Here is a 57,671-nt window from a genome sequence, read left to right as displayed (position 1 = left end):
TGACGGTCTCAAAATATGTCTACCCATCCTGTTATTAAACGCTTAGATCACCTTGGTCTCATTGCCGCCTTTTGTCACGAAATTGGCCTGCCACGGATGATAGATGCCGTTATCCCAAAATATTCTGACCACAATGTTTCTCATGGTGACGCGGTATTGGCCATGCTCCTAAATGGACTTGGCTTTCATAGCAGAACACTGCACATGTTCTCGGACTTTTTTAAGACCAAGCCTGTATCTAAGCTACTCGCCAAAGACATTGAAGCACACCACCTGACTGATGATGTACTAGGCCGCACATTAGATGCTCTATACGAAGCCGATGTCTCAGCGCTCTATCAGGTTATTGCTGAGCGTGTTGTTGATAAACTGGGCTTGACGACCGATTCTGTTCATCTTGATATCACTAGCTTCCACGTTGATGGTGAGTATGCACAAGATGAAAACACCAACGTGATTAAGCTTGTAAGAGGTTATAGTCGGGATCATAGGCCAGAGCTTAACCAAGTCGTGCTTGAACTCATCTGTGAAAACCAAGCAGGTATTCCTGTTTACATGCAAGCACTGAGTGGTAACACCAATGATGCCAAGGCATTCGCTGAAGTCACTAAAAGACACATACATTGCCTAAAAGCCGCGCAAAATAGTCGTTACTTTATCGCTGATGCCGCTTTGTACACCGAAGAAAGCATCTCCTCGCTAGATGAGCAAAATCAAAAATTCATTACCCGTGTCCCCATGACCATCAAGCTCGCAAAACAAGCACTACTTGCGCTAGAGCCAGAGCAATTAAGCACTATCGGTCATGGCTACTCAGGATGTTGGATAGACTCGGATTACGGAAAGGTCAATCAACGTTGGTTGCTCGTTCACAGTGAACAGGCCACCAAGCGGGAAGAAATCACTTTCTTCAAGAACTTAGAGAAAAACATAGCAAAAGAAATCAAAGCGTTGGAAAAGCTAAGTAAAAAACCATTCGCTTGTGAAGTTGACGCAGAATTAGCGTTTAACGATTTCAAGAAACAATGTGACTTACTTGGGTTTGAACAAGGCACTCTCATCAAACAGCCGACTTACTCTCATTCGGGCCGCCCAAAGACAGATGAAGCACCGACAGGATACCAATACTTTATCGAAGCCGCCCCCTTCACCGACCTAGAAAAAGTAAAACTGGCTAAGCTCAAAGTAGGCATGTTTATCCTCGCGACGAATGACACCGACAATGAAGCACTCACCATGGCGGCTCTTCTAGCACATTACAAATCGCAACAAAAAGTCGAGCGCGGCTTCCGTTTTCTAAAAAGCCCTGAGTTTTTAACCTCTTCCATCTTCTTGAAAAAGCCTGAGCGCATTGAAGCGTTGCTAATGATAATGACGTTGAGCTTGCTTGTTTACGCTAGTTTAGAACACAAAATCAGAGAACAACTCGCACAAACCGAAGCGTTCTTCCCAAGTATGGTAAAGAACAAGACGACCTCCAGACCGACGGCACGTTGGGTCTTCTTGCAATTCGAAGGCATAGATACGCTAGAGATTAACGGCCAAAGGTTCATCACTGGACTTCAAGATCACCAAACACAACTACTCAAATTACTCGGTAGATTCTATGAGGTAGTTTATTCCTAAATTAGCTGCGGAATGTCGGAAGTATGAGTAACTGATTAATAAAAAGGGATTTTATGTCTGATGATATTGTAGATTTTAACTGGAAAGAGCCCGTGTTATGTGCTGAAGGAACTGAATTATTTCCAAGAGATACATTAGATCGCGCTAGATACGCTTCTTTTTTACACAATTATTTGGCGATTAATGCTATCGATGGTGGCTATGTTTTAAACCTAAATGCGAAGTGGGGCTCGGGTAAAACCTACTTTATTAATCGCTGGATTGAGAGCATTAAAGATACGCACCCTGTTGTTTACATTGATGCATGGAAGCAGGATTACTCTGATGATCCTATGCTTACCGTTATTTCATCTTTGATAAATGCTTTAAGTGAGCAACTGCCTCCTGAAAATAAAGCTGTAGTTAATATTGCCAAGAAATCTGCTCGTTTTATCAAGGCCGCAGCACCTGCTTTGCTCAAAGGATTGGTGAAGAAGGCAACTGGTTTGAATCTTGATGATGTTTCAATCGAAGACGAAGATAAAATATCGTCTGAAAATAAAAGTGACGGCAAAGGTTCATCGGATATTTTCGGCGAGTCAGGTGCGGAAATTGCACAATGCTTAGTGAAGGACCACAACGATAAATTGCAGTCAGTCGAATATTTGCGAAACGAAATTAAAGAATTAATTACTGCAGTTATTGCACATAAGCAAGGTGCTTTAAAAGTGCCAGCTTTTATCTTTATTGATGAGCTTGACCGCTGTCGACCTAGCTATGCCGTAGAAATGTTGGAAGTTGTTAAACACTTTTTTGAATTAGATAACATTGCCTTTATCGTGGCGACAGATACTGAACAATTACAGCATGCGGTGAAAGCTGTTTATGGTGAAGGCTTTGATGCTCAAACCTATTTAGGTCGGTTCTTTAGACGTCGTTACTCGTTAACCGAGCTTTCTCGTTATGAATTTGTAAGCCGCATTGCAGAAAGCAAAGTCACTTACAATCCAAAATGGAAGGAATACGTTCCTAGCCTAGCGGAATTAGATGACTTCACTAATGTGGTGTCGATTGTGGCGGATAGATTTAGACTATCACTAAGGGAAACTGAACAGTTAACTGATAAGTTTTTAGCTGTTTTAAGTAATACAGCCAAAACATTAAATCCTTACTTGTTATTAATCTTATTTGTTTTGAGAGATAAGCATTATTATCTTTATGCAGATTGGTTAGATACAACAAGTACTAATTATACTCACTTCGATAATTTAATAGATAGAATTGGCTATAAGATAGATAGTTTTTTTGTTTTATATGGTGCTAATGGCGATTTTTTTGCAAGAGAGAATGAAAATAGTAATTGTGCAAGATTTAGTTCTAGATTGGCAATGATTTTGTCTGACATGAATAAGTTTTGTGTAGATGATAGAAAAGAGATATTTGAAAGTCTGAGTTATGATTATCAAATAACAACAAATCATACAGAGAAAATTTTTTTATTATATAAGATTGGTTTGATAAAGCTCTCAGCAAATAAAATTGACTATAAAAACTGGGTTGAATTAGCTGTATCTTTTGACCAGTAAGATAAAGCTTCAGCCAAAGCCCCAAACAGACACTTTGGGGCTTTATTATTTAGTGAATTAAATCGCCTAAGTAATCGCTAAGCCCTAATCTGTCCTGTGCCTGAAACCAGATATTTTTCAGTGGTTAAGGCTTCGAGTCCCATGGGGCCGTAGGCATGTAGCTTAGTGGTGGCTATGCCGATTTCGGCGCCGAGGCCGAGTTCGCTACCATCGGAAAAGCGCGATGAGGCATTCACCATAACGACTGACGCATCCACTGCGCGTTGAAAGCGGGCGGCGGTGAGTTCATTGTCGGTGCAAATCACCTCTGTATGGTGGCTGCCGAATTTAGCGATATGTTGGGTGGCGACCTCAAAACTGTCGACTTGGCGAATGGCGATTTCTAAGTCCAAGTATTCTTGGCCAAAATCCTCTTCTGCCATATAAGTGCAGGCGTCGAAATACGCGGCTGCCGGAGGGCATGCGTTGATTTTTACTTGATGCTCGGCCAGTGCTTTGGCGACGCGGGGCAAGAATCGCGGCGCGATATCCTTATGCACTAACAAGCCTTCTAGGGCGTTGCATACGCCAGTGCGTTGGGTTTTACCATTGAGCAGCAAATCCAAGGCGATATCTTGATTGGCGTCTTTATCCACATATAAATGGCACACGCCTTTAAAGTGCTGAATAACCGGAATGCTACTGTTTTCAGTGACGTAATTAATCAGTCCTTCACCACCGCGAGGGATGATCACATCGATAAATTCCCGCTGCTGCATCAGTTCGAGCATCAGGGCGCGGTCAGGATTTGGGATCACGCTGATTAAAGCCTTAGGCAATCCATAGGCAGTCAGTACCGCCTGTAAAATGCTGGCGATCACTTGGCTGGTGTGTAGCGCTTCTTTACCGCCACGCAGGATCACCGCATTGCCGGATTTAAAGCACAGGGCGCCTGCATCGGCGGTGACATTAGGGCGCGCCTCATAAATCATACACACGACGCCGAGTGGCACACGCATCTTACTGATGGATAAGCCATTAGGCCGTTTACCAATAAAACGCTCGCGTCCAACGGGATCGGGCAGGGCGGCGATGGTTTCGATTCCTTGCGCCATTGCCTCGATACGATGCTGGTTCAGCGTGAGGCGATCGACCATTGCAGGGCTTAAGTTATCCTGAGTCGCTCGGTGCACATCAATCAGGTTCGCGCTTTGGATTTCATAGGTTTTTTCCCTTAATGAGCGCGCCATATCCAGTAATACGGTGTTTTTTAACGACTCATCGAGTTGGGCGAGTGTGCGGGCCGCATGGGCAGCATCGGCAGATATTTGTTTAATTAGGCTCATAGTTTCTCCACTCAAATGGATTTAAGAATGGCGATATTCTTATCGGAAATGATGGGGCCGGTTTTTTGCTGGAATTCACTGGCAAACGCCTGATCATCCTGCTCGGTAATAAAACTCAGTAGACAACTGCTGTAGTTGGATTTGGCTTTCGCCAACTTAGTGCCATCGCCTTTACGCACCAGAATGGTGTCGCCCACTGAGAAATCCCCTTTTACTTCAACCACATCATCGCTGGTTAATTGCTCGCTGTGCTGATCGAGTGCGAGGTCAAAATCATCCTCGACGATCACTTCGCCCTGCGCTTGCGAGGTGTGGGTCATCCAATGCAAATGCTCCTGCATCGGTTTTTCGTAGGGGGTAAAGAGGGTGCCCGGATTTTGCCCCTTTAGCAGCTGGCTAAAGGAATCGGCATTAAAGCCATTGATAATAAAGGTCTCAATGCCGTGGGAGATGGCTTTCTCGGCGGCTTGGATTTTAGTGCGCATGCCTCCGGTGCCAACATCGCTGCTGGCGCCTCCCGCCATCGCATAGATGGCGGCATTGATTTCAGTGACTTGTTTGATCAACTTGGCATTGGGATGTTCGTGGGGATTTTGATCATAGAGTCCATCCACATCCGAGCAAATTACTAAGGTGTCGGCATCGGCCGCAGCTGCCACCATGGCCGAGAGATTATCGTTATCGCCAACCTTAAGTTTGTCGGCGGTAACGGCATCATTCTCATTGATGATCGGCATTAAACCGTGTTCGAGCAGGCTAAAAATGGTGTCTCGAATACTGATATAACGCTCGCGATTACGTAAGTCGCCATGGGTCAGCAGCAGTTGGGCGGTGGGAAAATCAAATAGCTTATTCCACGTCGCCATCATATCCGCCTGACCCGCGGCTGCCATGGCCTTTTTCACTGTGACACTGGGCTGAGCTTGGCCCTCAAAATGATGCCAACCAGCGGCAACCGAGCCGGATGAAACCAGTACCACTTGGATACCTTGGACACGGCAGTAAGTAATAAACTGCGCGATACCCAAGAGATAATGGCTACTGCAACCTTGCTTGTGGGGCGCGATTAAGGCGCTCCCCACTTTGACGACGATACGTTTACGGGGAGAGTCTGTCATAACGCCTCCTTAGCTTTCCTCGGCCAGCACACGACTGGCCTGATGGAACTGCTTCGTGGTTTTAGCGCACGGGTCGTTATCGAATTTGCTCACCAGATAAATCACTGTGCTGCTGACAATAAAGCCTGGAATCATCTCATACACTAAGCTACTCAATGCCTTACCATCGGCAAGCACGGGGGCATAAATCCAAAAGAGTACCGTGAGCGCGCCCGAAATAATCCCCGCAATCGCCGCTTTATGGGTGAGGTTAGCCTTATACAAACTAAACAGCACCAGCGGACCAAAGGCGGCACCAAAGCCTGCCCACGCATTACTCACAAGGGAGAGGATACTGTTCGAGCGGTCGAGTGCCAGCAGCGTTGCGACAATGGCAACACCTGCGACCCCGTAACGACCCATTTTTACCATCTCTTGCTCGCTCGCTTGTTTCTTCGAGAGGGTGCGATAAATATCTTCGGTCAGCGAACTCGACGAGACTAATAGCTGTGATGAGATCGTGCTCATAATGGCCGCGAGAATCGCTGCCAGCAGGAAGCCGCTGATTAAGGGATGGAACAGCAACTCTGAAAACACGATAAAGATGGTTTCAGGATCCGAAAGCTTCATGCCAAATTTATTGGCGTAGGCGATACCGACTAAGCCAGTTGCTAAGGCGCCGATAATGGTCACTGTCATCCAACTGATGCCGATGCGGCGTGCGGTTTTAATGTCGGCGACCGAGCGGATCGCCATAAAACGCACAATAATATGCGGCTGGCCGAAATATCCGAGTCCCCACGACAGGCTGGAGATTAAGCCAAGCAGGGTCACATTTTGCATCGCGTCGGTAAAATGCGGGATCGACTGATAGGCAAAGTTCATCATGCGGTCGGCACTGGTAAATTCTTGATATGCCACGAAAGGCACTAACACCAAGGCGACAAACATAATGCAGCCCTGCACGAAGTCGGTAAGGCTAACGGCTAAAAATCCCCCCAGCAGAGTGTACGACACTACGACGGCTAAGGTAACGACTAGGCCTATGTCGTAGTTCAGCCCAAAGGCGGATTCGAACAACTTGCCGCCCGCGACTAATCCCGCCGAGGTATAGAGGGTGAAAAAGATCACTATGATGGCGGCGGCAATAATGCGAATGCTGTTATCGGCTTGACCAAAGCGTTTAGCGAAGAACTCAGGAATCGTCAGCGCGTTATCGGCGACCTCTGTGTAGACCCGTAATTTAGGGGCAACTACTAGATAATTGATTAGAGCACCAATTAATAATCCGAGGGCGATATACAGGGTTTCAAACCCCACTAGAAACATGGCGCCGGGCAGGCCCATCAGCATCCAGCCACTCATATCCGAGGCGCCAGCAGAGAGTGCCGTGACGTGCGGGCTCACTTGGCGGCCACCCAAAATGTAGCCAGAGACATCATCGGTCGACTTACGATAGGCGAACAAACCAATAGCGAGCATGGCAATAAAGTAAATTGCCAATGAAACGTAAGAGAGGGAATTCATCGATTATTTTCCTCCTAACGCTTTGTTATTTTGAATGAAGCTCGGTTTCAAAATGACAAAGAGATAGGTACTTAGAATGGCGAACAGGCAGAAATATTGTAGTGTTCCATGAAGGCGTTCCCGGGTGGAACGGATGATCTGTGAGATGGGGTTTTCATCTGCAGCATGCTTAGCTGACATAATGCCTCCTTGTTTTATTTAGAGTGAATAATAGTTAGTGCTATAACTATAATAAGATCTTTATTAGCAAAATATCAAGTTGAAATGCCCAGTTTGCATACTTTCGGTTGGCATAAAGCAAGAGAAATTGATTTGAATACTGATAAATTTACCTGTGCTTTTAACCGATAATTGGGGCGAAAGAGTGGGATGTTGAGAGCGGATAAATAGGCTTGATGGCTTATCGTTGAACATAAAAAAAGCGGCGCTGAGAATATCAGAACCGCTTCGATAAAATGCAATATTCACAGGCTATTGAGCCTGATTTAAAACTTGAGTCATGCGCTTAGCGCATAGTCACAAATTCCTCAGCACCAGTGGGGTGGATGGCGACAACGGCATCGAAATCGGCTTTGGTGGCGCCCATTTTCATGGCGACACCAAATCCTTGGAGGATCTCATCCATACCAAAACCAATGCCATGAATACCCACGACTTTCTCTTCTTTGCCGGCGCAGACCAACTTCATCTTACACGCCTGACGGTGGCTAGTGACGGCGGTATACATAGAGGTGAAGCCTGAGGTGTAAACCTTCACATTATCATCACCATATTGCGCGCGGGCTTCTGGCTCGGTTAATCCCATAGTGCCAATCGGAGGATGGCTGAAGACCACGGTTGGGATTTGGCTGTAATCCATTTTGGCATCGCTCATGCCGTTGAATAGGCGCTCAGAGAGTAAACGACCCGCTTTAACCGCAACGGGAGTCAGCTCCACGCCGCCCGCCATAATATCGCCCACGCAATAAATGCCTTTGTGGGTGGTATTTTGCTGCGCGTCGGTAATTACATAACCTTTGCTATCCAGTTGCACATCGGTGTTTTCTAAGCCGATATTGCCCGTTGCGGGTGAGCGGCCAATGGCCCAAATCAGGCAATCAACGGTCACGCTTTCGCCATTTTCGAGGTGCAGAGTCAAGCTGTCGTCGGCATTTTTGACCACAGATTGAGGAACACTGTTGGTGTGCAGGGTTGGGCCTTCGGTCTTCATGGCATCGACTAGGGCGTCGATTAGCATAGGATCGAAGTTACGCAGCGGCGCATGTTTACGCACAAACAGGTGAGTTTCACTGCCAAGTGCGTGTAACACGCCCGCGACTTCGACGGCGATATAGCCAGCACCGACGACAGCGACACGTTTAGGTTGTTCGCGCAGGGCGAAGAAACCATCGGAATCAATCCCGTATTCCGCACCCGGAATGTTTGGGATGGTTGGCGCGCCGCCGGTGGCGATCAGGATATGGTCAGCCGTGTAGTGTTCGCCATTTACTTCAATCGTGTTGCCATTAACGAAACGGCCATAGCCATTCAGCAGGGTGACTTTGTTATTGGTAAAACCGCGACCGTAGGCCTCGTGGATGCGACCAATATAGGCTTCGCGGCTGTTTACTAAGGTGTTCCAGTCGAATTTGTTGACTGAAACATCAAATCCATAATCTTTGGCGTAGAGGTTCATGGCTTCGGCGATATGCGCACCATACCACATGACTTTTTTGGGTACGCAGCCGACGTTTACGCAGGTGCCGCCAACATGTTTTGCTTCGATGAGTAGCACTTTAGCGCCACGCATGGCAGCTCGGTTAGCTGAGGCGATACCGCCGCTGCCTGCGCCTAGGCAGATATAGTCAAAATGTTGAGCCATGAGTTTCTCCGTCTAACTCTAAGAATGAGGTGCTTATTAGCAGAAGGTCATTGTAGGTTGGAATGGGTTTGCAGACCAGCCCATTAAGTCGCCATGGTATAGACCTTGGTTTGCCACAAAAAATCTCCATGAAGCTGAGATTTTATCCCTTGGCGGTTAGCTTAAGCTTAACGGCGATATTGGCAGCGATGGTAATCATCAGGGTTTGGTCCTTCTACGCCGCATTTAAGGCATTGCCACTCCTGCTTGCGAGCATTGAGCTCATCGCTATGGTAGTCGGCGGCTTGCTCTCGCTTATTGCCGATCTGGGTTTCGAGCTGTGACATGCGCGCATCAAGCCAACGGCAACTAGGATCGTTAGCGACTTTATCTCTGCTGGCGAGTTGTTGCTTGCGACTCAATTTTTTATTTTTAGTCTTAGTGGATTGCGTCTTGTTGGTCTTTGTTTTTGGGGACGTATTGTCAACATTGACGGTGGGAGGCGAATAATCCAAAGCGCTTTGCTCTGCAGGAATGGGCAGCGGTTTACCTTGACTGTCGAGCAGGGTCCCCAGTGGTAGAGAGTCAGTCGTGCTACTTTTTGACAGAGATTCTAATACTAATTCAGGCTCGCTCTCGGGTGCCGCTAAGGATGGCAGAGTACAAAATGCTAGTGTAATAAATGTGTTCGTGAGTATTTTAAACTGATGAGCCAACATTCCCTGTGCCTCGCTAAATCAAGGTCGTTCCATCGACATCTTGAGTGTAGTTTGGGCGGGAACGGTTTGCCAAGTCGAAGGGGAGTTAGGCCGAGTAACGCTTAGAAGCTGATATTAAAGTGGATGCCCGCATAGGTTTGATCCTGTGAGCTAAAGTCGCCATTCGTGGCCGCTTCTTGCTCTATATCTGCCTGCGCAATACTGTGGCTAATATGGCCACTAATATTCATATTCTCGGTAAGGTTATAGCTTGCTTCTAGCCCAAACTGGAGATGATTTCTACCATTGTGCTCTTCTGTTCGATATTTAAAATCAACGCCTTGTGTTACGTAGGGGGAGAGTGTGAATTGCTCTGTAACTTGCCAATAGCTGTGTAGGCTCAGCTCCACAAAATAGCCCGCCGCCTCGGTGGAGTAGACATAACTCACGGAAGGCACTAGCCAAGGCTTGGCGGTGTAAGCCAATTCAGCAAACAGTTCGTTATCCTGACAGCGGCTACTGCTATAGCCTTCAATACGTTGATAGCCAAGATTCGCTTCTAAATGTTCACTTAAATCCAAAGCGTATTCTAGGCCAATATTCCACTCAGTATAGGCTTGGCTATCACCACGGCCAACGAGGGCATAGGTGGTGAGATTGCCGTATTGAATACTGGTATTCATCCAATAAATACCGCCTTTAGCCAAGTTATTGCGCCCCTGCGAAACATACTTGCTATCCCAGCCTAAATCGATGTTAGCAGTTAAAGGCACGTTAGCCGCAGATAATTTGCTGTTTAATATCCCTTCGGTTTGCGCCAAGCTCTCGTTGGCCAAACATGGATGGCTAAAGCAAACTAAGCTAATGGCGCCTACGGCGCTAATGATGGATTTAACTGATGCTGCCATAAATAAGCCAATCTAATTGAAAATATAGAATATGCACAGATGTTAGCCTATATACATATAAGCGTTAATGAGAATGGATTTGATTTGCGATCAAACTATCAAGATTCAAAGGGTAAATTTAGTGTAAATCCTAATTGAGAGCTGGTTCACTTTTTTATTGATGAAATGGCGTTAGGCCTACAAACGAAGATAGCAATCGGTTTTCTCGCCTTGATAAATTGAACATAAGCCCTTATTTATTAGCTACACAGATTGTAGAGGAATCATTATGAGCAACCCTTTGCTTAACGGCGCTGCATTACCGCTTTTTTCACAGATTAAACCTGAACATATTCAAGTTGCCGTTGAGCAAGCCATTGCTCAGTGCCGTGCCAAGATTGATGAAGTGCTGCAAAACCCTGGGCCTTTTACGTGGGATAACTTAGTCGCCCCTCTGGAGCAAGTAGATGATGAGTTAAGCCAGATTTGGTCACCCGTTTCCCATATGAACTCAGTGGTGAGCACAGATGAATGGCGCGCGGCCCATGATGCTTGTTTGCCACTGTTATCCGAATACGGCACTTACGTTGGCCAACACCAAGGGTTATACGAGGCATATAAATCACTACGTGCATCGGCAGAGTTTGCTCAATTAAGCCAAGCACAACAGATGGTGATTGAGCACAGCTTACGGGACTTCGAGCTTTCGGGTATCGGCTTAGACGATGGGCAAAAAGTGCGTTATGGCGAAATCGTTAAGCGCCTATCCGAGCTGACGAGCGGCTTTTCAAATCAATTACTGGATGCGACCCAAGCCTGGACTAAGTTAATTACCGACGAGGCAGAATTAGCCGGTTTACCCGATTCAGCCAAGGCGGCCGCAAAAGCGATGGCCGAGGCGCGCGAATTAGAAGGTTGGTTATTTACCTTAGATTTCCCTTCCTATTTACCCGTGATGACCTACAGCGAAAACCGTAGCCTGCGTGAAGAGTGTTACCGCGCCTACGTGACGCGCGCCTCGGATCAAGGTCCAAATGCGGGTGAATTCGATAATGGTCCCTTGATGGATGAAATCCTTGCGCTGCGCCACGAGTTGGCGCAATTGTTAGGCTTTGATAGTTTTGCCGAAAAATCCCTCGCGACGAAAATGGCCGAAACGCCTGCGCAGGTGATGGCATTCTTAAATGAATTAGCGCTGCGCTCTAAAGATCAGGCCAAAGCCGAACTGGCTGAGTTAAAAGCCTTTGCGCTGGAGCAGTACGGCGTGAGCGAAATGGCTTCTTGGGATTTGAGTTTCTACGCCGAGAAGTTACAGCAACATAAGTATGAGATTTCTCAAGAGTTGCTGCGTCCTTACTTCCCCGAAGATAAAGTGCTCTCTGGCTTGTTTTACACTGTCTCGCGCCTATTTGGCTTAAAGATTGTCGAGCAAACTGAGTTCGACCGTTGGCATAAAGACGTGCGCTTCTTCGATATTTTCGACGAAACGGGCGAGCACAGAGGCAGCTTCTATTTAGACCTATACGCCCGCACGGGTAAACGCGGCGGCGCTTGGATGGATGATTGCCGAGTGCGTCGTCACACGCCTACGGGTCTACAAAAGCCTGTGGCTTATCTCACCTGCAACTTTAACGGCCCTGTAGATGGCAAACCGGCACTCTTTACCCACGATGAAGTGACGACGCTGTTCCACGAATTTGGCCATGGCATTCACCATATGCTAACCAAAATCGACGTGGCTGGCGTGTCAGGTATCAACGGCGTGCCTTGGGATGCGGTCGAATTGCCTAGCCAGTTTATGGAAAACTGGTGCTGGCAAGAAGAAGCCTTAGCGGAGATCTCCGGTCACTACGAAACCGGTGAACCTTTGCCAAAAGCCATGTTAGACAAGATGTTAGCGGCGAAAAACTTCCAATCAGGCATGATGATGTTGCGCCAGTTGGAGTTTTCACTGTTCGATTTTAGATTGCACCACGAATATGACCCCGCCAAAGGGGCGCGTATTCAAGAGACCTTGGACGAAGTGCGTCGTCAGGTAGCCGTGTTAATTCCGCCTGCATTTAACCGTTTCCAACATGGTTTTGCGCATATTTTTGCGGGCGGTTATGCCGCGGGTTACTACAGCTACAAGTGGGCAGAAGTGCTGTCGGCGGATGCGTTTTCTCGCTTCGAAGAGGAGGGCATCTTCAATCCTGATACGGGCCGTAGCTTCCTGCACAACATCCTCGAAATGGGCGGTTCGGCGGAGCCTATGGACTTGTTCAAGCAGTTTATGGGGCGCGAGCCGAGTATTGATGCGCTGCTGCGCCACTCTGGGATTGCCGCTTAAGCCATACTAAATAGCTGTGCTTGAGCATAAAAAGGCGCCAAATGGCGCCTTTTTTGTGAGCTAGATCTCGCTTGCCCTCTGGTATGACCTCTGTTAGCCTGTGGCTCTTCTTTTTAGGGCGACTGCATATGAATCTGTATTTCCGTTTGTTTTGGTTGTTATTTTGGCGCACGCGCCATTGCCGTAAGATTGATTTTTTGGGGACGAGCCGCATTACTTATCGCGCGTTGCCCAGTGATTGCGATATCAATTTCCATCTTACTAACTCCCGTTATCCGGCGTTTATGGATCTGGCCCGCACCTATATGTTGGCCGAAATGGGGTTGCTGAAGCGTTTCCTCAAATTAAAATGGATGCCAATTGTTAACGCCGCCGAATTTACCTATATCCGCGATATCAAGCCCTTAAAAAAGTTTGAGATTGAAACCAAGGTCGTGGGCTGGGATGAAAAATATTTCTATATTGAACAACGCTTTATCAGTGAGCGCGGCCTGCATTGTATAGTGCATGTGCGTGGTGTGTTTGTGTGTAAAGGTAAGCAAGTGCCTTTAGAGGTATTAGTTAAAGAAGCAGGCTATACCGATCCGGCTCCTGAGTTACCGCCCGAAGTCGTGAAATGGAAAGCATTTTTACAATTAAAGAAAGAGCGCAATCTTTAGGACGCTGGTACTAGGGAATACTCCTAATCCCAGTGTCTTCTTCCATTTCGGCTAGTAGCACTTCTTCAAGCACGAGTGTCCAGGCGCCGCGAAGCTGCGCCTGTTGCCAATAACGGACTAACTCATCTAAATCCAATAGGTTTAAGTGAGCAAAGCTGTAGCTTAAGCAGGGGATCAGTGCACAGTCGGCTAAGGTAAAACTGTCGCCACACACCCAATGATTTTGACTAAGATGGCTATCTAAGCGTTGAAATTGGGTAAGCATTTGTTTTTCAATCTGCTTGATTTCGAACTCATGCCCATCAGGGGCATACTTTAATTTTTCTAATTGGAATAGTGGGTTATTGATATCAAAATCAATAATGCGATCGAATAGGCGCACCGCCAAATTCCGTTCAGCCTCCGCGGGTAATAACTCTGTACCGTTTTGAAAATGCCTGTCTAAGTATTCAATAATAATGCTGGATTCGGGGATCAGTTGGCCTTCTTGCGTTTTGAGCAATGGCAGTTTGCCAGGAGGATAAAATTGCTGGAAGGCCTTGCGTGCCAGTGGGTCGCGTAAATCAGTGATCCGCGGATAAAAGTTCGCTTGTTTCTCATAGAGAGCAATTAATACTTTCTGTGAATATCGTGATAACGGATGATAGAAAAGCTCCATAGGTACCGACCCCATAACCACTGCATTTTTTGACTCTACGCCTTAACTTTAGTCGGTATCAACATGCGTGCAGTGGGAATTTCTTCAAAGGGCCAGAAATGGACGTAAAACAGGTTTTCCATACGGAATGATCCCCGGGGGCTCAAATTCGGTACTATTAACGCCTAGAAACGCTAGTGAAATATCGATAATCAAAGGTAACAGCATGAGCCAATTAGAAAGTTTCTCATCCATCTATGCCAGAGCGAGTGAGCGCAAAGGCGGTAAAAAGGGACTCGAAGCCTTACTTCCTGGGTGCCTAACGAGTGCTGAAATTCGTCAATACGATGATGCTACGCTGCTTTCGGCCATGAGCCGACAAGTGTTCCAGAGTGGTTTTGTCTGGCGCGTGGTCGATAATAAATGGCCTGCTTACGAAAAATCCTTCTTTCATTTTGTGCCCGAGAAGGTATTAATGTTGTCACCCGAGCAGATCCAAGCTCGCGCTGCGGATGCGACCTTGATTCGCCACCTAAAGAAAACCCAAGCAATTTATGATAATGCTTTGATGATCCATGATATTGCCCGCGAACATGGCAGCTTGGCTAAGCTGATTGCCGACTGGCCGACCGAAGACATAGTCGGGCTTTGGGCGCTCTTAAAGAAGCGCGGTGCTCGTCTCGGTGGCAATACCGGGCCGTATTTTTTGCGCGCAATCGGTAAGGATACCTTTTTGTTAACCGATGATGTGCAAGGCTATTTTAAAGCGCACAAGCTGGTAGATGCCGGCTTTAGCTCGCAAACGGCGTTAAAACAGATACAGGCCGTGTTCAATCAATGGCAACAGGAGTCGGGCCGTTGTCTTGCGGATATCAGCCGGGTGTTAGCCTGTAGCGTGGGTGATAATCGTATTTAGATAAAAAAAGACCAGCCAAATTTGGCTGGTCAAGGCTCGATATTTCAAGCAATTGGAGTACTGCAGGGAAGCAGCGGGATGAACGTATAAGCAAAAAACAGGATTAGAAACTTTTACTGATCCCAATGACGACTCTGTCATCGAAGATTTCAGTTTGTGTACCATAGACTTTATGGTCAGTGTCGACAGTGCTGCCGTGGTAGCGTAAATCGAAGTTAAGACCGTAATAGGCTTTGCTTAAACCTATGTTCCAGTGGCCCCAACCTTCAGCACCATCACCCGTTAGGTCTTGATAACCCACAGATGCTGAGATTTTTACACCGTTGTCAAAGCTATAGCTGGGGTGTAGAGCGTAGTTCACCCCGTGCCAGCCATCGACACCAAACCAGTCATCCACCGTTGGGGTGACTTCGAGTTGCAGGTTGGCTCGACCGAATTGTTTACCCACTTTTAGCCATAATTCGGTGTAGTTGGAATAGGAAGCACCGGGGTAAAGGTATGAAAACAGCATGACATCATAGGTAAAGCCAGAATCGCCAAACTCTCCCGCTTTACCAATAAAAGGCGCGGTAACAATTTCTAAGTTTGGGTCTGCAAACTTAATGTTGGAGCTAAATACCCCAGCATACCAGCCTTGATTGTGGTTCCAACTTAATGTGCCTTGGACGACCGGAATATCGCCGTCTAAGGTCTCGGATTCACCACGAAACACATAGTCCGAAGCAAAATTAACATTGCCGTTAAGGGTGCCACCAAAGAGTTGATTATCTTCAGCAGCGTGGGAGCTGGCCGCCAAAGAAAGTAACGCCCCAGTGAGCAGCAATTTAGTACGAATCTTCATAATCATCATCTCAAAGTGATTGGAAATTGTTAGCGCACCTATATCGTAAAAATAAATTGTTAATAGCGGTGCAGCCTGGGATGAACCAATAACGAAAAGATATGAATGAATGTGAATAAGCAGCGAAATAACAGGGTCAATAAAAGCGTAATTTATAAAACTGCATTTTTTTGGGAAGCTGAGTTTCATTAAATGGGGTGCAAAATGTAATATCCAATTTGCGCTATACAACGCTTGGTCATAAAATGTCGCGTCCAAAGGTTTGAATATCTATTCGTTTCCCTGACCCATTTGTAACAAGGATTTACGTAGCAATAGTAGGCATTCGGATAGCAAGGTATGGTCATTCCATGCTTGATCCAATATGACCACACAGGGGTTATATATGCACAAAACCTTATGTAAAAGCTTGTGCTAATATGCCCTAGCTGTATCAAATAAATGTTTACTCAGGTTAATCGAGTATAAACATTTGTGTCGCCAAACATGTTTGCAACATTTTTGATATAGAGTAGGCTGAATAAGTGCTTTGTATCGTATAACGCTAACAATCTTATCTACAGTTAACATACTTCTTAAATAGGATAACAATTCTACTAATAAGGTATTGGCAAAGGTGTGAATATTTTCATTAGTTTACACTTTTGTTTGTTTATCTTTCTTGTTGATCCTTATAGGGTATACGATAAGTAATAGCTTTGATTTTAGTTATAATTACGGCCGTGAGTTCACCATTGCAGCGTGGCAAAACGGTAGCGTTAATATTTAAAGGAGTTCTCATGCGGCAGACAATTAAACTTGCCTCAGTAATTAGCGTGGCGTTGTGGATGGCAGCTTGTAGCCCTCAAGAAGAGAAGGCTGGTCATGCTGGCGCTGGGCCGCAGAGTGTTGAGGTGGGGGTCATCAATGTGGCTACCAAGCCTCAGGTTATCCAAGTCGAATTACCGGGCCGTAGCAAGGCATTCCTCGAAGCCGAAGTGCGTCCTCAAGTAAATGGTATTATTACCAAGCGTAGCTTTGTTGAAGGCGGCCATGTGAAGCAGGGCGAGTCCCTCTATCAAATCGATTCCGCACCTTATAAAGCGGCATTGGTAAGCGCAAATGCCGATTTAGCTAGAGCGAATGCAAGTCTTGCATCGGCGAAGGCTAAAGCTGCCCGTTATCAGCAGTTAGTGAAGACTAACGCCATCAGTAAGCAGGATTTCGACGAAGCTGAAGCGGCTTACAAAGAAGCGCTGGCGAGTGTGACTGTGGCTGAAGCGGCAATCAACACTGCCAAAATTAACCTCGAATACACCGAAGTGTTAGCGCCTATTTCAGGCCGTATCGGTAAATCGAGTGTGACAGCCGGTGCGCTGGTGACCGCTAACCAAAGCCAAACGTTGGCGACCATTCAACAGCTCGATCCTATCAACGTGGATATCGCGCAGTCGAGTGCTCAGCTGTTACGTCTAAAAGCCAAGCTGCAGCAAGGTAAGCTGCAGGCGGCTGATAACGCTGACGTGCAGTTAGTCTTAGAAGACGGCACGATTTATGGCCACAGCGGTAAGCTGCAATTTGCTGAAGTGAGTGTGGATGAAAACACTGGCTCAGTGATCCTGCGTGCAGAGTTCCCTAACCCCGATGGCATCTTACTGCCTGGCATGTATGTTCGCGCCGTATTGAATACCGGTACCGATCCTCAAGCCATCCTAGTGCCGCAAAAAGCCATTAGCCGTAACGCTAAGGGTCAAGCCGTGGCTATGGTGGTGAACGATCAAGGCGTAGTGGAAGCAAAAATTGTTACTACAGCTGAAGTTATCGACAATCAATGGCGTATTACTGCCGGTTTGGAAGCGGGCGATAAGTTGATTGTGGAAGGATTACAAAAGATCCGTCCAGGTGCACCAGTCACTCCCAAAGTTATTTCTGAAACCCAAGCACAGTAGGGCATAGCTATGGCACGTTTTTTTATTGATCGCCCCATCTTTGCGTGGGTGATCGCCTTAATCATTATGTTGGCGGGGGTTCTGTCGATCCGATCCCTGCCAGTCTCGCAGTACCCCAGTATTGCGCCACCGACAGTGGTGATCAGTGCGAACTACCCAGGTGCATCGGCCAAAATCGTTGAAGACTCAGTGACTCAGGTGATTGAGCAACGTATGAAGGGTATCGACCACCTACGTTATATCGCATCAACCAGTGATAGCTTTGGTAACGCTTCTATTACCTTGACCTTTAACGCAGAAGCCGATCCGGATATCGCGCAGGTTCAGGTACAGAACAAGTTACAGGGCGCAATGACTTTGTTACCACAAGAGGTACAATCTCAAGGGGTTAACGTTAACAAGTCAAGCTCTGGCTTCTTGATGGTACTAGGCTTCGTTTCGACCGACGGTTCTTTAGATAAGGGTGACATCGCCGACTATGTGGGCGCTAACATCCAAGATCCTATGAGCCGTGTACCGGGCGTGGGCGAAATTCAGATTTTCGGTGCCCAATACGCGATGCGCATATGGTTAGACCCACTGAAACTGACCCAATACAACCTCACCAGCTTAGATGTGGTGAGCGCTATCCGTGCGCAAAACGCGCAGGTTTCTGCGGGTCAACTCGGTGGTACGCCATCACTGCCTGGACAAGAGTTAAACGCGACTGTATCGGCACAGAGCCGTCTGCAAACGCCAGAACAATTCCGCAAGATCATTCTTAAATCCGATACGTCGGGTGCGAACGTATTTTTGGGTGATGTGGCGCGTGTTGAACTGGGTTCAGAAAGCTATGCAGTAGAGTCTCTGTATAACGGCAAACCAGCTTCGGGTATCGCGATTAAGCTGGCAACCGGCGCTAACGCCCTTGATACGGCGGCAGCGGTTCGCGCTAAAGTTGAAGAGTTACGTCCCTTCTTCCCTGCGGGGTTAGATGTGGTTTATCCCTACGATACAACGCCATTCGTTGAGAAATCGATTGAAGGCGTAGTACACACTCTGCTCGAAGCTATCGTACTGGTGTTCGTTATCATGTACCTCTTCCTGCAGAACTTCCGTGCGACCTTAATTCCAACGATCGCCGTACCTGTCGTATTGTTGGGTACCTTTGCGATTCTGTCGGCAACGGGCTTCTCCATCAACACCCTCACCATGTTCGCTATGGTACTGGCAATTGGTCTGCTCGTGGACGACGCGATTGTGGTGGTGGAAAACGTTGAGCGGGTAATGGCCGAAGAGGGCTTAAGCCCACTCGAGGCGACTCGTAAGTCGATGGATCAGATTACTGGCGCGTTAGTCGGTATCGGTTTGACCTTGTCGGCGGTATTCGTACCTATGGCGTTTATGTCGGGTTCGACTGGGGTTATTTACCGTCAGTTCTCGATCACTATCGTTTCTGCGATGGCGCTGTCTGTGCTGGTGGCCTTGATTTTAACGCCTGCACTGTGTGCGACCATGTTAAAACCATTGAAGAAAGGCCATGGCCATATCGAAACAGGTTTCTTTGGCTGGTTTAACCGTGGCTTCGATCGCTTAACGAACCGTTACGAATCGAGCGTGGCTGGCATTGTGAAGCGTGGCTTCAGAGTCATGATGATTTACGCAGCCTTAGTTGTGGCTGTGGGCTGGATTTTCATGCGCATGCCAACAGCATTCTTACCTGACGAAGACCAAGGTATCTTGTTCACGCAGGCAATTTTGCCAACCAACTCTACCCAAGAAAGCACCATGAAAGTGTTAGAGAAAGTCTCTGATCACTATCTGGCAGAAGAGGGCGTGAGATCGGTATTCAGCGTGGCGGGCTTCAGTTTCGCGGGTCAAGGCCAGAACATGGGTATTGCCTTCGTTGGCTTGAAGGATTGGTCAGAGCGTGAAGCGCCAGGTATGGATGTGCAATCCATTGCGGGCCGCGCGATGGGCGTATTCAGCCAAATGAAAGAAGCCTTCGTATTCGCCTTCGTACCACCTGCGGTAATCGAGCTGGGTACGGCTAACGGTTTCGATATGTACCTGCAAGATAAGAATGGCCAAGGGCACGACAAGTTAGTCGCAGCGCGTAACCAATTGTTAGGTATGGCGGCACAGAATCCAAACCTCGTGGGCGTTCGTCCAAACGGTCAGGAAGATGCGCCAATCTATCAGTTGCATATCGACCACGCCAAACTGAGTGCCTTAGGCATTGAGATTGCGAACGTGAACAGCGTGCTCGCAACCGCATGGGGTGGCTCTTATGTAAACGACTTTATCGACCGTGGTCGTGTGAAGAAAGTTTACGTACAGGGTGATGCGCAATACCGTATGCAACCTGAAGACTTAGACACTTGGTACGTGCGTAACAACAAGGGCGACATGGTGCCATTCTCGGCCTTCGCAACAGGCGCTTGGGAATATGGTTCACCTCGTCTAGAGCGTTTCAACGGTCTACCTGCCATGAACATTCAAGGCGCAACGGCTCCTGGTTTCAGTACTGGTGCGGCGATGAATATCATGGAAGACATGGTGAAGCAGTTGCCACCAGGCTTTGGTATCGAGTGGAACGGCTTATCCTATGAGGAACGTTTATCGGGTAACCAAGCGCCAGCGCTGTATGCGCTGTCGATTCTGGTGGTATTCCTCGTACTGGCAGCACTTTATGAGAGCTGGTCTGTACCGTTCGCAGTAATCCTAGTGGTTCCGCTGGGGATTATCGGTGCCCTGCTGGCGATGAATGGTCGTGGCTTACCAAACGACGTGTTCTTCCAGGTGGGTCTGTTGACGACGGTCGGTTTGGCGACGAAGAACGCCATCTTGATTGTAGAATTCGCCAAAGAATTCTATGAGAAAGGTGCGGGACTTATTGAGGCGACCTTACATGCGGTACGTGTGCGTTTACGTCCAATTCTGATGACGTCACTCGCCTTCGGTCTGGGTGTTGTACCGTTAGCGATTAGTACAGGTGTAGGTTCTGGTAGCCAGAACGCCATCGGTACCGGTGTACTCGGCGGTATGATGAGTTCGACCTTCCTCGGTATCTTCTTCGTGCCGTTGTTCTTCGTGATTGTGGAACGTATCTTCAGTAAGCGCGAGAAGAAAGGTAAAGAAGAAAAGCCGACCTCGGCGGAGTAATCTAACCTAACATTATTAAAGCCCTGCACATGCAGGGCTTTTTGTTAGCGTATCGTTACTACGATGGATAGCCAGCATTAGCCAATTCAGGCATATTGACGGAATCATAATGGATAGGGAGCTTGGTATGTTGTTACAGGAACTTGCAGCGCTGGATAAAGCCATAGCCAAGGGAAAGTGGTTTTTTATCCTAGTGGTTGGCGTGTTGTTTTGGGGAGGCATGACCTCCCTCGTGGTCGCCACTATCCATTATTTCACCTCAGATACATCCTTTTGGGGCGAGTTAGCTCGGGCATTCTGTATTTATCCTGCGGCAGGTATTTTATTTGGTTGGTTTGACTGGGTGCGGCTACAACGTAAAAGAGATAGACTGCGCGCCGAATATTTTCAGCCGCATAATGAGTAACAGTGTGTTGGTTTAGGAGCAAAGTGGTGTCATCGGTGAGAGGTTTTATGACTAAGCAGCTTATTATGGCAGTCGTTTGCCATTGTATCGCGCTGGGCATGGTCGCCTATGGCGCCTATGAGTTTTATCTTGAGCAACTGGCCGTTCCTGAGCTGACTCGCCTCTTTGCCGTCGCAGTATTTTTTATTGGCATGGGGCTTGACCCTAATATGTTTTTTACTCCCCTCAACCAAGTGATGAGTCAGGCCGAGGATAAATCGCCTAAGGCAAAGTTACAGACTGTGGTGTTTAATCTGGGGGTTTTCTTGCTGATCTGTAGTTTTTTAATGGAATGGTTATACGACTGAAGTCGTTAATCCACCCAAGGATTCAAACATCAAAAAGGGCGTCGAGCTTAGCTTCGACGCCCTTTTTGTTAGGGATGTAGGCAAGCCTCGGCTTAAGGTGTGTAGTAAGTGGCTGCGCCTGGCCCCACAGGCAGACCAAAGCCAAACACCCACAGGAAGAAGAACGCCGTCCAGCCAACGAAAAACACTAAGGTGTACGGCAGCATAGTGGCGATAAGCGTGCCTATGCCAAGGTTTTTCTGGTAACGGCAAGCCACGGCCAAAATCAACCCGAAATAACTCATCATAGGCGTGACTAAGTTAGTCACTGAGTCGCCAATACGGTAGGCCGCTTGAATGGTTTCGGGCGCATAGCCGACTAACATCAGCATGGGCACAAAAATGGGGGCGGTAATGGCCCACTGGGCCGAAGCGCTACCCAGCATCAAGTTGATAAAGCCACAGATCATAATAAAAAACAGGAACAGGATTGGTCCAGTTAAGCCAATGGATTGCAGGGCATCTGCACCCAGCACGGCTAACACGGCGCCGAGATTACTCCAGTTAAAAAAGGCCACAAATTGCGCCGCAAAAAATACCAGTACGATATACAGCCCCATAGTGCTCATGCTGTGCGACATGGCATTGATAACGTCTTTATCGTTTTTAATGCTGCCAACGACCTTGCCGTAGACAAAACCGGGGATAGCAAAACAGATAAAGATAAAGGCGACGATGCCTTTGAGGAACGGCGACCCCGAGACTAGACCGGTTTTAGGATCGCGCAGTGGTGCACCCTCTGGCACGACTGACAGCGCAAGGATTACCGCGAGCACCAGCATAGATAATCCCGCCCACTTGAGGCCACGTTTTTCCAGCTCGGTGACATTGCCCATGGATTGGTGCACGGTTTCATCGGCATCATCGCCTTGATATTTGCCCAGTTTCGGCTCGACAATTTTCTCGGTCACAAAGGCACCGAGGAAAGTGATCACAAAGGTCGAGACAAACATAAAGTACCAGTTAACCTCGGGGCCGACGTTGTAGTCGGGATCGATCATCCGCGCCGCCGCCTCAGTGATACCCGATAACAGCGGATCGACAGTACCAAGCAATAGGTTAGCGCTGTATCCCCCTGATACCCCTGCAAATGCTGCGGCAAGCCCCGCCAGAGGATGGCGACCTAAGGAGTGGAAGATCATCGCCGCCATGGGAATTAATACCACATATCCAAGCTCTGCCGCGGTGTTTGACATAATTCCCGCAAACACGATAGTCACTGTCACTAAACGCTTTGATGTTCCCATAACGAGTGCGCGCATGGCGGCGGATAATAGTCCTGAACGCTCGGCGATACCCACACCCAGTAGGGCAACCAGAACCGTGCCCAAGGGGGTAAAACCGGTAAAGTTAGTGACTAAGTTGGACACTATCATCCGCAAGCCTTCGGCATTCATCAGGCTAACCACATGGATAAGTCCATCGGCACCTCGGCCGTGGGCGCCCTCGGGGCGTGGATCGGCCACCGTCAACTCAAAGTAACCAGCAATGCCAGACACCAGAATCACAGCGACACAAAATAGAGCAAACAGGGTAATAGGGTGTGGCAATAAATTACCTAACCGTTCGACAATATTCAGAAAGCGTACAAACCAGCCACTTGAGTTGATGTCATGTGGGGGCGGTGTCTTTATGGGAATATGATTGGATTTCAAACTCATGCCTTGCCTCTGTCGACCTTTGCTAGCGCATTTTTATCCGTGAGCTGAATCGATGCGGCGTGACTTGGCTGAGGAGCCTCTCGCTCAAGTGATTGGATTAACGCTAAGGTAAAAGTGAAAAAATTGGCCGAAAAGTATGATGCTTGTGCTTTAAATAAAACTTAAATGAGGCTAGAGCAGTATATAGGCAGATTTTGGATAAAAAAATGGACTCACGGGGAGTCCAGTATTCACGAGCAAAAAGGTTGCTCTAAACGTTGTGCAAATTAACTATAGCTTAGTTTTTCTGTATCCAAGCTGAATAATCTCGCTGGTCATTTTGTTGTTTAATGCTCTGACCAGAGTAGCTAAAGCTAATATTTCATTGCGTTAGCTATCGCTTTAGATGAAATTCTTGCTTATTTATGGTTAGCTGTAGCCATTAAAAACAATAATAAACACTAAGGATGGAAGATGGACAAACTGTTACTAGGATTAGCGCTGATTTTTATCGTGACCTATCTTTGGTATGTCAGCCTAGTCAAAAAACGCAATACCGCCCTTGAGGCTCTGTCGGGGATCGATGTGCAGTTGGCTAAACGCGCCGATCTCGTGCCCAATATCCTCAAAATCGCCAAGCGATTTATGGATCATGAAAAGTCATTGCTCACTGAAATTACTGAGCTACGCACGCAATTAACCCGTCATTACAACAAGACTGACCCCAATGCGGTTAAAGAGCATATTGCACAAGCCGAGCAGTTAAATGACAAAATGGCTACATTGATGGTTAATGTTGAAAACTATCCCGAGCTGAAGTCCGACAACACTATGCTTGAAGCCATGCAAACCTATAACGAGGTCGAAGCACATATTTCGGCGGCTCGTCGTTTCTATAACTCAGCGGTGTCGGAGTTAAATACAGCCGTTGAAATTTTTCCCGGGTCGATTATTGCGTCAATGGCTAAGATTAAAGTGATGCCATTTTATGAAGTCAGTGAGGCATCTAAAGCACCAATAGACGCGGCAGATTATCTGTAATCTTTAATATTTGCGGGGGTAAAATACCCCCGTAAAATAACGATCTCAATGAATATACTCACCTTTATCTTGGGCAGTCCCATCAAGGCACAGCGACAGACAGTAAAACTGTCGGCAGAGCCTGCGGATAGGGAGTCGCTGCAACAGTACTATGATTCCCACCTTGCACCGCTTGCCGCCCGTTATGAAACCAAGCGCGTAGCGAGCCTGAAGGCAGCACGTCAACGCTTGTATCTCAGTTTAGTGATTGTTGCAGGTCTCGTACTATTAACGATATTGGGACATAGCCGTGGGCTGGTGTTGTTTCCGCTACCAATGATTGCACTGCTGGTATTAGGTTTTTGGAGTTTTACCCCGACAAGGCAGTTTACGCGTCAAGTACAGCAAGAAATCTATCCCATCATGTTTAAGTATTTTGGTGAAGACTTTATCTATAATCGCGAGATGCGCCTTGATATGAATCGGCTCTCGGCGGCAAAAGTCTTACCTCATTACGACAAGGTGAGTTTTGGTGACTATATTCACGGTCAATACAAAGGGGTAGAACTAATCGTCAATGAGTTAACTCTGACCAAAGATGTGCGAGTGGAAGAGTGGGACGGTAATAAACGCAGAACCGTAACCCGCACTGAAACCCGTTTTCGCGGCACTGTGGTCGAGCTCAGTAGTCACAAGCAGTTTATCGGCCATACCGTGGTATTAAAGGATCGTGGCGGATTAGCGAATTTCTTATCCGACAGTCATTCGGGGCTGCAAAGAGTGCGACTAGAAGACCCCTTGTTTGAAAAAGAGTTTGATGTGTTTTCAACAGATCAAATTGAATCACGTTATTTGCTCAACACCGCTTTTATGGAGCGATTACAGCAACTGGCAAAGGTCTTTGCTGGTGATATCCAATGTGCCTTCTTTCGCAACCGGCTGATCCTATTTTTGCCCAATCGTAGGAGTCGTTTCCAAATGCGCTCTATCTTTGATAGTGCGAATTTTTCGACAGAATTTAGCCAGTTAAACCGTGAGATGAAGCAACTCTTTGCTATTATTGAAATACTTAAACTAAACGAATACACGGGACTTTGATGATAGCAATGCACCAACCACCTACTTACCTTAAGTCGATTGCGCTATATGGGCTCGGCTTATTGTTAACTTGGGGGAGCTTTGCAACCGTGTTCGCCGAAGAGGTCAAACCGACTAAGCCGCGCATTGTGGCGCGCTATTCTGACAGTGGCATCGTCAGCGCGGAAGGCCAAGAAAAATTTAAGGTTTATCAATATCAACAGGCCAATGGCGTAACGGTTTTTACCGATAAAGCGCCATCGAGCAGCGATTACCAAATCCTACTGTACGATTGCTTTGCTTGTCGCCCAGACTCGACTATCGATTGGAATGGTATTCGGTTGTTTACCCGTAATTACGAGAGTTTAATCAGCCGTGCGGCCCATAAACATCGGTTAGATCCTGCACTTATCCGTGCGGTTATCCATGCTGAGTCAGCATTTAATGCTAGAGCGATATCCCGCTCGGGGGCTATGGGATTAATGCAATTGATGCCCGAAACCGCCAAAGAGATGGGTGTGACTAATGCCTTTTTGCCAGAGGAGAATATTCTCGGTGGCAGTAAGTATTTGGCGCAAATGCTAAAACAGTTCAATGGGGATATTGCGCTGGCCTGTGCGGCCTATAATGCTGGGCCTACAACTGTGACTCAGTACAACGGTATTCCGCCCTATCCAGAAACCCAAGCCTACGTAGAACGGGTGCAAATTCTGCTCAAGCGTTACCGCAGCACTAAGGTATAAGGTTCGCTGTAACTATCGATATTCTGCTTTAACAACAAACGCAGCGGGACAAGTAAAGTATCCGCTGCGCTATGTTGCAGCTTCATAATGTTGAAGCCAATCTGGCTGAGCTTATTCGCCAACTTCCCATTTTACACTGACATGACCATCTGCTTGGCCTAAGGTTTTACCTAAGTAATCGAGCATTTCGGTAGCAATTTCATCCAGTTGCCAAGGTGGATTGATCACCCATAGTCCTGCGGCAGTCATGCCAAACTCGTTAGAATCGGGCTTGATGGCTTGCTCGATACGTAGTTGGCGCTTAATACCGCTAGTGGCTAAGCGGGAGAGCATTTCTTCTGTTTGCGCGCGGTTGACTACCGGATACCAGAGCATAAATACGCCCGTGGCAAAGCGTTTGTGCGCCTTGATTAACGTGTCGGCCACTGTTTGATAGTCGGTCTTAATCTCATAACTGGGGTCAACAAGTACCAGTGCGCGGCGCTCTAGTGGCGGTACTGCGGCAATCAGCCCTTTTAAGCCATCGCCTTTAATCACTTTAACTTGCTTATCTTGTTCGAAATACTCATCCAGTAGCAGATGATCGGTACCGTGCAGCTCGTGCAGTAGCATACGATCCTTTGGCCCAAGATCCATATCGATAAAGGCTGGCGAACCTGGGTAAAAGTTCAGTTCTTCTGGATTGTCTTCATTAAAATGACGCACCGCATCTATATAATCTTGCAAGGATTTGGGCAGATCGGTTTTGTCCCACAGTTTTGCTACCCCGTCGAGATATTCACCTGTCTTTTGGGCAAACTCATCCGTTAACGCATAACCGCCTGCACCCGCATGGGTGTCGATATACACGAGCGGTTTGTCTTTTTTATGCATTAACTGCAAGGTTTGCAGCAACATAGCGTGTTTCAGCACATCGGCATAATTGCCGGCGTGATAACCGTGACGGTAACTTAACATGGGGGATCCTAGTTATTTGCAAACAAAGCAAAGGGAGGCAAATGCATGTCGGCAATTATACCTAGGATGCCCTATGGCGTAAAATTAATGCCTCACTTCGCCCGTTTTTTATGGGTGAGCCAATGTGAAGGGGTTTGCATCTGGAAGGTTTTTAGCCAAAGCCCAGCGGGGGCGGGTTTACCAAATAAGTAACCTTGAAACTGTTCACACCCTAGTGCGGTCAGTTGCATTAATTGCGTTTCGGTTTCGATCCCCTCAGCAATGACATTCAGGTTTAAACTTTTAGCTAATAAAATTGCGGCGTTGACAATTTGAGTATGGCGCTCGCTAATGCCGAGCTGGCTGACAAAGTAGCGATCAATTTTGATTGTATCGGCGCTTATGTCAATCAGCTGGCTTAAGGAAGCATGGCCTGTGCCAAAATCGTCAATCGCAATGGATACGCCCATACGAGCAAGAGTGTTTAAACGTCTGCCAGTTTCTTTATATTTTGAAAATACTGAAGTTTCTGTAATTTCAATTTCTAATAATGGGATGAGTTCAGGATGATTCATATAGGTTTGGATCAAGACTTTAAAGAAGCGATCCGACAGTATATCTTGCCCTGACAAGTTGAAAGCTATCCTGACCATAGGGACATTTTTTGGCCAAGCACGGATCAGTTGGAGTAACTGTCTAAGCACTTTCATCGCAAAAATCGCCTGTAATTGTGACGACTCTATAATGGGGATAAAGGTGCTTGGCATGATCATGCTGCCGTCTTTATCGAACATTCTGGCGAGCGCTTCAAAGCTAATGATATGGCCATCAGCCATCACTTTAGGCTGTAACCACATTTCAAGACGGTTGTGTTTTAACGCATCGCGGATTTTACTTTCTTGCGAGGAGGCCTCAAGCAAATTGTTAATCAAACCAACGTAATACACCATGACAGGGTTAGCTTGGGTGGTTTGTTTGATGGCAATTAAGCATTGCTCGGCGGCTTGCTGCGGCGCGGATTTATTACCTGAACAGCAACCTATTCGACATTCGAGATGATATTCAATCTGCTGTTCTTGCTTCAGTTTTAAACTGGTTGGTATGCGTTGCCGCAATTGTTGTGCAAGCGTCTCTGGGGAGATTAACGGTAGTTCGGTGAATTCTAGGGCAAAGGATGCGCCCCTAAAGCGGTATATTTTGGCCTGATGGCCGACACGTTCTTTCAGTTCTATGGCAAAGGCTTTTAGAATTGCATCACCAACGCCGATCCCAAATGCGGCATTGATTTGGCTGAGATTATCTATCTTAACTAAAGCGACGGTCATTGCTTGATGTGTCGCGCTTGGAGCGGGGTTATACCAATGGTTCTCGTTGGGTAAACCCGTGACTAAATCATAATAATGAGTGCTGATATGGTGCTTTTTAAGTCGACTTAATTCAAGCGCATGATTGGTTTGCGCCGTGATATCGTGACAGTGAAATAACAAGGTATCGTGGTGCTCCAATGAGGCTTTTTGCAGGAGATATCGGCTGCCGCTATTGTGCCTTAAACGGGTATGGAATGAGGCGGCCAACAAATTCGTACTGGTATCTTGGTCCACTTCAAAAATATCACACAGGCGAGTGCGATTAAGTGTGACATCTCCTGCGATTTGTTTTGCCGCATTATTCAAGTTGAGGATCACTCCATCTTCATTACAGAAGAAGGAGGCCGTGCCATTATTGTCAAAGATTTCAGCATATTGATCTAAAGAGCGTTGCAGCGCGTGTTGATGCTGGATCATTTGCTGCGCATGGACTTTCTGGGTTTTTAACAACCGCATGGCTGACAACGGGATACAAATATTGAAAAACATAAACAACAGCCCGTTGAGGTAAGCGTGGGTCGCTGGCAGGCTAATATCTACATCGACAATAGGCGGGAGATTCTGGTTACGCAGTAGCAATAAGAAAGGCAGCACATTGAAGCACATCATCCAGAAGGCGACTTTTCGACCAAACAGGAAAAGCGCCATCAGCGGTAGCGTATACAGGAAGGTAATGCCTGCTTGCGACAAGGTAAAATCTGGAATAAACAACAGTATTGCCAAGCAGGCCGCGACCACCATGGCCAGCAAGCTGATTGAGCTCGCCAGCAAATACCGACGGGTAAACCATAATGCGAGAAATAAGACGGTTAAAAAACTGACCGTAATGCCAATAATAAAACTGAGGTTGAGTTCATATGCAATCAATGAACTGTGCAGCACTATGCTGGTGGTCAATACTGCACCACTTAGCAAAATAATCCGCAATAAACTGGTTTTTAATATGGTTCTATCAGGGTTTAAAAAGTCTTGCTCTCTGATAAACAAAAAACCTTTCAGCCAGTTAAGCAAAAAATGTCCTTATTCCATACGGAAGTCGCTAAGGTTGACTGGGAATAAGACATATAACATAAATCGCTAATTTGTTACATAAATAGATTTCTTCCATTATAAATCAGTCAATTACATTGTGATTGATGTTTGAGTTTTTATAGGAGCAGTTAGACAAATTGACCAACAACTTAATACTCGCAAACAAGGTGATTTGCTTGCATGTTCATCAAGGCGGTTCTTTGGCATAATGGCCGCAATTTCTACCCGTTAAACAGTGATCCCTTTGCCTATTCCAGTCTTTTTTAATCAGCAATTTCCAACACTTGTGGACATTTGTGCCCGTTGGCAACTGGTTTTTGATGTCGATGCGCCATTTGAATTGCGTTTTGAATCAGACACCTTGACGCTACATAAGCGCGATGAGCCTAAGCTCGATGGCATAGTTGTGGATTTTGTGACTGGCGCGGTTGCCCATAGACGCAAGTTTGGTGGCGGTCGTGGGCAGTCGATTGCTAAGGCCGTTGGATTAAAGCAGGGCGTTACGCCAAAAGTGGTCGATGGTACAGCGGGCCTCGGCCGCGATGCTTTTGTGCTGGCAAGCTTAGGCTGCACTGTGACTATGGTGGAGCGCCATCCTGTGGTGGCCGCATTATTAGAAGACGGCCTGCGCCGCGCCTATCAAGATGCCGAAATCGGCGACTGGATGCGTGAACGTATGCAGCTTTTCCATGGTTCTAGCCTCGAAGCACTCGCCAAATTGGAGCAAGAGGTTGATGTGGTCTACCTCGACCCTATGTACCCCCACCGCGACAAATCGGCCTTGGTTAAAAAAGAAATGCGGGTCTTCCAAACCTTAGTCGGTGCAGACCTCGACGCCGATGGATTGCTCGCCCCCGCTATGGCTCTAGCCAGTAAGCGTGTGGTGGTGAAGCGCCCCGATTATGCTGAAGACCTCGCTGGCGTTAAGCCCAGTATGGTTATCGAAACTAAGAAAAACCGCTTCGATGTCTATGTAAAATCGGCAATGAAGTAGTGCTCTTCATCCATTTTTAACGCCCTCTTGTCCCTTAGTTGTTGAGGATTAAGGCGATAAAAAAGCGCTAACCTAGGTTAGCGCTTTTGTTTTTGAATAAAGGTTATGTTTATCGCACTAAGGTAAACAGTGGGGTTTGACTGACCGCTTGAAAATCCAGCGCCATGGTTACACTGAGTGCTGTGATGGTAATAATTGAAAAACCAAACACTTGTCTGGCCCAACGTGGCATATCCACATCTTGACGATAACCTTTGAGGGCCATTGTTAGCCACCATAGGCTGGTGGCACAGGTCACGGCCATAAAGGCGGTGCCTGTGTAACCTGCGAGTGGCAGCATGGTGCTGACCAAGGCGAACACTGCGATATAGAGCACTATATGGTGCTTCGCCTTGGCCATCCCTTCGGCGACTGGCAGCACTGGGATCTTCGCGGCTGCATAGTCATTAAAGCGGAAAATCGCGATGGCGTAGGAGTGTGGCATCTGCCAGAGGCTGAACATCAGCAATAAAATCACTGCGCCCATATCCATTTGCCCCGTCACGCTGCAATAGCCCACCACGGGCGGTACTGCGCCCGAAAAGCTGCCGACTAAGGTGCCGTAAACCGAGTTTCGCTTCATATAGAGGCTATAAATCCCGACATACACGACATAGCCAATAGCGGCAAACAGCAGAGCTAAGGCATTGGTTAACAAGGCTAAGATGCAAAATCCAAGCACGCCTAAGGCGATGCCAAACAGCAAGACATGGCTTAGGGGGATTTCGCCCGTGACGGTGACGCGTTTGCAGGTGCGCTGCATTTTGGCGTCAATGTCACGGTCGATACAGTTATTAATCGCACAGCCTGAGGCGACGACTAAGGATAATCCCACTAAGCTTGCCAGCATCAAGACCAGATCCACATCGCCCTTAGCGGCCAATAGGAAGCCGCCAGCAACGGAAATCAGATTCCCGAAAATGATGCCAGGCTTAGTCACCTGTACATACCCTTTGAAGCGTGCTTTCCATTGCGTCGATGTCAATCTAGCTTGTGTGTTCATTTGCTGTGTCTCGTTACATCATCAAAGCGTTAGCTTCGAGAATGATCCATACCGACAAGCCAACCACCATCACGATGATCAGTGCGGTAAATAGGAAGGAGAAGGTGTTGATCTTGCCTTCCTTAGAGAAGTCCAAGTGCAGGAAGTACTTAAGGTGTACCAAAATCTGCACCAGTGCAGTGACAACGACGATGGCAAGCGTCGTCGATTGCTCGAAGTGATGGGTCATTACCGCCCAGAATGGGATGGCAGTTAACACCACTGACAGCACAAAACCGACTAAGTAGGACTTGATGCTGGCGGCTAGATCGTCTGCGCCATGGCTATGATCATGCGAATGAGTATGTGTGCTCATTACAATGCTCCCAATAAGTACACAACGGTGAATACGCAAATCCACACGATGTCGAGGAAATGCCAGAACAAGCTTAAGCAGCTCAGGCGAGTGATGCTGCGGTTGCCTAAGCCCGTTTTGGCGACTTCAATCATCATGATTGCCATCCAAATTAACCCTGCGGTCACGTGCAAGCCGTGCATGCCCACTAAGGTGAAGAAAGATGACAGGAAGGCGCTGCGTTGTGGGCCGTTGCCGTGTTCGATCAGGTGATGGAACTCATAGACTTCCATGCCGATAAACACACAGCCCAGTGCAAAGGTAATGGCTAACCAAGTAAGGGTTGCCGCCTTGTTGTGGCGCTTAGCGAAAATCAACGCGAAACCATAGGTAATACTACTGAGCAGCAGGGCTGCCGTTTCGATCAGCACAAAGTCCAGTTCGAAAATGTCTTTACCCGATACACCGCCGTCGGTGTTCATATAGAGCACGGCGTAGGTGGCGAATACCGATGCAAACAGGATGCAGTCGGTCATCAGGTAGAGCCAAAAACCAAACAGGGTGTTGCCACCCGTGTCATGGTGCTCGTGGTGCTCCTCGGCGTGAGCAACTTCTAAATCAGCTGGGATTGCAACACTCATATCAGCCCCTTACTACATTGTTTAAGTGAGCATTTTCAATGCGTGCCACTTCATCGGGTTGAACGTAATAGTCGACATCGTTGTTATAAGCACGGAATAAGAACACGATAAACGCGCCCACCATGCCCACAATCGCGAGCCACAGAATGTGCCAAATCGCAGCAAAACCAGCGGCAGTAATGCCCAGCGCCATTAAGATACCGCTTGGGGTATTTTTCGGCATATGGATTGGCTGATAGTGTTTGAGGCGTTGATACGCTGTGCCTTTTTCTTTGGCATCGGTAAAGGCATCGATATCAGACACTTGTGGCAACTTAGCAAAGTTGTAGAACTGTGGTGGTGATGCGGTTGACCATTCCAGCGTGTGGCCATTCCATGGGTCGCCCGTGGTGTCACGGTTTTGGTCGCGGTCACGGATACTCACGTACAGTTGCACGAATTGCAGAATGATACCGACCATGATGATGCAAGCACCCACGGCAGCGATATAGATCCACATGTTCCATGCTGGGTTATCAATGTAGTTGATACGGCGAGTCATACCCATAAAACCGAGTACATACAGCGGCATAAAGGCCACATAGAAACCAATCTGCCAGCACCAGAATGACGCTTTACCTAAACGCTCATTTAAGTGGAAACCCGTCGCTTTCGGGAACCAGTAAGCAAAACCAGCTAAGTAACCGAACACGGCACCACCGATAATGGTGTTATGGAAGTGAGCGATCAGGAACAAGCTGTTGTGCAGTACGTAGTCGGCGCCAGGTACGGCCAATAATACGCCCGTCATACCACCAATGGTGAAAGTCACCATAAAGCCTAAGGTCCACAGCACTGGTACAGTTAAGCGCAAGCGGCCGCGGTAAATAGTGAACAACCAGTTAAACAGTTTTACCCCAGTTGGGACCGCAATCACCATGGTCATCACGCCGAAGAAGGCGTTGACGTTGGCGCTAGAGCCCATGGTAAAGAAGTGGTGTAACCACACGATAAAACCGAGGATCGAAATCGCGCCACTGGCCCATACCATTGAGGAATAGCCGAACAGACGCTTAGAGGTAAAGGTTGAAATCACATCCGAGAAGATACCGAACGCAGGTAAAATCAGGATGTACACTTCAGGGTGACCCCAAGCCCAGAACAGGTTGATATACATCATGGCGTTACCACCACCATCATTGGTGAAGAAGTGGAAACCCATGTAGCGATCGAGTGTTAACAGTGCTAAAACCGCGGTCAGGATCGGGAACGAAGCCACGATCAGGATGTTGGCCCAAGTACAAGTCCAAGTGAAGATTGGCATTTGCATCAGCTTCATGCCTGGAGCGCGCATCTTAAGCACAGTCGCGATAAAGTTGACCCCAGTTAAGGTTGTCCCTATCCCCGAAATCTGTAGCGCCCAGATATAGTAATCGACCCCGACACCCGGACTGTAAGCCAGCTCAGACAAAGGCGGATAAGCCACCCAACCGGTACGGGCGAATTCACCTAAACCTAATGAAATATTGATCAGCACGGCACCAGATGCGGTTAACCAGAAGCTGAGGTTGTTCAAGAAGGGGAAGGCAACGTCGCGGGCACCGATTTGCAGTGGCAGCACTAAGTTCATTAGACCGATCATAAATGGCATCGCCATAAAGATAATCATGATCACGCCGTGGGCAGTGAAGATTTGGTCGTAATGTTCTGGCGGCAGATAACCTGCGGCGCCATTGGTGGCCAGTGCCTGTTGGGTACGCATCATGATGGCGTCGGAGAAACCGCGGATCAACATGATGAAGGCAAGCACTATGTACATGATACCGAGGCGTTTATGGTCAACCGAGGTTAACCAGTCGTGCCAAAGCACGCCCCATTTTTTGTGTTTAGTGATCAAGGCTGCGACGTACAGGCCTATCACGGCAACAACCGCAAGGGTCACCATGATGATAGGCTCATGATACGGGATCGCATCTAAGCTTAATTTACCGAGAAAAGACATGATTACTCCGCCTCCACTTGGTGAGTGGATGAGTGTTCTGTTGATGAAGTGTCAGAATGGGTTGAGCTTTCCATGTCGGCCATCTTCTGTTCGCTCGCCATATGCGCCATATCGTGGTGCATGCCAGCCATATTGTGGTCGGCACTCATGTGTTCCATACCTTCATGGCCTGCCATTTGCTCGTTTGAGTCCATGTGCATGTATTGCATAACGATTTGATCGAACATGCCGTGACTAACTGAGCCAAAGTATTCAACAGGATTGTTTTCACTCTTCTGTGCTAAGGCTTGGTAAGTCGCAGAGTCTAAGGTCTTAGTCGCCTGTTGTTTTGCCTTGGCTACCCAAGCATCGAAGTCGGCCGCCGTTGGCGTGGCAATGGCTTTAAACTTCATGCCCGCAAAACCTGCGCCGCTATAGTTAGCGGAAATACCGTCATAGGTACCGGGTTCGTTGGCAATCAGGTGCAACTTAGTCGTCATCCCTGCCATTGAGTAGATTTGGCTACCTAACTGCGGGATAAAGAAAGAGTTCATTGCGGTATCAGAGGTGATCTTAAAGTTCACTGGTACGTTCGCTGGGAAAGCCAGTTCGTTTACCGATGCAACACCTTGTTCTGGATAGATAAACAACCATTTCCAGTCCATAGAAACCACTTCAACCGTAATTGGCTTGGCCTCGTGTTCGAGTGGTTTGTAAGGGTCGAGATCATGGGTTGAACCCCAAGTGATCACGCCCAAAATCAATACGATCACAATAGGCACAATCCAAACCACGGTTTCAATCGCGCTTGAATGGGACCATTTTGGGGCGTAAACCTCATGATCTCGGCCATCGCGGTATTTCCATGCGAAGAACAAAGTCATGAAGATCACGGGGATAACCACAATCAGCATGAGTAGGGTAGCGATGATGATCAGGTGCTTTTCATCGACACCGATCTGGCCCTTGGGATCCAATACGCCGCCATCACAGCCTGCGAGCATCAGGGCTATCGCCGCGAATGCTACTTTACTTAAATTTCGAATTAACAAAGGAAGATTCCTCTAACCCTAAGGTTTACAACTCTGCCCAGAGAGATTGGCAGTAGCATTGAGCGGCGTTATCCGAAGGCAAATCCGAAAGTGGCTCGAGCGCGGCACAAAAAATGCCTGCCACCCCAATGCAAGATTGAGGATCGACTTTCAGCGCTTAATGCTAAATTTGAATTTTAAAACAGAGAGTTACAATGGTGGGGCGCGACAACCGTGCGCAAGGTGCTCGAGGGATTTTAGCCTTGGGGGTGCTAAAAACAGGGCAGCATTAGTTAAATCTAAGCTGTTGAAAAACTTGAAGCCATTGTCGAACAGATTCCACAATTGCTTAATAATCTGGGGGTTGAGCAGTAATATGCTCAGCAGCGTGGCGCCGAAAAACTCGATTAAAAATCCATCGCTCAAGGTGATTAACTCACCAATATCGATACAGCCACCGACCATCACCGACACTAAGTCAGCAGCGGGCAGCACAAACAGTAACCCGAAGATCAGGGCTAAGTTTGTCATACTGAAGTGGGAGAACCTCGCTACGAGATTCAATCCTTCAGCGATAAATTGGCTGAGTGCGAATTTCAATTAACAGGTCCGGCTGAACGAGAGGAAATTGTTGGCTGAATAAAAATTCAAGCTGCAACTTTTTTGTGCGGGCGGGAGGATAACAAGAAGCGGGGATTGATTGAAAGTAGATCCCAGGCTCAAAACGGCTTTTGCATTAAAAAAACCTTAATTAAAACCAAAATAAAACAAATAATTAACAAAATTAACTGGATTTATACTCATTACACTCGCAAAAAATAGGGTTAATGTGAGCTGCGTCAGAAAACGCCTTGGGTTAAATGTAAACAATTTGAGCTGGAAAAATCACCTAAACTCGCTGCGCTTTCGCCCCTTTTCACGGAATTATTTTTACCGCATTGATGCGGGTTAACCTCCTCACTCGTTAATGCCCATCCTTTGGCTGCGCTTAAGAGTTGGCGTGAGTCTAGCAGATTTCGCCATAGCAAACCGACCGTTAATGAGGCGTTTACGCTGGCGATTGGCGACTGAATTTATTATTAGCTTTTACTAAGCTTGAGATTGATTTGTAGATTAAGGCATTATGTGGCCTATCTGAGTTGCGGCTTAGTAATAAAAAGGGATTGGATATCAAAGCATTTGCTCACTACCTTAAGGTCAATCTACTCGTTGCCTTGGCTTACTTTGTCGTTGGCAAAATCGGTTTGTTGATTGCCTTACCTCCCGGTTATTCGGCTGCCATTTGGCCTGCGGCGGGCATTGCCATTGCCTCCTGCCTGATATGGAGCAAGTATTCGCCTTGGTTTGGTATCTTGGTCGGCTCTTGGCTGATTAACATCAATATCGGTGGTGAGATCCATCTCGGTTGGCTGCCCTTAGTGATTGCATCCGCATCGAGTTTACAGGCCTATGTTTCTGCCAATGTTATCCGCCGTATCGACCCCTTAGTGACCTTAGATAGACCCAACACTGTCATTAAGTCCTGCCTCAGCCTCTCGTTAACCTGCATGATTGCTACTCTCTTTGGTAATGCCGCCTTGGCCGCCCATGGCACGATTCCCATCAAGGATGTCTTTGGCAGTACGATCAATTGGTGGCTTGGGGACTTACTCGGAGCGGTAATCTTTATTCCGCTGACGATGTTGATCTTCGATCAGCGCTCCATTTGGCGCTCAAGGCGGATTCAGACTGGGTTACCACTGTTGGTCGGCTTTTTATTCTGTGTCGGCATTTATTACTACTCGGATATGAACCAGCGACAACAGCTGCAGGATAAATTTCAAATTCAGTCTAATGCCATTATCAGCAATGTTGAAAGTTTTCAGGTGTCGAATCTACAGCAAGTGATTGCGCTTGCGAGTTTATTCGATAATAGCGAGCAGGTGTCTCAGGATGAATTTATCCAGTTTGGTAAGCGCAACCAACTGCAATTAGATGGGTTTCGGGCTTGGGCTTGGTCACCACTGATTGCCGCGACCGATAAAGACAGTTTCGAGGCCGCCACCAGCGCCGAGATTGGCGAATCATACCGCATTCGATACTTAGCCAATGGGCGACCCAATCCCGACGGTTGGTTAGTGCCGATTAAGTTTGTGCAACCGATAAACACCAGCCGTGCTGCCTTGGGTATTGACCTTAATGGCGAACCGACAAGGGCGGCGGCGATTGCCAAAGTCCGCGCCACACTGTCACCAGTGATGACCGGAAAAATTCAATTGGCGGAGGATCCCAATGGGCCGGGCGGGACGCTGTTTATTGCCCCCGTCTTCGACCGTTTAGGGAATATCGAGGGCTTTTGCTCGGCGGTGATCGACCTGCAATCGATTATCAATGCGGTGGAGCAGGTCAAAGGCTTGCACTGGCGACTCACAGACATGAGTGCTGGCGGAGCCTTACTCTACGCCAATAGCCAGAAGACCTTCCCCCAGTTTCAGGGGAACATACAAAGCGACAAGATGGGCCAGTATTATCAGGCCAACTTAATGCTGGCTGATAGGCATTGGCATATCGTTATCTACGAGTCCTATTCCGAACTGATGGGCGACACCTTTAGTCTGTCGCTGCTGATGCTACTGCTGGCGTTTATCACCTGCGCGGTTGTCGGCGGTATGACCTTAGTGTCTTCCGGGGAGCGGCACCGCATCGCCGAAAAGGTGGCGGAAAAAACCATGGCACTCTCGAAGGAGATCGCCCGTAGCCAGACTTTCCAAGCGACCTTGATCGAGAGTGAGCAAAGGTATCGCACCCTGTTCGATAAGGCGCCCGTGGGCCACGCCTTAAAACGGCTAGAGGACGGGCAGTTTGTCGCCATCAACCAAGCCTTTATGGATATTACCGGTTATACCCTCGAAGAGTTGCAGACACTCGATCCTTGGGAGCTTACGCCCATTCGTTATCGGGTGAGTGAAACCGAGCAGCTCGAACGCCTTAAGCAGACTCGCCGTTACGGCCCCTACCAGAAGCATTATCGCCATAAGGGCGGGCAAATGGTGGCCGTGAGGTTAAATGGCTCCTTGGTCACTGCGGCCAATGGCGAGCAACTTATCCTGTTTATTGTGGAGGACATTACCGAGCAGGAACGCACCGTGGCTAGGGTTAACCTGCTGGCTCAGGTATTCCAGCAAAGCGGCGAAGGTATCACCATCATGGACGCGAATGACATTATCGTGGATGTGAATAGCGCCTTCACCCAAATTACCGGATACACCCGAGATGAGATCATCGGCAAAAACTGCCGCTTCCTTGAAGCTGAGCGGACCGACCGTAGCAATGATGCTAGAGTGCGCGCCGCCCTCGATCAGACCGGATTCTGGCAGGGTGAGGTGTGGGACAGACACAAGGAGGGATTTGATTTCCCTAAATGGTTGATGATGTCTGTCGTGCGGGATGAGACGGGGTCTGTCAGCCATTACATCGGTAGTTTTACCGATATCAGCGAACGCAAAGTCAATGAGGAGCGCATTCACTTCCTCGCGCACCACGACTCTTTGACTCTGCTGCCGAACCGCTTGAGTCTGCAATCGCGGTTAGAGACGGTTTTCAAAGAAGCCTTTGTCAGTCAGACCCAGATTGCCGTGATGTTTATCGATATGGATCACTTCAAAAATATCAACGACACCTTGGGGCACCATGTCGGCGATATGCTGCTGCTCGAAGTGGCGCGGCGGCTGAAGAGTATTGTGAGCAGCGATGATATCGTCGCACGTTTAGGCGGCGATGAGTTCGTGGTGGTGTTGTCCGATACGGACCATGACGAGGTGGCTAAGGCGGCAGAAGCCCTACGCAGTGGTTTGAATCAAACCTATACCATAGATAACAAGCCGCTGCATTCATCACCCAGCATAGGCATTAGCCTGTTCCCAACCGATGGTGACAGTGTTGAGGCGCTCATGAAAAATGCCGATATGGCCATGTACCGCGCCAAAGCGGCGGGGCGCAACAACTATCAGTTTTTCACCGCCGCCATGAACACCTTAGTGACCGAGCGTCAACAAATCGAAACCGGACTCAGGCAGGCTATTGCCCGTGATGAGTTGCGGCTGCACTATCAGCCACAAATCGATATCAACACCGGACAAATGGTCGGCGTCGAGGCGCTGATCCGTTGGCAACACCCCGAATTGGGCTTGGTGGCTCCCGATCGCTTTATCCCTATCGCCGAAGAGATCGATATGATCATCCCCATCGGCCAATGGGTGCTAGAGCAGGCGTTGTCCCAGCTAGCCGAGTGGCGTGAGAAGGGCGCCAAAGGGCTGCGGATGGCGGTCAATCTCTCGGCCCATCAATTGCGTAAGGACACTATCGTTGTCGATATCATCAACGTGCTTGCCAAGCATAAGTTGCCCAAAGGGGCGCTCGAGCTTGAAATCACCGAGAGCGTGGCCATGCAGTATCCCGAGCAAAATGCCAAGTTACTGGCCGAGTTGCGCCAGCATGGGATCGAATTGGCGATTGATGACTTTGGCACGGGCTACTCGTCACTCTCTTACTTGAAGTTATTGCCCTTAGACAGACTCAAGTTAGACCGCTCTTTTGTGAAGGATATCGAGAGCGATCCGAACGATGCGGCCATTAGCGCGGCAACGATTTCAATGGCACATGAGTTGGGGCTGACCGTCGTGGCCGAAGGGGTCGAGAATGAGGCGCAACTGGTGCTGTTATCGGGCATGGGCTGCGATTTAGTGCAGGGTTATTACTTCAGTAAACCCTTGGCGGCCGAAGACTGTTCGCGTTTTATCGAGCGCAATTTTTAAGCCGTTTTTTATCCATTTAGAACTATACTTGGCTAAATCCGGCGATGGAAAGATGGATAAACTAAGGACGGCTTTATGCAAGTTATCTTCACCAAAGGTTCGAAGCGTTATGGACAATTACGTTGCGTGCGCATGGATGGCAGCGCAACCCAAACACAAATGCCCGAGCAGGGCATAGCTCCCCATGACATGATCCATTATGTCGTTGAAAAACGACTGCATATTCAGGGCGCATTTTTCGCCCAAGTGCGCGCAGGCGCCGATATCAGCTTCTCCCTTGAGCACAATGAAGCCTCCTTAGCCGTCGCGGATAAAACCTTAATTTGGCAAACCGAGTCGATTGTCGAATCCCTGCAATCTTTGCTGTGGTCAGCCGATGCGCCGACCTATGCCGGGTTTTTATACCTGCTAGAGCAGAGCTGCAGCAACCGTAAACTGGCGCTGCCCGAGGTGTCTCAAGCGGACTTTGAACATATTATCAATGAGATAATGGAGCTGACCATCGAATGGCAGGGCATGGGTGAAGGCCAGTCCTTGACCCTCAAGTTTTAGCTATTTGAACATAAAGAAAGAGCGCGAATATTCGCGCTCTTTTTATTGGTTGAGATTATTCCCTGTGGCGGCGCTCTTGGCTCTGTGCCGATCTGCCTTGGCTATGCTCAGGGCTGCGGGCCATCTGCATATTTTGGCGTGAATCATTCTGTCTGACTCGATTCTCTTCCCGCTGTCTGGGCGGCGCTTGACGGGGCTGCTCCATACGTTGCGGTTCGGCGCGTCTTACTTCGGGGCGAGCTTCCGGTCTCTGTGGCTGAGTACGTGGCTCAAAGCTGCGCGGTTGCTGCTCTCGAGTCTGATACTGGCGCTGTGGACTGTCCTTGGTTTGTTCCCTCGTTGCTTTTGCCTGCGCTTGTCTTACTTGATTATCCTGACGGTAATTGTCGTTACGCTCTTTCTGGTAACCTTCTCTTTTGGTTTGCGCCGAGTTTGTCGGTGCCACGCGGCGCTCTTTTAACTCGGCCTGAGTATTTTGGAAGCTAGGCGTACGCGCGCGGCTGTAGTGATTGTCGCGGCTTAAGTTGTTGCTTCTGTCCTTATCTTGGCGCTTGTCATAGCCTTTGTTGTCGCGGTTATAACGTGCGTCTTGGTGTTCCCTCGATTTGGCATATTGGCTGGTAAAGTGCTGACCACTGCCACTGGAGTGGGAATCTCGGCCACGGAACTTACTATCGCCGTAGTAGCGCTCTTTCACCACAGGATTGTGGTAAACCACGCCGCGTCTATGCTCGGGTTTATGTTTCCAAGGTTGAGCACCGTAGCTGACTGAGTATCGCTCCCTTGGGCGATAATGGTGGGAGTGACGGTGATCGACAACGACGACTCTGTGGCTGTGCCAATGGAACGAGCTAAAGAAGTAGTTAAAGGAAATATGGATCCCGGGTGACCAGTAAAAGTAACTATGACTTGGGCGGTAAGGGTAGCCCACATAGCCACCAAACTCCCAATAAACAGGGGGGTAGGCCACGCCCCAGCGCCAAGTGCCATAAACCACGCGGGGATCATAGTAGGGCACATACACTACTTCGCGCCTTGCGGGTTCTATGATGATCTGGTTGTTCGCACGGGTCACCGCCATGTTGTCCATATTGGCCAAGCTGTTGGCTTTATCCGCTTGTTGTCTGAGCGATTGAATGCCATCCATCACTTGGCCTTCATCGGCTAAAAAGGCTTCGCCGAGTTTCTGGGTCCAATCTAAGTCTTCGCTCATTTTCTCTAAGACGTTAGGGAAAGCCATAAGGGCTTTAACACTCGGATCCCAGTCCTTGTCTTCGGTGCGAGACATCACCTCGTCGGTCGATAACTTAGGGTTATCCTCTAACCAACGCTGCGCCTGTACCACTTCGAGTGGATAGGTGGAGGCGATCAAAATATGGCTCAATAAACTATCGGGGTAGAGTGCAATGGGCGCAAGCATCTGTTCGAGTTCGGCTTGGCTCAGTGAAGCACTTGAACCTTGGCTGACTGATACGCCTGCGGCTTGAGTTGGCGCAGTGAACGGCAGGGCAACTAATGCCGCCGATAACACCAGCCATTTCCATCGATGTAATCTGTTCATGGTTCGCTCCAATAATCCTATTTGAGGATGTTATTGGCATCATAGGCGCGTGAATATGAACATAAGCTGAAAGTATTTTGTGTGGTAAAAATGCCTAAAGCAGCACAAGTTTTAGCTAACTCATTAGGGCGTGTTGACGTTTCAGGGTTATTTTTGCAGCAATGTGGCTGGCTTTTATGCAAGGCAAAGTCCGTGCAGTGTAGTTATTCTACATAAACGGACGATAACGCGGCAGAAAAGTCAGCCAAATGCTGCCCGAAGGGTTCGTCTGGCAAGCCCTTGCTCTTTGTCACTCGTCATTTGAGTAGAATAACTACACATCATTCCTCGTTTCGCGAGCACGTGCTTACCAGAACGAACAAAATCTAATCTCGAAACGTCAACACGCCCTAGTTATCTTGATGAAATAAACGCTTAAGCCGAGTGGGTGAAGTTAACCGTAAACTTGGCGCCGCCTAAGTTTTCTGAACGGGATACGGAAATGCGGCCATTATAGCTATCCACTAGATCGCGCACTATGGCTAAACCTATGCCGTTGCCTTGGTGATAAGAGTCGGCGCGGATCCCACGCTCAAATATTTGAGTTTGCAGGGCTTCGCTGATCCCCGGGCCGTCGTCTTCGATACAAAGTTGGAGCTGATAGGCGTCGCCTGTGACGGTTAATTTGACCTGCGACTTAGCGGCCTTGCAGGCGTTATCGAGCAAGTTACCTAAAATTTCGGTCAGATCGGCCTCATCGCCCTTAAATACGGCATGCGGTGCCAGATCGCCGCTGAGATCTATCTGCGGCTCACGATAAATCTTGGCTAAGGTTCGCAGCAGTTTGGCGGCGACATCCTCCACCTTAATGCCTAAATGCCAGGAAGCGGCCGCCGCCGTTTGGGCGCGTTTAAGCTGGTGGCTGATGATACGACTGATATTCGACACTTGCTCGCTTGAGGCTTCGCTTAAGTCCGCCTGACTCTTAATTACCGCCAACGGGGTTTTCAGGCTATGGGCCAAATCCGCAAGGGCATTGCGATAACGTTTACGCTGGGTCTGCTCGGTGTTGAGCAGGATATTCAATTGCCGCGCGACTTCCTGCAGCTCACTTGGATACTGGCTACTGAGCTGGGTCGATTTACCTTGCTCGACATCGTGCAGTTCTTGGGTAAAGCGCGCCAGCGGCCTAATGGTCCAAATCAACCAACTTAACTGAAACACCAGCATCACTAAGATCAATATCAGCAACCAAGTCCAAAGCTGTTGATTAAATTGGGAGATTTGCTGTTGAAACTCCAATTCATCCTTAATGATATGGATAGTTACTGGCACGTTTTCATTCAGGCTGGCAAAGCTCACGCTAAAGCTGTAGATAAGATGCGGCGCGCCAGCGAGGTCGATTTGATCGAAGGCACTCTTGCCCGTCGGCGGAATCGTGAACTGCGCCGGCGGCGTGATGCCCATAAAAGACTGCGAATGCCAGACTATGCTCTGCTGATGCTCGGCATTCTCTGTGGTGGCAATGGCATAGAGGCCTGATTGAATGAGGTTAAAGCGGTTTTCGAGCACTAATTCGGGGATAAAAATCCGTTTGTTTTCAACCTCAGTCACCGCTAACACCGAATACACATAGGCACTTAGCTCGTTTTTAGCGGCGCTTTTTACTTGCTCGGCAAAGGCGTCATTGAGGGCGACCCCAATCAGCGGCAGCAGCACCAAAATAAACAGCGGCGCACTGAGGACGAGCCGAGTTTTGAGGGAGTTTAATAACTGCCAGGCAAGCGCACGCTTACTCATCTGGGGAGATGACTCTTAAACGATAGCCTTGGCCGCGCAGGGTTTCGATCAGATTGTATTGGTTATCTGGGTCGAGTTTTTTGCGTAAACGGCGGATAAAGACTTCGATAACGTTAGAGTCGAGGTCAAAATCCTGATCGTAGATATGTTCGGTGAGCGCAGTTTTCGATTTCACTTCGCCCTGATGCAGCATAAAAATCTCAAATAGCTTGTATTCAGAGCCGCTTAGAGTGACGAGTTCATCTCCTTTGCGCACTTCTAAGCTACTGGTATTTAAGCTAAAGGGACCGTTAGTAATCACTGGGCTGGCTTTACCAGCCGAGCGGCGGATCAAGGCTTTGAGCCGAGCCACTAATTCCTCGGGATGGAAGGGCTTAGTGAGATAGTCGTCGGCACCCGCATCGAGGCCCTCGACTTTATCCTGCCAGCTATCCCGCGCGGTTAAAATCAGGATAGGGAACGCGCGCTCTTTTTGGCGCACGCGGCGAATAAGGCTTATGCCGTCGAGTTTAGGTAAACCGACATCGATAATCGCGGCATCATAATTATATTCAATGGCTTGATACAGACCTTCTTCACCGTCGCTGGCGACATCTATGCTGTAGTGAGCATCGAGCAAGTGCTGTTTTAAGTTGGCTTGAAGCGCTAAATCGTCTTCAACGAGTAAGAGTCGCATATTAATTCCTCGAAACACGCCCAGTGGCGGCATCCACCGAAACAGAAAAAACTTGGCCATCGTTATTGAGGATTTTGACTCTATAGCCTGAGCCACTCGACTGCACGCTGAGCACTTTTCCTCGATATTGACGTTGCGCCATCGCCACGGCTTGATCTGGACTGTTGACCACAAGGCGGCGCTGTTCATTCTTCACACCTTGGCCGCGCGATTGATTACGCTCATCGTGTTTATCATTGCCCGCCATGCTGCCAAAGGAGGTGCATAAGCAAGCGACTAGGGTCAGTGTCAAACCAAGTTTCATATCTGTTACCCGCGCATGTTCGGCGATCTTAAGTGAGTAGCTAGGTGGATAGCTTATCGAGTCGACTAAGAATACCTTATCACCATAACAAACACATAGAGATCAGCCAATTGGTAAACACAATTCCTTTAAAATTCACTGCGATTCGTTGGATTTTATCGAGTTAATCCCCATCGAACCTCTTTACAGAACAGGAGTCATATCCTGTGACATATTAGCAGTGTTAACCAAAACAGATGAATTGAGGCTGAACGGCTTTTTTACCCCAAAAATCACGGTTTTTAATGTTCAGCTTATGTTCACCTTGAGTGCCCTCTAATGTCACCAATTTGAACGGATTATCCAATGGGGTATTCAAGATGAGCACACTCAATCAATCAGGTATCGTTAGCACAACTCACACAGCCTTTGTGAAGGCAATGGTATTGGCAGGGGCATTACTGGCGCCGACCATGGTGAGCGCAGAGTCCTTCGATGAGTCAAACTTGGCCCCCTTTAGCGCGGCCAGTATTGGGATGGCAAAAAAAGCTGATGCCGAGCAGGCCGCAGAGCAAGAAAAACAAGCCCTAAGCCTATTGCAGCAGTCGGCGCCCGCTCAAAGCGTGGGTGAAGCCGCTGTAGCAGCAGTTAAATCTTTAGCACCGTCGTTGTCGCCAAAGAGTCCGAGTGCTCATCGTGTGCAATTGATGGGCGCAACCCCCATGACCCGCGAACAAGTGATTGCTAAGCATACGAGTCAGCCTATCCCAAGCTCGAGTGCGACCAGTGAAGATCCCTATCGCGCCCCCGTGTATCACAGCTTTGCGATTTTTGATGCCAGCAGCCGTTTGTTTGAAGACTTTGATTACGATGGGTTTTATCAAACCTTCAGCGTGACCTTCGATGTGGATGTGTTTGGCTCATATCTTAATGAGCGCGCCGACCTGTTTGCCGAGTTATACCTCAGCCGTAACGGTGGTCCTTGGGTGCATTACTACACCACGGACGTGTTTACCATTTACGGTGACTCAACGCAGGACGATTACGAAGTACTGACCACCCTCTACACTGGCTATCAAACGGATCACTACGATGTATTAATCGATGTCTACGAGGTTGGTTATAGCGATATTGTCGCCACCATTAGCGCCGATGACACCGATGGCTTATATGCCTTGCCGCTGGAAAGTAGCGACCGTGACCGTGTTGACGAAGTGATTGTGGTGGAAGAAAGTGGCGGTGCATTGTCTATCTTTGCCTTGCTTGGCCTTGGGTTGTTCGCTGCACTACGCAAGCGTGAAAAATGGGTTTAATACCCTGAAATAAACTCTTTTGTAAGCCATCAGGGTTTTACCAAGTCAGCGCCTATTTAGAGTAAACAGCGTGGCTAATACTAAAAGCAGCATATCTATCGATACGCTGCTTTTTTATTTCGCAATGCGGGTAACAAAAGCAACCTTGCGATTTATCGGCAATTTGCTCCCTTGGCTACAAATCCCCTTTTTCTCTCTGTGTTTATCATTTCCGATTCGGGCTAGTATGGGCAAGTTACGTTAACTAAAGGAAGAGAGACATGATTGCTCAAGGTCAAACATTACCAGCGGCTACGCTAAGCCAACTGACTAAAGATGGCATGGTAAATCATCAAGTTACCGAGCTGTTCGCGGGTAAAAAAGTGGTGTTATTTGCAGTGCCTGGTGCTTTCACACCAACCTGTTCTGAAGCGCATTTGCCAGGTTATGTGGTGCTGGCCGATCAATTTAAAGCTAAAGGCGTTGATTTAATTGCCTGTGTATCGGTAAACGATGCCTTTGTGATGAAAGCTTGGGGCGAAGCGCAAAATGCGTCTGAGTTACTGATGCTTGCCGATGGCGATGCCAGCTTTACTAAAGCGCTCGGACTCGAAATGGATACCGCTGGCTTTGGTGGTGTACGTTCACAACGTTATGCGATGATCATCGATAACGGCGTGGTGACTTTACTGAATGTAGAAGCACCTAAGTCATTTGAAGTGAGTAAAGCAGAAGTGGTATTAGCGGCACTTTAATGCCTGATTAAAAAACAAAATGGGAGCCTAGGCTCCCATTTTTATTGGCATCAAGCTTAAGCCGCTCGGGCAGATACTGTGTTGGTGTCGGCTATGCCTAGGCTGGTCTCAATATCTTCCACGCTTTGCTGCACTTCTTGGGCTATCACTTCGCTCTGCTGCGAACTGGTTTGCGCTTGGTCTTTTAGGTTATCCATGCTGCGGACAAATTCATCGAGGTAATCGACCTGTTCCTTGGCGTTGAGTGAGCCTTGTTTGGCGGTATTGGCCATTTCACTCGCTTGATTTTGTACGGTTTGTGCCACATGCCATAGGCTCTGTGCCCGTTGTTTTTGGCTATCGGTCGCTTGGGCAATGCCATCGACACTCTCGCCGAGTGCGAGGTTAGATTGGGTGAGTTGATGCAGGATCTTCACGATTTCATTTAACGACACCTGAGTGCGTTGACTTAGGCTTCGAACCTCATCGGCGACCACGGCAAAACCGCGACCTTGCTCACCCGCACGGGCGGCTTCGATGGCGGCATTAAGTGCCAACAGATTGGTTTGCTCGGCAATATTGCCAATGACATCAATGATTTTAGCAACATCTGCCACTGAGTTATTCAGGCTTTCGAGCGAGGCATGGCAAAGGCCAACCGCCGTTTGAGTTTGTTCTGTAGCACTCAGCACGGCTTCGGCCTCGGTTTGGCTCGACTGCATTTGGCGCATGGTTTCGGCCGCGCTTTGTTCAACTAGGGCCGAGGTGTGGCTGACCTCATTGGCGAGGCTGCGGATATGCTCGGTTTGCGACTGAGTGTCGGCAACTATGGTCTGAGTGTGTTCGGTGTGCTGCGACAGTTGAGTGATGCGCGCTACCAACTGACTCAAGGATTGAGAAACCTTAGTCATTTGTTGGCGCTGGAGTTCGTCTTCTTGCTCGAATCTGTGCAGTAATTGATTGAAATGGCCTGCAATTTGGCCGGTTTCGCAGCGGCGATTGATGTCTAAGCGTTCACGACTGTTGGACTCGCTTAATTGCATAAAGGCTTGATTGAGGCGTTTAAGGGGCTTAACCACACGGTTCTGTTGCAGGATTAAGTAGCCGATAGCAAACAGCGCCATAATCGAAACCATCGCATAAAGAATGACTTGTAACTCATATTTGAGCTGTTGGTTTTTGGCGGCTTGCGCCTCACCGAGGGCGATAAGCTGCTGTTCAACTCTGCTAATGGCTTGAATTAACTGCTCTTGCATCTCCTGATTGGCTTGCAGCAGTTGGTGGGTGTTGGCGACTTCTTTATTGTATCGGTTGGCAAGGCTTAACAGCTCGCTGCGATCATTTTCACCCACTTCAATCTGTTCTGGTTCACTCGCGCCGAGGGCAAATTCATCGGCTTCCTGCTGCTCGTATACGCCGATTAACGGCAGGGCGTTCAGTCGGTCACGCCACTGGTTTAGCTCCTTGCTGGTACTGTCGAGAATATTTTTAAGTTGCTGATTTTTATCGATGAGATAGCCATCGGTAAGCTGTGATAATTGATAAACAATGCTGGGTAAGTCACGGCTTAATTGCAGATATTGTTCGGCCACAGTGGCATTAACCGCTAAACCTTTGTCGGCGTAACTGCCAAGCCTGCGGTTATAGTCGAGCATTTCAGATTCGGCGTGGGCCAGCAGTTGTCTTGGGTTGCCCGCGAGTTTGCCTGCGGCGCGGTATTTAGTGTCTAAGTCTTGAATGAATTGGCTAAGGCCAGTTTGTAATTCCTCATCGGCACTGCCCGCTGCGGCGAGGTTGAGCTCGCTGAGCTCAGTTTTAATCTTGCTCAGTTTGGCTTTGGCTTCTTCGAGTTGGGTCGCGTTACCACTGGCTAAATAGCCATCGAGATCGCGGCGTACTCCTACGAGAAAATCCTGTTGTAGGCCTTGAAGTACTTGAGTTTGTTGCTCAATCTGTTGTCTTTGATCGCTGCTCCACAGCACCACGGCTGCTAATAGTCCAGCAAGCAATAACAACAGCGCCGAAGCTGAGAGTGACAGCGTTGAAATCTTCATGATGCAATCTTCATTGGAAACTTAAGGAAGTTAACTGCCTAGAGTTTATGAATTTCGCGTGACATAAATATGACAACACAAGTTGAATGTCAGCGTTGTCATTCTGAATTTATGATTTATTCCAAGGGGAGCCAGACTTGGGCTTTTAAGCCGCCCTCAGTGCGGTTAGATAAGGTCACTTGGCCTTGGTGACGGTCGATAATCCGTTTGATGATGGCGAGCCCAAGGCCCGAACCGACACTGCCGCGCGCAATATCACCTTGGGTAAAAGGCTGAAACAGTTTGGGAATTTGCGACTCATCAATCCCCGGGCCATTATCCTCAACGCTAAAGCCGATACGCTTACCATCAAATTGCGAGCTTATCCGCACCCAGCCTGAACCATAACGGAAGGCATTTTCGACCAGATTACTGAGCACTCGCTTAATCGCCAGCCCTTGGAACAGCGCCTCGGGGCAGTCGCTCAGTACGACTTCAATTTCACCGTCGCGGTTGGCTTCGGCCTGCGCAATATCTTGAATGAGTTTATTAATTTGCCCTAGCTCGCGGCTCGCCTCCTGATCTTGGCGAATATAGGCAATAAACTGGCTGATAATGGCGTCCATATCTTCGATATCGTTGACGATGCCATCTTTAAGATATTGATCTTCTTCGACCATCATCTCGGAGGCGAGGCGAATACGCGTCAGTGGCGTGCGTAAATCGTGGGAAATCCCCGCCATCAACAGGGCTCTGTCCTGTTCGAGCTGTTTCATGCTGTGGGACATTTGGTTGAAGGCATTGGTCACTTCCACCAATTCACTGGAGCCTTTTAGCGGCAAAGGATCGGGAAATTCACCGCGAGAGACCGAGATTGCGGCTTTTTGTAAGCGCCTGAGTGGCCTGTTTTGCTGGCGGGCAAACCACCATCCACCGGCGACACTGAGCGCACCGATCACCATTAAGTACAAGGTGAGTGGCGATAAATCGGAAACGTTTTGGCCGATGAGCGGTACTTTAATCCATACCGATGGCGCCTGTGGCGGGCGGATCCAAATTTGTAGCACTGTGCCGTGAGTGACGCGAACTTCTGCCTCACCACCTAAGTATTCCGACATCTGCGATGACCAAAAACCGTAGTAGGTGGCCTGTTCGATTCCCGCTTCGCGGGCCTGTTGTTGGTTGTAGACCTTCATGCCATCGTCACGGACTTTGGCATTGAGCGCATCGACTATGGTTAAGTGTTCGCGGCCGATATCGATACCATCGACAAATAACAGATTGATTTGACGGGCAATTAACTGGTTGATTTGCTGATAACTGGGCTTTAATACATACACAGCCACAGTGACATAGGAAACCAGCTGATTGATTAACAGTAGACAACCAATCAGCATAACGGTTTGGCTAAAGGCGCTGCGGGGAAGAAAGCGCCACCAAAACTTAGATTTCATCTTGATGCCAACGCACTGACGACTTCAGGCAAGAGTGGCTCATCGACGGGCGGCGCCATCGGGCACAAACACATAACCTAGGCCCCACACGGTTTGGATATACCTTGGGTTAGCTGGATCCTTCTCAATTAAACGGCGCAGGCGCGAAACCTGTACGTCAATCGAGCGCTCCAGCGCCGAATAATCACGGCCACGGGCGAGGTTCATCAGTTTATCCCGCGACAAGGGTTCGCGTGGATGAGTGACTAACACTTTTAATACGGCGAACTCGCCACTGGTGAGTGCGATGGCCTCATTACCGTGGTACATCTCGCGGGTGGCTAAGTCGAGGGAGAACTCGCCAAAGCTGATTTCGGCCTCTTGCTGCGCGGGCGCACCGGGGACATCTTGAATTTGGCGGCGCATTACCGCTTTGATCCGCGCCAATAACTCCCTCGGATTAAAGGGTTTTGGCAAATAATCGTCGGCACCGAGTTCTAAACCGATAATCCGGTCGACCTCATCGCCCTTGGCGGTGAGCATCACAATCGGAATGGTACTGCCCTGTTGGCGCAGACGACGGCAGATGGATAGCCCATCTTCACCGGGCAACATCAAATCGAGCACTATGAGGTGGAAGTTTTCACGCTCCAATAAACGGTCCATCTGCTCAGCATTGGCCGCACTGCGCACCTGATAGCCTTGCTCCATCAGGTAACGCTCGAGTAGTGCTCGTAGGCGCATATCATCATCGACGACGAGGATTTTCGAGGTTTCTTGTCCCATGGGATGTCCTTAAATTGCTCGGATTATTGCTTTTATTCTTTATGCCGTCATACAACAAAGATTAACTGGCTGAAATTGAAAACGAATCTGCCAAGAATGTGCTTAATATAGCTGGATTCAATCTGAGCGACTAGCTCATGATGTGAGTCAATGTCGACCGAATACGGCTAATTGCCAACTCATGTTAATACTAAGCAAATGAAATTGCATGGGAATCGTCACATTTATCTAGTATGTAACTGAAATTGTAACTAAATTGGCATTAGCTACTTTTGATGCATTTGTTGAGTTAACTTATCAGCTTTATGGCAAAAGTATTTTGATTAGTCCAGAATCATAACTCTATGATTATCAATTATTAGGTGTATATGACCCTGTCGATGAGTTACAAGCAAGCCTCCAAGTGGGGATTTTTCGTCTTGCTCGTGGGACTTTTTTTTAGTGCCGTGCTCGCTTGGCAGGTGAGTCGTATCAATTCGCAAACCATTTCTTTGGCGCTCGAAGCGAGCGCGCAGCAGATCAGTGAGAATGTCACCAATAGGATTGCCCTCTACCAATATGGCTTGAGGGGCGCCCGAGGCATGATCCTCACGGCGGGTGAAGACCATATCAGCCGCCCCATGTTTCAAAACTATAGTCTGACGCGGGATGTGGATGAGGAGTTTCCCGGCGCCCGCGGATTTGGCTTTATTCGGCGGGTCTCCAAAGAAAACGAAGCGCAGTTTTTAGCGCGGGTAAAGGCGGTCGATTGGCCTGACTACCATGTTCGTCAGCTCAACCCCAACGAGGGGGAGAAGTATCTGATTGAATATATTGAACCGCTCGAGCGCAATAAGGCGGCGGTTGGTTTAGATATCGCCTCCGAGACCCACAGAAAAGAGGCCGCCGATCGCGCCATGTTGTCGGGTGAAGTGCAAATTTCCGCGCCGATTACCTTAGTGCAGGCCACGGGTAAGCCGCTGCAATCCTTCTTAATTTTATTACCTGTTTACCGAACGGGTATTGTCCCTCCAACTCCGGAAGAGCGATTGGCCCAAGGGTTTGGTTGGAGTTATGCGCCGCTGGTCACGACCGAGATTTTAACGGGATTATCGCTGAATCAGAAAATGACCAAGCTGATGTTAAGCGATGTGACGGACGATAAGCAGCCGATCAATTTCTTCGAAACCCACGCCAATGATTTAAGCCCGCTATCGGATTACAGCTACAAGTTAAATAAGACGATTTTTGGTAGGCATTGGCAGTTTGAGGTAATGGCCTATCCAGGTTTTATCAAGTCATTACATCTCAATAAGCCCAGCTTAGTGTTGCTCAGTGGCAGCTTGTTCAGTGTGTTGCTGGCGGCGTTGATCGCTATGTGGTCCTTAACCTTGCAACGTAAACAGCAAGTGTTAGCCGAGCAAGCACGCCGTGCAAGCATGTTGGAGCATTCCCTCGATGGCATTATCAGTTATGACCTCGCTGGCAATATAACCAGTTGGAACCAAGGTGCCGAGCGACTCTTTGGTTACACTGAGCAGCAGGCGCTGGGCTTACCCAGTAGCGAATTGATTATTCCGCCCAGCATAGTGCTGGAGGAACAGGCTCTGATGGCCGATGTGTTGACCGGTAAGACGGTACTCAATCGAGTATCGCGCCATCAACGTGCCGATGGCAGCAACCTGTCGACCTCGACCACCGCTTTGCCGATTTACGACGAACATGGCGACATAGTGGGTTTGAGTCAAACCATACGGGATATCACTGCCCAGCAGGATGCCGAGCGACATATTCTCAACCTCAACGCTAGCCTTGAGCGACAGGTGACCAAGCGTACCCATGCTTTGCAGCAGGCTTTACTCGAGAATCAGGCACTGCTCGATACCATCAACCAGCAGCTACATTACTCGGTCACCGACTTAGACGGGGTGATTTTAGATGTGAATGAGCACTTCTGTCTGATCAGTGGCTACGCGCGGGAGGAGTTAATAGGTCAAACCCACTCAGTGCTGAAATCTGGCGAGCACGATGCCGCGTTTTGGCAGCGGATGTGGCAACAGATTAAGGCCGGTAAATCTTGGCATGGGGAAATCTGTAACCAAGGGAAAGATCAGCAGCTGAAATGGTTCGATACTGTGATTGGCCCAGTCTTCGATGAGCGTGGCAAAGTGGAACGTTTTGTCGCGCTGCAAACCGATATTACCGAGCGTAAATTAGCACAGCTCGAAAAAAATCGGATAGCGACTCTGCTGACCAATGTGCTGGATGCGGCCTCCGAAATGACCATAATTGCCGCCGATCCACAGGGCATTATCACTATCTTCAACCGCGGTGCCGAGCGCATGTTAGGGTATTCCGCCGAAGAGGTCATAGGCAAAACCACCCCTGCACCTTTCCATATTGCCGATGAAATTGCCGCCCGCGCCGCCGAGCTTTCTGTTGAATACGGCCAAAAAATTCAAGGTTTTGACACGTTTGTCCACAAGGCGCGGGAAGAGGGCTCCGAGACTCGTACTTGGACCTATGTGCGTAAGGATGGTAGCCAGTTACCAATCTCACTGTCAGTAACCGCGATGCGTGGTAATGACGGTGAAATCCTAGGTTACCTTGGGATTGGTGTGGATATTTCGCAAATTGTCGCCCAGCAAGAGGCCTTACTCACGGCGAGTAATCACCTCAGTAAGGCGGCGGAAGTGGCTAAACTGGGGATTTGGACCTGGAACCTGCTCGATAACTCGTTGCAGTGGAACGATCGCATGTTTGCCATGTATGACCAGCCTGAAAGCCTTAAACAGCAAGGTCTTAGCTATGAGCATTGGCGGATGCGAGTCCATCCCGATGACGTTGAAGAGGCCGAAGAAAAGCTTAACCGCGCGGTTGAGTATGATGAACCCTATCATCCAATTTTCCGCGTGTTAACCACGGATGGTGCGGTGCGCTATGTGCAGGCGGGTGCCCAAATTGAGCGCGACAGGCAAGGAAATGTGATCCGAGTGATTGGGATCAACATCGATATTACCGCCCAGCGGCAGATTGAGGCGAATTTAAGGAGTGCCAAGCTGGAGGCGGATAACGCCAATGCCGCTAAGTCGGCGTTCCTTGCCAATATGAGCCACGAAATCCGTACCCCCATGAATGCGGTGTTGGGGATGTTGCAGTTGATGCAATATACCTCGCTCTCGGTGCAGCAGCAGGGCTATGTGAACAAGGCGCAAACGGCGGCTAAGTCATTGTTAGGGCTGCTTAACGATATTTTAGACTTCTCAAAAATCGATGCGGGCAAATTAAAACTCGATCCACATCCTTGCTCGATTGAGTTATTGATGCGGGATCTGGCTGTGGTGTTATCGGCGAGCCACAACAATGCTGATGTGGAAGTGATGTTCGATCTCGACGCGGCGCTGCCTCCTTGGTTGCTGGCCGATCAATTAAGGCTGCAGCAAATTCTCATCAACCTCGCGGGCAACGCACTCAAGTTTACCCCTCACGGGCAAGTGATTGTCGGCCTAGAATGTATTCGCCATGAGGCCGATACCGTTACTGTGCAGTTTTCGATTGTCGATAGTGGTATTGGCATCAGCGAAGAGCAAATTGAGCGGATTTTCACTGGGTTTGAGCAGGCTGAATCCTCAACCTCACGCCGTTTTGGGGGCACGGGACTTGGGCTGGCTATCAGTAAACGTCTTGTCGAGTTAATGGGCGGACAACTGCAAGTCACCAGTAAAGTCGGGGTTGGCAGTCGTTTCTGGTTCGATTTGACCTTCCAAGTGATGGAGGTTGAAGCCCGCGCCCGCGCCGATTTGAGCCAATATCGCATTCTGGTGGTCGACGATAATCAAATCACGACCGAGATCTTATCGAAAATCCTCAGCGACTATGGCTGTCTGGTTGAAACCGCTTCTGGTGGTTATCAGGCCATTGAAAAGGTAAAACAGGCCAATGCAGCCGGACAGCAGTTTGATGTGGTGCTAATGGATTGGCGTATGCCGGATATCGACGGTCTACAAACCGCTGAAATGCTGAAAAACGCCGGAACCGGCAGTTATACCCCGCTGGTGGTGATGTTGACGGCCTACGGCCATGAAGTGATTGCCGAGAGTCAGCACATTAACAACGTTCCCTTCGTCAACTTCTTAACTAAACCTGTCACCTCGCAAGTGTTGGTTGAAGCCGTGCTCAATGCCATCGAAGGCAAGACCATGGACGCGAATCCTAAGCCGCGCTCACAGCGTCTGTTAGCGGGGCTCACTCTGTTAGTGGTTGAGGACAATCAATTAAACCGTGAGGTGATTGAGGAGCTGTTGAGTTATGAAGGCGCCACCGTTGTGCTCGCAGGTGGCGGTGTGGAAGGGGTGGCACAGGTACTCGAAAGCGGTGATTTATACGATGCCGTGATTATGGATGTGCAAATGCCCGACATCGATGGGTTAGAGGCGACGCGGCGGATCCGTGCCGATGGTCGATTCGCCCAGTTGCCTATCCTCGCGATGACGGCCAATGCCTCGCAAACCGATAAACAAGAATGCCTCGAGGCGGGGATGAATGCCCACGTCGGTAAGCCTATCGATATGCAGCTGCTGTTGCCGAATATTCTGCGTCTAGTGGGGCGTGATGTGACATCCCTCGAGCAGCATGAGTCTGCGCATCTCGACTCTCAACACAATCTCGAGGGCGAAACCCTGCTCGACGATATTCGTTTGATCCTGCGCCGTTTTGGTGGCAACCAAGTGTTTTTCGAAAAAATGGCGAGCAGTTTTGCCCCCGAAATGACCAAGCAGCTTAGCTTGTTCAAGCAATCTACCAAAACCTTTGATTACGCCACCACAGCTGCGATCAGCCATGCGATTAAAGGCATTGCCAGCAACTTTGGCGCGCGGCGTTTAGCCGTTCATGCGGCGTTTTTAGAAAAACAATTTAAACAAGAAGGCCTCGAGCTGCTGGAAATAAAACGCTGGACGGATACACTGGAGTCCTTAATACATCAAAGTATTGAACAGCTTGCAGGCTTTTTACCTAAGGGGCAGCTCAAACAGCCTCAATCGATTGAACCTGTAAACGGTACCGCCGTGGATATGCAGAGTGTGCGCCCCGAGCTGGATACCTTGGCTGCTCTCTTACAGGAAAATAATTTAGAAGCCGTGAATTTAGTCGACAAACTCGCAAAACCGCTATCACAGCACCCGCAATGGGCTGAACTCAATGGACTGGTTCAATCACTCGCATTTACACAGGCTTTGGAGACTTTGCGGGCGATGATGTTGGAGGATGTGTAGTGTATATAAGTGAACTCATGGCGACCCAGCAGGCCGTAAAGGGCAAGATTTTGATCGTGGATGATCAGCCTTTGAATATCAAAATCTTGCATCAACTTTTCCATGAAGAATATGAAATGTTCATGGCGACGAGCGGCGAGCAGGCTTTGCAGGTATGCCAAAAGATGCAGCCCGATCTGGTGTTGTTAGACATCGAAATGCCGGGAATGTCGGGTTACGAGGTCTGCCAACAACTGAAGGCCGAACCCACCACAGCTAATATCGGGGTGATCTTTATTACCGCCCATTTTGATGAGGTTGAAGAGGTGAAGGGTTTCCAACTCGGCGCAGTGGATTTTATTCACAAACCGATTAACCCCATCATCACCAGCGCGCGGGTCAAGAACCAATATCAGCTGAAGCGCCAATCCGATGTATTGCACTCTATCGCTTTACTCGACAGTTTGACTGGGGTCGCTAATCGCCGTCAGTTTGAGCAGCGCTTACCCGAAATCTGGCGCTTTTGCTGTCGGAATCAAGCCTACTTATCCGTTATCATGCTGGATGTGGACTTTTTTAAGCGTTATAACGACCGCTATGGTCATCAAGAAGGTGACCAATGTTTACGGCTGGTTGCCGATGCCGCTAAGGGCATGTTAAAACGCCCCAACGATCTTATTGCGCGCTATGGTGGCGAGGAGTTTATCTGTATCCTGCCTGAGGCTAAGTTATCTGGCGCCATGCGCCTCGCGCAGGCGATGGTGGATGCGGTGCAAGCCTTGCACATAGAGAATTTGGGTTCAGATTTTGGCGAAGTCACTGTGAGTGCTGGTATTGCGACGATTCAACCCTTAGCCGATTTAAGTTGGGAGTCGCTCGTCGAAGTGGCG

At 48.5% G+C, this 57,671-nt stretch carries 44 protein-coding genes (1 of these 44 only partly in view); 19 read left to right on the top strand and 25 right to left on the bottom strand.

The window, feature by feature from the left end:
* The first annotated feature begins 15 nt into the window (after window positions 1–15).
* Window positions 16–1,626, top strand: a complete 1,611-nt coding sequence (locus tag N5E87_RS20640; RefSeq protein WP_011787758.1) for an IS1634-like element ISSpu7 family transposase — start codon at window positions 16–18, stop codon at window positions 1,624–1,626.
* Between the two features lie 53 nt (window positions 1,627–1,679).
* Window positions 1,680–3,191: a KAP family NTPase gene (locus N5E87_RS20635; protein ID WP_086902487.1), complete on the top strand. Its 1,512-nt coding sequence runs from the start codon at window positions 1,680–1,682 to the stop codon at window positions 3,189–3,191.
* 77 nt (window positions 3,192–3,268) lie between these two features.
* Here the strand turns inward: N5E87_RS20635 and N5E87_RS20630 are convergent, their stop codons facing one another.
* The 7 genes from N5E87_RS20630 to N5E87_RS20600 form a co-directional block, all read right to left on the bottom strand.
* Window positions 3,269–4,516 carry a glutamate-5-semialdehyde dehydrogenase gene (locus N5E87_RS20630; RefSeq protein WP_069453940.1) on the bottom strand — a complete coding sequence of 416 codons (1,248 nt, stop codon included), beginning with the start codon at window positions 4,514–4,516 and terminating at the stop codon, window positions 3,269–3,271.
* Window positions 4,517–4,527: 11 nt separating this feature from the next.
* Window positions 4,528–5,634 (bottom strand): glutamate 5-kinase, encoded by a 1,107-nt coding sequence (gene proB / locus N5E87_RS20625; protein ID WP_279775828.1) that lies wholly within the window; start codon window positions 5,632–5,634, stop codon window positions 4,528–4,530.
* Window positions 5,635–5,643: 9 nt separating this feature from the next.
* Entirely contained in the window at window positions 5,644–7,140 is a 1,497-nt protein-coding gene (gene putP / locus N5E87_RS20620) for a sodium/proline symporter PutP (protein WP_279775827.1), read from the bottom strand.
* Window positions 7,141–7,143: 3 nt separating this feature from the next.
* Entirely contained in the window at window positions 7,144–7,320 is a 177-nt protein-coding gene (locus N5E87_RS20615; protein ID WP_023266152.1) for a hypothetical protein, read from the bottom strand.
* Window positions 7,321–7,645: 325 nt separating this feature from the next.
* On the bottom strand, window positions 7,646–9,001 hold the full coding sequence (gene gorA / locus N5E87_RS20610; protein WP_109286687.1) for a glutathione-disulfide reductase: 1,356 nt from the start codon (window positions 8,999–9,001) through the stop codon (window positions 7,646–7,648).
* A gap of 167 nt (window positions 9,002–9,168) precedes the next feature.
* A complete protein-coding gene (locus N5E87_RS20605) occupies window positions 9,169–9,699 on the bottom strand; it encodes a hypothetical protein (protein WP_172588788.1) in 531 nt (176 codons plus the stop codon).
* A gap of 101 nt (window positions 9,700–9,800) precedes the next feature.
* Window positions 9,801–10,586 (bottom strand): hypothetical protein, encoded by a 786-nt coding sequence (locus tag N5E87_RS20600; RefSeq protein ID WP_037427432.1) that lies wholly within the window; start codon window positions 10,584–10,586, stop codon window positions 9,801–9,803.
* Between the two features lie 268 nt (window positions 10,587–10,854).
* On the opposite strand from N5E87_RS20600, the gene prlC reads away from it, so the two are divergent.
* The gene (prlC, locus tag N5E87_RS20595; RefSeq protein ID WP_279775826.1) at window positions 10,855–12,894 is read left to right on the top strand and encodes an oligopeptidase A; all 2,040 of its coding nucleotides are present in this window, start codon (window positions 10,855–10,857) and stop codon (window positions 12,892–12,894) included.
* Between the two features lie 128 nt (window positions 12,895–13,022).
* The gene (locus tag N5E87_RS20590; RefSeq protein WP_037423843.1) at window positions 13,023–13,553 is read left to right on the top strand and encodes a thioesterase family protein; all 531 of its coding nucleotides are present in this window, start codon (window positions 13,023–13,025) and stop codon (window positions 13,551–13,553) included.
* A gap of 10 nt (window positions 13,554–13,563) precedes the next feature.
* Here the strand turns inward: N5E87_RS20590 and N5E87_RS20585 are convergent, their stop codons facing one another.
* The gene (locus N5E87_RS20585) at window positions 13,564–14,211 is read right to left on the bottom strand and encodes a glutathione S-transferase family protein (RefSeq protein WP_037423840.1); all 648 of its coding nucleotides are present in this window, start codon (window positions 14,209–14,211) and stop codon (window positions 13,564–13,566) included.
* Between the two features lie 205 nt (window positions 14,212–14,416).
* Between N5E87_RS20585 and N5E87_RS20580 the strand changes: the two genes are divergently transcribed.
* Window positions 14,417–15,106 (top strand): DNA-3-methyladenine glycosylase I, encoded by a 690-nt coding sequence (locus N5E87_RS20580; protein WP_069453947.1) that lies wholly within the window; start codon window positions 14,417–14,419, stop codon window positions 15,104–15,106.
* A gap of 103 nt (window positions 15,107–15,209) precedes the next feature.
* On the opposite strand, the gene N5E87_RS20575 is transcribed toward N5E87_RS20580, so the two are convergent.
* The gene (locus N5E87_RS20575; protein ID WP_139122608.1) at window positions 15,210–15,956 is read right to left on the bottom strand and encodes a TorF family putative porin; all 747 of its coding nucleotides are present in this window, start codon (window positions 15,954–15,956) and stop codon (window positions 15,210–15,212) included.
* A gap of 770 nt (window positions 15,957–16,726) precedes the next feature.
* Here N5E87_RS20575 and N5E87_RS20570 point away from each other — a divergent pair.
* From N5E87_RS20570 to N5E87_RS20555, 4 genes are all read left to right on the top strand, one after another.
* Entirely contained in the window at window positions 16,727–17,875 is a 1,149-nt protein-coding gene (locus N5E87_RS20570) for an efflux RND transporter periplasmic adaptor subunit (RefSeq protein ID WP_023266142.1), read from the top strand.
* 9 nt (window positions 17,876–17,884) lie between these two features.
* Complete coding sequence (locus N5E87_RS20565) at window positions 17,885–21,019, top strand: efflux RND transporter permease subunit (RefSeq protein WP_279775825.1); 3,135 nt, start codon at window positions 17,885–17,887, stop codon at window positions 21,017–21,019.
* Window positions 21,020–21,128: 109 nt separating this feature from the next.
* Window positions 21,129–21,425, top strand: coding sequence for a hypothetical protein (locus N5E87_RS20560; protein ID WP_279775824.1), 297 nt, complete (start codon window positions 21,129–21,131; stop codon window positions 21,423–21,425).
* Between the two features lie 47 nt (window positions 21,426–21,472).
* A complete protein-coding gene (locus tag N5E87_RS20555; RefSeq protein ID WP_011624555.1) occupies window positions 21,473–21,772 on the top strand; it encodes a hypothetical protein in 300 nt (99 codons plus the stop codon).
* A 92-nt stretch (window positions 21,773–21,864) separates the two neighbouring features.
* Here the strand turns inward: N5E87_RS20555 and N5E87_RS20550 are convergent, their stop codons facing one another.
* Window positions 21,865–23,472 (bottom strand): AbgT family transporter, encoded by a 1,608-nt coding sequence (locus N5E87_RS20550; protein ID WP_279775822.1) that lies wholly within the window; start codon window positions 23,470–23,472, stop codon window positions 21,865–21,867.
* 453 nt (window positions 23,473–23,925) lie between these two features.
* Between N5E87_RS20550 and N5E87_RS20545 the strand changes: the two genes are divergently transcribed.
* Genes N5E87_RS20545 through N5E87_RS20535 form a run of 3 tightly spaced genes read left to right on the top strand, consistent with a single transcriptional unit; the run spans window position 23,926 to window position 26,291 of the window.
* The gene (locus N5E87_RS20545) at window positions 23,926–24,492 is read left to right on the top strand and encodes a LemA family protein (RefSeq protein ID WP_037423819.1); all 567 of its coding nucleotides are present in this window, start codon (window positions 23,926–23,928) and stop codon (window positions 24,490–24,492) included.
* Window positions 24,493–24,540: 48 nt separating this feature from the next.
* Window positions 24,541–25,569, top strand: coding sequence for a DUF3137 domain-containing protein (locus N5E87_RS20540; RefSeq protein ID WP_099457215.1), 1,029 nt, complete (start codon window positions 24,541–24,543; stop codon window positions 25,567–25,569).
* Entirely contained in the window at window positions 25,569–26,291 is a 723-nt protein-coding gene (locus N5E87_RS20535) for a lytic transglycosylase domain-containing protein (protein ID WP_037423814.1), read from the top strand. Before N5E87_RS20540 ends, N5E87_RS20535 begins: the two co-directional genes overlap by 1 nt.
* 111 nt (window positions 26,292–26,402) lie before the next feature.
* Here N5E87_RS20535 and rlmJ read toward each other — a convergent pair whose 3' ends face one another.
* Both rlmJ and N5E87_RS20525 read right to left on the bottom strand, forming a co-directional pair.
* Complete coding sequence (gene rlmJ / locus N5E87_RS20530; RefSeq protein ID WP_037423811.1) at window positions 26,403–27,248, bottom strand: 23S rRNA (adenine(2030)-N(6))-methyltransferase RlmJ; 846 nt, start codon at window positions 27,246–27,248, stop codon at window positions 26,403–26,405.
* A 92-nt stretch (window positions 27,249–27,340) separates the two neighbouring features.
* Complete coding sequence (locus tag N5E87_RS20525) at window positions 27,341–29,605, bottom strand: EAL domain-containing protein (protein WP_279775821.1); 2,265 nt, start codon at window positions 29,603–29,605, stop codon at window positions 27,341–27,343.
* A gap of 265 nt (window positions 29,606–29,870) precedes the next feature.
* Between N5E87_RS20525 and N5E87_RS20520 the strand changes: the two genes are divergently transcribed.
* A complete protein-coding gene (locus N5E87_RS20520; protein ID WP_279775820.1) occupies window positions 29,871–30,620 on the top strand; it encodes a class I SAM-dependent methyltransferase in 750 nt (249 codons plus the stop codon).
* 109 nt (window positions 30,621–30,729) lie between these two features.
* On the opposite strand, the gene cyoE is transcribed toward N5E87_RS20520, so the two are convergent.
* The 6 genes from cyoE to N5E87_RS20490 form a co-directional block, all read right to left on the bottom strand.
* A complete protein-coding gene (gene cyoE, locus N5E87_RS20515; protein WP_279775819.1) occupies window positions 30,730–31,662 on the bottom strand; it encodes a heme o synthase in 933 nt (310 codons plus the stop codon).
* Window positions 31,663–31,675: 13 nt separating this feature from the next.
* Entirely contained in the window at window positions 31,676–32,017 is a 342-nt protein-coding gene (gene cyoD, locus N5E87_RS20510) for a cytochrome o ubiquinol oxidase subunit IV (RefSeq protein ID WP_011627629.1), read from the bottom strand.
* Window positions 32,017–32,637, bottom strand: a complete 621-nt coding sequence (gene cyoC, locus N5E87_RS20505; RefSeq protein WP_011718747.1) for a cytochrome o ubiquinol oxidase subunit III — start codon at window positions 32,635–32,637, stop codon at window positions 32,017–32,019. Before cyoC ends, cyoD begins: the two co-directional genes overlap by 1 nt.
* 1 nt (window position 32,638) lies before the next feature.
* Window positions 32,639–34,618 carry a cytochrome o ubiquinol oxidase subunit I gene (gene cyoB, locus N5E87_RS20500; RefSeq protein ID WP_279775818.1) on the bottom strand — a complete coding sequence of 660 codons (1,980 nt, stop codon included), beginning with the start codon at window positions 34,616–34,618 and terminating at the stop codon, window positions 32,639–32,641.
* A 2-nt stretch (window positions 34,619–34,620) separates the two neighbouring features.
* Window positions 34,621–35,649: a ubiquinol oxidase subunit II gene (gene cyoA / locus N5E87_RS20495; RefSeq protein WP_279775817.1), complete on the bottom strand. Its 1,029-nt coding sequence runs from the start codon at window positions 35,647–35,649 to the stop codon at window positions 34,621–34,623.
* Window positions 35,650–35,838: 189 nt separating this feature from the next.
* Window positions 35,839–36,159, bottom strand: a complete 321-nt coding sequence (locus N5E87_RS20490) for a hypothetical protein (RefSeq protein ID WP_023266127.1) — start codon at window positions 36,157–36,159, stop codon at window positions 35,839–35,841.
* Window positions 36,160–36,791: 632 nt separating this feature from the next.
* Between N5E87_RS20490 and N5E87_RS20485 the strand changes: the two genes are divergently transcribed.
* Together N5E87_RS20485 and N5E87_RS20480 are read left to right on the top strand one after the other, a co-directional pair.
* Entirely contained in the window at window positions 36,792–40,421 is a 3,630-nt protein-coding gene (locus tag N5E87_RS20485) for an EAL domain-containing protein (protein ID WP_279775816.1), read from the top strand.
* Window positions 40,422–40,496: 75 nt separating this feature from the next.
* Complete coding sequence (locus N5E87_RS20480) at window positions 40,497–40,973, top strand: cytoplasmic protein (RefSeq protein WP_086902466.1); 477 nt, start codon at window positions 40,497–40,499, stop codon at window positions 40,971–40,973.
* 55 nt (window positions 40,974–41,028) lie between these two features.
* Here N5E87_RS20480 and N5E87_RS20475 read toward each other — a convergent pair whose 3' ends face one another.
* The 4 genes from N5E87_RS20475 to N5E87_RS20460 all read right to left on the bottom strand — a co-directional run bounded on the left by N5E87_RS20475 (window position 41,029) and on the right by N5E87_RS20460 (window position 45,293).
* On the bottom strand, window positions 41,029–42,534 hold the full coding sequence (locus N5E87_RS20475; RefSeq protein ID WP_279775815.1) for a DUF3300 domain-containing protein: 1,506 nt from the start codon (window positions 42,532–42,534) through the stop codon (window positions 41,029–41,031).
* A 414-nt stretch (window positions 42,535–42,948) separates the two neighbouring features.
* Window positions 42,949–44,313 carry an ATP-binding protein gene (locus tag N5E87_RS20470; RefSeq protein ID WP_086902464.1) on the bottom strand — a complete coding sequence of 455 codons (1,365 nt, stop codon included), beginning with the start codon at window positions 44,311–44,313 and terminating at the stop codon, window positions 42,949–42,951.
* Window positions 44,306–44,989, bottom strand: coding sequence for a response regulator transcription factor (locus N5E87_RS20465; RefSeq protein ID WP_011627620.1), 684 nt, complete (start codon window positions 44,987–44,989; stop codon window positions 44,306–44,308). The genes N5E87_RS20470 and N5E87_RS20465 overlap by 8 nt, the downstream gene beginning before the upstream one ends.
* A 1-nt stretch (window position 44,990) precedes the next feature.
* Window positions 44,991–45,293, bottom strand: a complete 303-nt coding sequence (locus N5E87_RS20460) for a PepSY domain-containing protein (protein ID WP_086902463.1) — start codon at window positions 45,291–45,293, stop codon at window positions 44,991–44,993.
* Between the two features lie 359 nt (window positions 45,294–45,652).
* On the opposite strand from N5E87_RS20460, the gene N5E87_RS20455 reads away from it, so the two are divergent.
* Both N5E87_RS20455 and N5E87_RS20450 read left to right on the top strand, forming a co-directional pair.
* Window positions 45,653–46,585: a choice-of-anchor H family protein gene (locus N5E87_RS20455; RefSeq protein ID WP_086902462.1), complete on the top strand. Its 933-nt coding sequence runs from the start codon at window positions 45,653–45,655 to the stop codon at window positions 46,583–46,585.
* A 260-nt stretch (window positions 46,586–46,845) separates the two neighbouring features.
* A complete protein-coding gene (locus tag N5E87_RS20450; protein ID WP_011624535.1) occupies window positions 46,846–47,319 on the top strand; it encodes a peroxiredoxin in 474 nt (157 codons plus the stop codon).
* 56 nt (window positions 47,320–47,375) lie between these two features.
* On the opposite strand, the gene N5E87_RS20445 is transcribed toward N5E87_RS20450, so the two are convergent.
* From N5E87_RS20445 to ompR, 3 genes are all read right to left on the bottom strand, one after another.
* Window positions 47,376–49,352 (bottom strand): methyl-accepting chemotaxis protein, encoded by a 1,977-nt coding sequence (locus N5E87_RS20445; protein ID WP_086902461.1) that lies wholly within the window; start codon window positions 49,350–49,352, stop codon window positions 47,376–47,378.
* Between the two features lie 116 nt (window positions 49,353–49,468).
* On the bottom strand, window positions 49,469–50,785 hold the full coding sequence (gene envZ, locus N5E87_RS20440; RefSeq protein WP_086902460.1) for a two-component system sensor histidine kinase EnvZ: 1,317 nt from the start codon (window positions 50,783–50,785) through the stop codon (window positions 49,469–49,471).
* Window positions 50,786–50,824: 39 nt separating this feature from the next.
* A complete protein-coding gene (gene ompR, locus N5E87_RS20435) occupies window positions 50,825–51,550 on the bottom strand; it encodes a two-component system response regulator OmpR (RefSeq protein ID WP_011718733.1) in 726 nt (241 codons plus the stop codon).
* A 368-nt stretch (window positions 51,551–51,918) separates the two neighbouring features.
* On the opposite strand from ompR, the gene N5E87_RS20430 reads away from it, so the two are divergent.
* Together N5E87_RS20430 and N5E87_RS20425 are read left to right on the top strand one after the other, a co-directional pair.
* Window positions 51,919–56,802 (top strand): PAS domain S-box protein, encoded by a 4,884-nt coding sequence (locus tag N5E87_RS20430; RefSeq protein ID WP_086902459.1) that lies wholly within the window; start codon window positions 51,919–51,921, stop codon window positions 56,800–56,802.
* Window positions 56,802–57,671, top strand: partial view of a diguanylate cyclase gene (locus N5E87_RS20425; protein WP_086902458.1) — the 5' portion only. The gene runs 75 nt beyond the window's last position; 870 of the gene's 945 nt are visible here — the first part of the coding sequence; its start codon is at window positions 56,802–56,804; the stop codon falls past the right edge of the window. The genes N5E87_RS20430 and N5E87_RS20425 overlap by 1 nt, the downstream gene beginning before the upstream one ends.

Source organism: Shewanella sp. GD03713 (assembly GCF_029843705.1).
Classification (GTDB): domain Bacteria; phylum Pseudomonadota; class Gammaproteobacteria; order Enterobacterales; family Shewanellaceae; genus Shewanella.
The sequence above is the reverse complement of the archived record's forward strand: the minus strand, read 5'-3'. Positions and strand labels throughout refer to the sequence as shown.

What these genes read in the sequence shown, in the direction of transcription:
- cyoD (WP_011627629.1), bottom strand. Translation starts at nt 32,017, where the DNA reads ATGAGCACACATACTCATTCGCATGATCATAGCCATGGCGCAGACGAT.
- N5E87_RS20445 (WP_086902461.1), bottom strand. Translation starts at nt 49,352, where the DNA reads ATGAAGATTTCAACGCTGTCACTCTCAGCTTCGGCGCTGTTGTTATTG.
- N5E87_RS20475 (WP_279775815.1), bottom strand. Translation starts at nt 42,534, where the DNA reads ATGAACAGATTACATCGATGGAAATGGCTGGTGTTATCGGCGGCATTA.
- N5E87_RS20470 (WP_086902464.1), bottom strand. Translation starts at nt 44,313, where the DNA reads ATGAGTAAGCGTGCGCTTGCCTGGCAGTTATTAAACTCCCTCAAAACT.
- gorA (WP_109286687.1), bottom strand. Translation starts at nt 9,001, where the DNA reads ATGGCTCAACATTTTGACTATATCTGCCTAGGCGCAGGCAGCGGCGGT.
- cyoB (WP_279775818.1), bottom strand. Translation starts at nt 34,618, where the DNA reads ATGTCTTTTCTCGGTAAATTAAGCTTAGATGCGATCCCGTATCATGAG.
- N5E87_RS20570 (WP_023266142.1), top strand. Translation starts at nt 16,727, where the DNA reads ATGCGGCAGACAATTAAACTTGCCTCAGTAATTAGCGTGGCGTTGTGG.
- N5E87_RS20615 (WP_023266152.1), bottom strand. Translation starts at nt 7,320, where the DNA reads ATGTCAGCTAAGCATGCTGCAGATGAAAACCCCATCTCACAGATCATC.
- N5E87_RS20455 (WP_086902462.1), top strand. Translation starts at nt 45,653, where the DNA reads ATGAGCACACTCAATCAATCAGGTATCGTTAGCACAACTCACACAGCC.
- prlC (WP_279775826.1), top strand. Translation starts at nt 10,855, where the DNA reads ATGAGCAACCCTTTGCTTAACGGCGCTGCATTACCGCTTTTTTCACAG.
- putP (WP_279775827.1), bottom strand. Translation starts at nt 7,140, where the DNA reads ATGAATTCCCTCTCTTACGTTTCATTGGCAATTTACTTTATTGCCATG.
- N5E87_RS20605 (WP_172588788.1), bottom strand. Translation starts at nt 9,699, where the DNA reads ATGTTGGCTCATCAGTTTAAAATACTCACGAACACATTTATTACACTA.
- N5E87_RS20545 (WP_037423819.1), top strand. Translation starts at nt 23,926, where the DNA reads ATGGACAAACTGTTACTAGGATTAGCGCTGATTTTTATCGTGACCTAT.
- N5E87_RS20635 (WP_086902487.1), top strand. Translation starts at nt 1,680, where the DNA reads ATGTCTGATGATATTGTAGATTTTAACTGGAAAGAGCCCGTGTTATGT.
- N5E87_RS20575 (WP_139122608.1), bottom strand. Translation starts at nt 15,956, where the DNA reads ATGATGATTATGAAGATTCGTACTAAATTGCTGCTCACTGGGGCGTTA.
- cyoE (WP_279775819.1), bottom strand. Translation starts at nt 31,662, where the DNA reads ATGAACACACAAGCTAGATTGACATCGACGCAATGGAAAGCACGCTTC.
- N5E87_RS20590 (WP_037423843.1), top strand. Translation starts at nt 13,023, where the DNA reads ATGAATCTGTATTTCCGTTTGTTTTGGTTGTTATTTTGGCGCACGCGC.
- proB (WP_279775828.1), bottom strand. Translation starts at nt 5,634, where the DNA reads ATGACAGACTCTCCCCGTAAACGTATCGTCGTCAAAGTGGGGAGCGCC.
- ompR (WP_011718733.1), bottom strand. Translation starts at nt 51,550, where the DNA reads ATGGGACAAGAAACCTCGAAAATCCTCGTCGTCGATGATGATATGCGC.
- N5E87_RS20565 (WP_279775825.1), top strand. Translation starts at nt 17,885, where the DNA reads ATGGCACGTTTTTTTATTGATCGCCCCATCTTTGCGTGGGTGATCGCC.
- N5E87_RS20560 (WP_279775824.1), top strand. Translation starts at nt 21,129, where the DNA reads ATGGATAGGGAGCTTGGTATGTTGTTACAGGAACTTGCAGCGCTGGAT.
- N5E87_RS20430 (WP_086902459.1), top strand. Translation starts at nt 51,919, where the DNA reads ATGACCCTGTCGATGAGTTACAAGCAAGCCTCCAAGTGGGGATTTTTC.
- N5E87_RS20630 (WP_069453940.1), bottom strand. Translation starts at nt 4,516, where the DNA reads ATGAGCCTAATTAAACAAATATCTGCCGATGCTGCCCATGCGGCCCGC.
- N5E87_RS20480 (WP_086902466.1), top strand. Translation starts at nt 40,497, where the DNA reads ATGCAAGTTATCTTCACCAAAGGTTCGAAGCGTTATGGACAATTACGT.
- N5E87_RS20460 (WP_086902463.1), bottom strand. Translation starts at nt 45,293, where the DNA reads ATGAAACTTGGTTTGACACTGACCCTAGTCGCTTGCTTATGCACCTCC.
- N5E87_RS20555 (WP_011624555.1), top strand. Translation starts at nt 21,473, where the DNA reads ATGACTAAGCAGCTTATTATGGCAGTCGTTTGCCATTGTATCGCGCTG.
- cyoC (WP_011718747.1), bottom strand. Translation starts at nt 32,637, where the DNA reads ATGAGTGTTGCAATCCCAGCTGATTTAGAAGTTGCTCACGCCGAGGAG.
- N5E87_RS20535 (WP_037423814.1), top strand. Translation starts at nt 25,569, where the DNA reads ATGATAGCAATGCACCAACCACCTACTTACCTTAAGTCGATTGCGCTA.
- N5E87_RS20600 (WP_037427432.1), bottom strand. Translation starts at nt 10,586, where the DNA reads ATGGCAGCATCAGTTAAATCCATCATTAGCGCCGTAGGCGCCATTAGC.
- N5E87_RS20640 (WP_011787758.1), top strand. Translation starts at nt 16, where the DNA reads ATGTCTACCCATCCTGTTATTAAACGCTTAGATCACCTTGGTCTCATT.
- N5E87_RS20540 (WP_099457215.1), top strand. Translation starts at nt 24,541, where the DNA reads ATGAATATACTCACCTTTATCTTGGGCAGTCCCATCAAGGCACAGCGA.
- rlmJ (WP_037423811.1), bottom strand. Translation starts at nt 27,248, where the DNA reads ATGTTAAGTTACCGTCACGGTTATCACGCCGGCAATTATGCCGATGTG.
- N5E87_RS20580 (WP_069453947.1), top strand. Translation starts at nt 14,417, where the DNA reads ATGAGCCAATTAGAAAGTTTCTCATCCATCTATGCCAGAGCGAGTGAG.
- N5E87_RS20465 (WP_011627620.1), bottom strand. Translation starts at nt 44,989, where the DNA reads ATGCGACTCTTACTCGTTGAAGACGATTTAGCGCTTCAAGCCAACTTA.
- N5E87_RS20585 (WP_037423840.1), bottom strand. Translation starts at nt 14,211, where the DNA reads ATGGAGCTTTTCTATCATCCGTTATCACGATATTCACAGAAAGTATTA.
- envZ (WP_086902460.1), bottom strand. Translation starts at nt 50,785, where the DNA reads ATGAAATCTAAGTTTTGGTGGCGCTTTCTTCCCCGCAGCGCCTTTAGC.
- N5E87_RS20490 (WP_023266127.1), bottom strand. Translation starts at nt 36,159, where the DNA reads ATGACAAACTTAGCCCTGATCTTCGGGTTACTGTTTGTGCTGCCCGCT.
- N5E87_RS20550 (WP_279775822.1), bottom strand. Translation starts at nt 23,472, where the DNA reads ATGAGTTTGAAATCCAATCATATTCCCATAAAGACACCGCCCCCACAT.
- N5E87_RS20450 (WP_011624535.1), top strand. Translation starts at nt 46,846, where the DNA reads ATGATTGCTCAAGGTCAAACATTACCAGCGGCTACGCTAAGCCAACTG.